The organism is Streptomyces sp. ID05-39B (assembly GCF_033794725.1).
GTDB lineage: Bacteria > Actinomycetota > Actinomycetes > Streptomycetales > Streptomycetaceae > Streptomyces > Streptomyces bobili.
On record NZ_JARGEF010000040.1, the window covers coordinates 1 to 43,466 of the forward strand.

Sequence of the window (43,466 nt, forward strand, 5' to 3'; positions counted from 1 at the left end):
GGGGCGGACACCGGGTGGGGCGTCGTACGCCCCCCGGCGCCCCGGGCGCCCCCGTACTCCTTGCGTCGGCGGGCCAGGGGGTTCCCGGCGCGGACCGGTGGGAACCCTTCCGGCCAGGGCCGCCGTGACCCTCCTGTGGCAGGCTGGACGGGTACCCGACACCCGCCCCCCAAGGAAGGGAGCCAGGTCATGGCCGTCGTACCGCTGTCGCAGAAGGAGATCGACGACCGGCTCGCCGAGCTGCCCGGCTGGTCCCACGAGGCCGGCCGCCTCATCCGCTCCTACCGCCTCGACTCCCACTTCGCCGCGACCGCCCTGGTCATCCATGTCGCCCAGGTGCAGGAGGAGCTGAACCACCACAGCGAGCTGACCCTCGGCTACAACACGGTGTCCCTCGCGGTGAACACCCACAGCGCGGGCGACGCCGTCACCGACCTCGACTTCGAGCTGGCCCGCCGGGTGCGGGACCTGGCCCCCGCGCACGGGGCGCAGTGACACGCACGCCGGACGGGACGGGGGCCCAGGTGCTGGACTACGACGAGGAGGCCGGACTCTACGACGCCTCGCGCGGCGGCGAACCCCGGGCCGCCGCCGCCGCGGAGGCCGTCCTGGACCTCCTGCCGGACGGCACGCGCCGGCTGCTCGACGTCGCCTGCGGCACCGGCATCGTCACCCGCAGACTCGCCGCCGGACGTGAGGGACTGCGGGTGACCGGCGTCGACCTCGCCGCGGCGATGGTCCGCCAGGCCGCCGTGCGCCTGCCGGGCGCCGTCGTCCGCGCCGACAGCCGCCGACTGCCCTTTCGTGACGGCGAGTTCGACGCCGTCAGCAGCGTGTGGCTGCTGCATCTGGCCGCCTCCGACGCGGACGTGCGGGCGATCGTCGCCGAGTGCGCGCGGGTGCTGCGGCCCGGCGGGGTGTACCTCACCACCGTCGACAAGGCCGCCGCGCACAACGTGGGCAGCGACATCGACGCCGTCCTCGCCTCCCGCCCGCCCCGCGCGGCCCGCGACGCGGCGGCGCTCGTCGACTCCTACGCCGCCGGCCGCGGCCTCGTCCCCGCCGGGCACGGCCGCTTTCCCGGCCGGGGTCAGGGCCGCAGCCCGCGCCGCACCATCGCCGACCTTCGGCGCGGCTGGTTCGTCACGCTGCCGTCGGGCGAGCCGATCGCGGAGACGTTCGCCGCGCGCCTGGCCGCGCTGCCCGATCAGGACCGGCCCCGCCCCGATCCCTGGTTCACGCTCAGGGCGTACCGCAAGCCGGGGGCTGTGTCGGCGGACGCGTGAAGTCCATGATCCAGTTGGTCACCCAGGGGTGCCCGCCGTCGGCGGAGAACGCCTGCTCCCAGCGGGCCGCCGTCGCCGACACCCCCGACCACACGAAACGCACGCGCACGTCCTTGCCGTCGTAGGTGTCCTCGCCATGGAACTCGCCCCGGCCGCCGGTGAACCGGCCGACGACGGGTGGGAACAGCCGGCCGGTGCCGCTGGACGACCAGTACAGCGACCACAGACGCGTCGACGGATCGAACAGCCGTAGCGTCAGCCCCTTGGACCCCAGGTGCGGCATGTCGATCTCGTCGAGGTTCGCGGCCCCGTCGAACAGCGGCAGGCAGCGGCTGGTGCTCGTGAACTCCGGCTCCCAGTCACTGCCGGGGTCGAGGAAGCGGGTGCGGCGGCGGTGCCGGCCCTGCCACTGACCGTGGAGGAAGTCGAAGTCGTGGGCGGTGCTCATACGCGGTCTCCGGTGGTTCCAGCGGGCATCGCGTCACTCATGTAGGCGTCCAGGTCCGGCACTTCGGGCGAGAGGAGGTGGCGAACCCACGCGTCCCGTTCGTACACGAGGGGCGGCAGCTCCCAGACACAGCCGATCCACGGCCGGTCCGTCGCGACGAAGTGCGCGGGATCGCGGTCCGGGCAGCCCAGCACCGGCTGGCCCGCGGCCGCGCCCCGGAAGTGCAGGACGTTGTCCCAGACCCAGCTGTAGGCGTTGAGGTAGGCGCCGTCGTCGCCGCCCCGGTGCAGCACGACGAACGTGGCCGGCGGTGTCCCGTCCGGCTCCGGCAGCAGCTCCGGCAGGATCGCGTACGCCGCCCGCTCCACGTCGGGCGCGATGCCCGCCGGGTCGCCAGTGACGTGGTAGCGCTTGATGCTCCGTCCCGCCACCTCGATCGGCGGATGCACGGTCAGCAGTTTCTCGGTGAAGGCCATGGCGTGACGTTAGAGGCGCTTCACTGACACCATGTGTCAGTGAAGTCCAGTCGACTCGTCTCGATCCTGCTGCTGCTCCAGACCCGCGGCCGGATGACCGCCGCCCAGCTCGCGGCGGAGCTGGAGGTGTCGGTGCGCACGGTCTACCGGGACGTCGAGGCGCTGGGCGCGGCGGGCGTCCCGCTGTACGGCGACGCGGGGCACGCGGGCGGATACCGGCTGCTCGACGGGTACCGCACCCGGCTGACCGGGCTCACCACCGAGGAGGCCGAGGCGCTGTTCCTGGCGGGCGTGCCCGGTCCCGCGGCCCAGCTCGGCCTCGGCGCGGTGCTGGCCGCCGCCCAGCTGAAGGTGCGGGCGGCGCTGCCGGCGGAGCTGCGGGAGCATGCCGACCGGATCAGCGGGCGCTTCCATCTGGACGCGCCGGGCTGGTACGCGGGGGCGGAGGAGGCACCGTATCTGCCGGCGGTCGCCGACGCGGTATGGAACAACCGTGTACTGGATATCGCATACCGTCGATGGCGTACACCCACCGACGTGGACCGCCGGCTGGAGCCGTACGGCCTCGTCCTCAAGGCGGGCCGCTGGTACGTCGTCGCCGGTCCCGGCCCGCGGACGTTCCGTGTCGACCAGATCCTCCGCCTCACCGTCTCCGGGGAGCGGTTCGTCCGCCCGGACGACCTCGACCTGGCCGCCTACTGGACGGAGTACCAGCGCGACTTCCACGAGCGGCTCCACACCGCCGAGGCGATGGTCCGGCTGGCACCGGGCGTGACCCTGGCACGCGCGAGACCCGTGGCGGAATCCGCGGGGGAGGGCGCGGCGGAGGGCGCGGAGGCGGACGCCGACGGCTGGACCGTGGTCACCGTCCCCATCGAATCCGTGGAGCGGGCGCACGACGAGTTCCTGGGCCTCGGCGCGGGCGTGGAGGTGCTCGGTCCGCCCGAGCTGCGGGAGCGCCTCGCCCGGACCGTGACCACACTCGCCGAGCGCTACCGTGGTGCCCCCGGCGATTCGTACGCCGACCCCGGCAACGCCCGGCCCGTCGGCGGCGACTGAGAGAGCGGAACCCGTCCGCCCTCTCGGGAGGTACGTCACGTGCAGCACCCGCACCCGCACTCACCCACGCCCGAACCCACGCCCGCACCCGCGCAGAACCGTCCGGGTCCGCCCGCGCACCGCAGACGCCGCCGCACCGCCGTCCTCGCCGCCACGCTCGCGGTGACGGCGCTCGTCGGCGCCGGACTCACCACGCTGGCCACGGACAGCGCCGAAGCGGCCACCGCCCGCCAGGTCGAGAAGCTCGACCGCGGAGTCGTCAGCGTGCACACCGACAGCGGCAACCTGGTCAGCTGGCGCTGGCTCGGCACCGACCCGAACGACGTGTCCTTCAACGTCTACCGGGCCGGGACCAAGGTCAACTCGACCCCGGTCACCGGCTCCACGAACTTCTTCCACTCCGGAGCCCCGGCCCAGGCCGACTACACGGTCCGCGCGGTCGTCGGCGGTGCCGAACAGGCCGACTCCGTCCACGCGGTCCAACTGCGCACCGGCTACAAGGACGTACCGATCACCCCGCCCGCCGGCGGCACCACCCCCGACGGCGTGGCCTACACGTACGAGGCGAACGACGTCTCCGTCGGCGACCTCGACGGCGACGGCGCGCTCGAGTTCGTCCTCAAGTGGTATCCGACGAACGCCAAGGACAACTCCCAGTCCGGCTACACCGGCAACACGGTCATCGACGCCGTCAAGCTCGACGGCACCCGCCTGTGGCGCGTCGACCTGGGCCGCAACATCCGCTCCGGCGCCCACTACACGCAGTTCCAGGTGTACGACTACGACGGCGACGGCAAGGCCGAGGTCGCCATGAAGACGGCCGACGGCACCAGGGACGGCACCGGCGCGGTCATCGGCAACTCCGGTGCCGACCACCGCAACTCCAGCGGTTACGTCCTGGCAGGACCCGAGTTCCTCACCATGTTCAACGGGCAGACCGGCAAGGCGATGGGCACGGTCGACTACGTACCGGCCCGCGGTACCGTCTCCTCCTGGGGCGACTCCTACGGCAACCGCGTCGACCGCTTCCTCGCCGGCACCGCCTACCTGGACGGCATCCGCCCGTCGCTCGTCATGGCGCGCGGCTACTACACCCGTACGGTGATCGCGGCCTGGGACTGGCGGGGCGGCGCCTTCACCCGCCGCTGGACCTTCGACACCAGCTCCTCCACCAACTCCGGGAAGGGATACGACGGTCAGGGCAACCACTCGCTGTCCGTGGCCGACGTCGACGCCGACGGCAAGGACGAGATCGTCTACGGAGCGATGACCGTCGACGACAACGGCAGCGGCCTGTGGACCACCAAGCTCGGCCACGGCGACGCGGGCCACGTGGGTGACCTCGTGCCGTCGCGGGCCGGACTGGAGTACTTCAAGGTCTCCGAAAACACCAGCAAGCCCGGCTCCTGGATGGCGGACGCGCGCACCGGCCAGATCCTGTGGCAGACGGCGTCCGGCGCGGACAACGGCCGTGGCGTCGCCGCCGACGTCTACGCCGGCAGCGCGGGCGCCGAGGCATGGTCCGCCTCCGACACCACCCTGCGCTCGGCGACCGGCGCCTCCCTCGGCCGTGAGCCGTCCAGCATCAACTTCGTCACCTGGTGGGACGGCGATCCCGTCCGCGAACTCCTCGACGGCACCCGCATCGACAAGTACGGCACCTCCGGCGACACCCGCCTGCTGACCGCCTCCGGGGTCCACTCCAACAACGGCACCAAGTCCACCCCGGCCCTGTCCGGGGACATCCTCGGCGACTGGCGTGAGGAGGTCGTCTGGCCGACCTCCAACAACACGGCCCTGCGCGTCTACTCCACGCCGGTCGAGACCGGCACGAAGATCACCACCCTGTTGCACGACACCCAGTACCGTTCGGCCCTGGCCTGGCAGAACACCGCCTACAACCAGCCGCCCCACCCGAGCTTCTTCATCGGTAACGGCATGGCGACGGCACCCCGGCCCACGGTCTACACGCCCTGACCGGTTCCGCGCGAAGGGCGCGTGCCGCTCGCGGCACGCGCCCCACGGTCCGGCACCCTTCTGGTGGCGGCTCAGTTCACCGCACAGCTCTGATCACCGAGCTTGAACGCGGCCGGTTTCGCGTTGGTGCCCGACCAGCTGCCCGTGAAGCCGAAGCTCACCGAGGAGCCCGCCGCCACGTTGCCGTTCCAGCCGATGTTCCTGGCGGTCACCGTGGCCCCCGACTGGGTGTGCTCGGCGTTCCACAGCTGGGACACCGTCTGCCCGTTGGCGAAGGCCCAGTTCAGCGACCATCCCGACCAGGCGCTCGTCCCGGTGTTGGCGAGTTTCACGTCCGCCTGGAAGCCGCCGGACCACTGGTTGGTGATCGTGTACGTCACCGCGCAGGCGCCCGTCGGCGTCGGATCCGTACCGCCACCGCCACCCCCGCCTCCAGGGTCCGAGGTGTCCCCGTAGATCACGCCCCGGCCGTTCGTCGAGACGTACACCCGGCCGTAGACCCGCGGGTCACCCGTGATCGCGTCACCGGTCCAACCCCACTGGTGGGCATCGTCGTTGATCCGCGTCCAGGTCGCGCCCTTGTCCGTGGAACGGAAGATGCCCCGCACACCGGCGATCTGCGCGCTGGTGTACAGCGTCTGGTACGAGGCGCCCGGGGCCGCCTTGCCGAAGCCGATCGTGTCGGCCTGCTCGACGTTCGACAGCTTGGTGAAGCTCGCGCCGCCGTCCGTGGAGTGCCACAGCCCGTACGCCCCGTCGCTCGCCCCGCCGGCCAGCCAGATGTCGCCCTTCGCGCCCGGCAACGCCTTGAACCGCACGCTGTCCCCGCTGGGCAGACCGGTCGCAGGGGAGGCGGTGAAGGTCACACCGCCGTCCGAACTGACGTAGAACTTGCCCGACTTGAAGCCGTAGAACGTCTTGGCGTCGACGCGGTCGGACTCCACGATCGCGCCGGCCGGGATGCCGCTCGACGCCGACCAGGAGGTGCCGAAGCCCGTCGTGTGGTGCACACCCGCGCCGGCCGGGCTCCACACGAAGCGGCTGCCGTCCGCCGCCGCGGCCACCGTCCCGCCGCCGCTCACCCCCGAGGGGTCGGTGCCCGCGAACCAGTTGGCGCCGTTGTCCGTCGAGAACGCCACATGAGGGCCCGAGTCGAGATTCCCGGTCCGCACCACCGTGTTCGGGCCGGCCTCGGCGAAGTCCAGGCTCGTCGTCGTGGTGAAGTTCGGCGAACTGAACATCATCGACGGGACCTTGGTCAGATCCGTGTGCCGGAAGCCGCCGATGTCACCGAGGGCGCTGAGCAGCGGGGCACCCGACGGCGGAGAGGCCAGGTCCAGGACCGCGGTCTCCTCCAGGCCCTGCACCATCGGCTTGATGGTGAACTGGGTGCCGGCGTCCCAGTTGGTGAGGTTCTCCGTGCCGTAGACCGTCGCGCCCGTGCCGTACATCATCCGGTTCGAGTCGAACGGGTCGATCTCCAGCGACTCCGTCATCCAGCCCAGTTTCGGCGACTGCTCGGGCGGCGACGGATTCGCGCCCCAGGTCAGCCAGGGGGAGGAGGAGACGTCCATGGTGTAGCGGTTCTGGCGGGTGGGATACGAGGAGTAGTCCCAGGCCTTCGTCCAGGTGCCGCCGCTGTCCGTGGAGCGGAAGATCTGGGTGTCCGGCCACCAGGAGCTGTAGGCGGTCGCCATCACCGTGCCGGGACGCTGCCGGTCGAGCGTCAGGCCGCTGAAGCCGTAGTAGGTGTCGGCCTCGGCCACCGGGCTGATGTCGGTCCAGGTGCCGGTCCCCGTCGCGTACCGGTACAGCCGGCCCTTGCCGCCGTCGTACGGGCCGCCCTTGTCGCTGTATGCGATGTACAGCTGGCCGTTGACGGTATCCAGTACCCCTTTGTGCGCGAGATGTCCCGTCGGCTGTCCGGCCACCCGCGACCAGGTCGCGCCGGCGTCCGTCGAGCGGTACACCGCGTTGGCCGTGTCCGCGACACCGACGTAGATCGTCTTCGTCGCGTTGCCCGAAGTGCCCGTGGACTCGTCGAAGGTGACCCAGACGATGCCCTGGTTGTCGGAGGAGTAGCCGCTCGTGTCGCTCGGATCCTGCACGTAGTTGCCCACGTTGGGGAAGTTCGCCACCTGCGACCAGGTCACCCCAGAGTCCGTCGACCGCCACAGCCCCTTGCCGCTCGGCGCGCCCAGATACAGCACGCTGCCCCGGTTCGGGTCGACGGCGAGCCGCTCGCCCATGCCCCGGCCGGGCATGTTCCCGCCCAGCTTGAACGGCAGATCCGTCTTCCGCCAGCTCGCGCCCCGGTCCGCGGAGCGCATGACGGCCCCGTTCCCCGGGTCCCAGCTGTTGGTGTACGTCCCGACGGCCGCGTACACCTTGTCCGGGTCGACGGAGTCGGAGGCCAGGCTCACCACGCCCGTGTGCCCCCAGTTCGCCCAGCCGACCGAGTCCAGCAGCGGCGTCCAGGTCTTGCTGTTCTGCTGCCAGCGGTAGGCGCCGCCGATGTCGGTGCGGGCGTAGGCGAGGTCCTTCTCCTTGCGGTTGAAGACGATGCCCGGGACGAAACCGCCACCGTCGATCCGGGCGTTCTTCCAGGAGTACGACTCCGCCGCCAGGGTCGTGGTGGGGGGAGCGCTGTCGGCGGCCAGTGCGGGCGGGGTGCCGGCGAGCAGGCCGGCCGCGAGTGCCAGCGCGGCCGTGAGGATGCGGGTTCTTCGCACGGTGGGGGTCCTTCCTCGCGAAGCCATGTGAGCCCAGGTGAGGGGTCGTCGTGCGGGAGGTGCGACGACCGGGCGGTCCCCTGTGCGGGTGGGGACCGCCCGGCGCGGTACGCGGAGCCTTCGGGACCTCACGTCCGGATCAGGCCGGGCCCGATCCGGACGTGAGGCCCTGGCGGGGACCTATTCGAGAAGCTCCGCGTACGAGCCCATGGCCATGGCGATGTCCGCCTGGGCCCAGAAGCGGTGGTACGTGAACACGGGCGCGGCTCCGCCCGCGAGGTAGCTCTCGATCTTCGACCAGGACGGGTCGTCCTCGTAGAAGGACCTGATCGAGTCGAAGGTCGAGGAGGCGCTGATCGCGTCGCCGTTCGGCATCGTGCCGGTCCAGCCGCTCGGGACGTACACGCCGTCGTCGAAGCGGTTGTAGTCGGAGCGGGTCTCGGGAACCGCGATACCGAGGGCGTCCTGGTTGTTGTTCCACATGCCGTCCAGGAGAGCCTTGGCCGTCGACTTCGCCTCCGCGTCACCGGACCTGGCGGCGTAGTACGTCAGGGTTCTGGCGTAGGCGGCGGCCACCCCGACGTCGTTGGTGTAGTCGGCGACGGTGACGTGAAGTCCGGTGTTGCCACCGGGACTCGACGCGTTCCAGGTGTCGGGCTGGCCCGACCACTGGAGGGTGGAGGGGATGAGGAAGGAACCGTCCGGGTTGACCGTGGTCTTGGACAGGGCCCAGTCGACCCACTTGTCCAGGACGACCTTGGCGTCGGCGTCACCCGTCTGCTGGTAGTACTCCGCCACCCGCTCCATCGACCACGCCTGGAAGCCGAACCACTGGTTGGACGGCGGGTCGTGGTAGACGGGCTGCTGGTCGTAGTACATGCCGTAGAAGGTCGACTTGCCGGCCGGGGGAGTCGCGTAGCGGCCCGCCCAGCTGTTCGTCGCCCCGCCCGCGATGGCGCCCTCACTGGACTGGAGCCAGCGGTAGAACTCCAGCTGCCGGTCGAGCGACTTGGCCCAGTCCGCCTGTCCCGTCGCCGACTTGGGCTTCAGGTCGGCGTAACTGCTCAGCGCGTAGGCGGCCAGGGGGTTCTGGTAGCCGCCGTGCGCGTGGCTGGATCCGATGCGCCAGGCCCAGCCGGCACTGGTGTCGGTGGCGCCGCCCCACGCGTAGTACCAGGACAGCAGGTAGTGCGAGGAGTCCTTGCCGGTGCCCGCGGGGCAGGCCGACGGACCGACGCAGTTGCCGACCTTCTTGAAGTACTTGTCGTACATCGCGTAGCGCAGATAGTCGCCCATCTTGGCCGCCTTGGCGAGGGTGGCCGAGACCTGGCTGCCCTTGCCCTGCTGCTCGGCCCAGATGTCCGCCCAGTACGCGGCCTGTACGGCCCGCGCGTCGGCGTCCGGGGCGTTGGTGAACTTCCACTGCTTGGCGTAGGAGGCGTCACCGGTGAACAGGTCCAGGTAACCGTTCCTGCCGCCGTACGTGAAGTTGTCGCAGGTCGGCTGCGGCACCGTCTCCCACACCGATTCCTGCGCACCGCGCTGGAAGGTGTTGATGTACGACGGGCCGGTGTCGGACGGGCCGGCCTGGCACTTCCCGGGGGAGTTGCCGTAGCCGTACACGTTGTCGACGTCCTGGAGCCAGTGCATGGCGTAGACGTCGTCCGTGCCGTAGGCGGTCTTCAGTTCACCGGCGATCGGATCCGGCCCCACCGACACGGCGGCGTCCAGCTTCGCCGGGTACTCGTTGGGCGTGTCCAGTTCCGGCGCGTACGTCGCCGGCTTGGAGGCGTTGTAGAAGGAGTTGGTCGGCTGGTCGGCGTGGGTGGGGATCATGAACTTCTCCATGATCTCCCAGGCGCCGTTGAACTTGGTCCAGTCGCCCGTGACCTTGCCGTACATCGCCTGCAGCCAGAGCAGATAGCTGTAGGCCTCCGACGTGGTCTCGTGCCCGTGGTCCGGGGCCTCGACGATCAGCGTCTCCACCGAGTGGTACGGAATCCCCTCGGGGGAGAAGTAGCCGTTCGCCGGGTTGGTGATCTTGCCGTACAGCTCCAGGAAGCGCGCGTCGTACGCCTTCGTCGCGGCGATCTGGGTGGCGGTCACCGAGGCCTTGGCGTGCCCGGTCGCCGACGACTCGAAGGTCGCCGCGCCCGTGCCGGTGCTGTTGCCCGTGATGGTCACCCGCTGTGCGGTGTTCCAGTTCGACGGGGTGAAGGTCAGACCGGCGCCACCGGTCACCGTGAGTCCCGTGTTGCCGCTCGTCCGGGCGGTCGTCACGGTCACGTTGGCCGACGGTTGCGTGGAAAGCCGTATCTCGTACGTTCCCGTCCTGCCCTGCTGGACGGCGAGCTGGGTGGTGGAGGCCACCACGGCCGGTCCGGAGGCGACCGTGATGCCGACCGGCGTGGACGACGCGGAGGCGCCCAGACTGTCGTAGGCCTTCGCGACCAGAGAATGACTGCCTACGGTCAACCCGGAGGCGGACAGTGAGTACGGCGCGCTGGTGTCGGTGCCCAGCAGGGCCGTGTCGTCGTAGAACTCGACCTTGGAGACGGTCGCGCCGTCGGCGGCCGCCGCGGTGGCCGCGAGCGGCACCGCGTCACCCTGGGTGTAGACCGCGCCCGCGGTGGGGCTGGTCAGCACCGTGATCGGCGGCTGGTGGGCGCCGGTGCAGGGCGTGCCGTTGACGGAGAAGCTCGCGGGAGCGGCGTTGCTGCCGCTGTAGGTGAACTGCGCCCCGGTGCTGACCGCCGCGCCGGCGGCGACAGTTGCGTTGTACGAGGCGTTGTTCACCGTGATCTGCTGGCCGGACTGCGACCAGCTGCCGTTCCAGCCGTTCGACAGTTTCTGGTTGCCGGCGTAGGCGTACGTCAGGGCCCAGCCGTTGATCGGGTCCGTACCGCGATTGGTGAGGGTGAGATCCGCGGTGAAGCCGGAGCCCCAGTCGTTGGTCTTGTAGTCCACGCTGCACTGAAGTGCCGCAGCCTGGGCGGAAGTTGTGAGCGTACTCAGTGTGGCCAGGGGGAGCGCGAGGGCCGCCAGGGCGGCGGTCCACAGTCGCCGCGCCCTGCGGCGTCTGCGTGAGGGATCCATGGTGCTGGTTCCTCCTTGCGGCTCGGAGAAGGGGGGAGGAGCAACAAGCCTTGAACCAGTGGGAGCGCTCCCATAGTGAGGACGGGGGTGTGAACGGTCAAGGTGCTTGAAGAGTCGAAAAGATTCGACACATGTTGTTGAGGGAAAGTCAGCGCCTCCCCTGTTCTTTGCCGACACTCGGCGCTAGCTTCGTTGACACCAGTGGGAGCGGTTCCATCAGTCGACGCGTCCGTACCGACGTGCCCGAGCTGTGAGGAGTCGCTCATGCGATACCCCCCGCGTTCAGTACTTTTAGCCGTCGCCGGCACGTTCGCCCTCGCCCTGGGCGCGAGCCTGCCGGTCATGACGGCGCAGGGAGCCACACCCGTGCGCACGGTGGAGCACTTTGTCACCGGGCGGTGGGACGCCGGCTTCCAGGGGGCCGTGAAGGTCACCGACCACACGGCCGCCCTGAGCGGCCGGAGCCTGACCTTCGACCTCACCGACGGGCAGAAGAGCACGCACGGCAGGACCGCCAAGTGGTCCCAGCCGGGTACGACCGTCACCGCGACGAACGAGAGCCACCACGCCACCCTCGGCACCGGCGTGAGTGTCAGCGCCGCATTCACCGCCACGAGGCCGGGTGCCGACGCCGTACCGACGACGTTCGACCCGGACGGTACGAGGGCCGACGTCGACGCCGGCCGTTGGCACGTGTCAAGGCGCACGGCATGACGCCGATCGTCGAACCGCACCGTCCCCGCGGCCAGTACACGGGCCGCTCGGCGGCCTGCTCCGACGTGCCCGCCGACTGCCGGAAACGGTGCTGGAAACCGATGCCGGACAGGCGGTACACCCCCGGCGTTCCGGTTGGTCGCCGGAATGCAGGATCCGGTCGACGCCGTACGGTCGACGCCGTACGGTCGGCTCCTCCTCCGACGAACGCTGTCGGAGCCACACACTCGCCCCCGTCGCCGCCCAGGTTCCGCCGGCGGCAGGGGGGATCGGCGAGAACAGCCGCTCACGCGGATTCGACGACCAGGTCATGAAGTGGTTCGACGAGCCGCGAACTGCCGTACCCGGGCCGGACCCGGAGCACGTGGGACTGCTCCACCGGTCCGTCCCCGAGCCCGGACCGCGACGGGACACCCACCGCGTACGGCTTCGGGCCGCGTGATCGTCCGCGTGCCCTGAACGGCTGACACCGGCACCACCCGACCACCGCAACCGCTAGGGAACCGCGCACCCATCGACACCCGCGACCGAGAAGGAAACCCGCACTCATGAGCCGTAGCAGAACAGCGATACTCGCCGCACTGGCGCTGGTCGCCGGTGCCTCCGGGACGGCACTCGCCGTCGTCCCCGGTGACGCCGGCATCGCCGCCGCGCCCTGCACCGTCGACTACAAGGTGCAGAACGACTGGGGCAGCGGCTTCACCGCCAGCGTCACCGTCACCAACAACTCGGCTGCCAAGTCGAGTTGGGCCGTGAAGTGGTCGTACGCCGGGAGCCAGAAGGTCACCAACGCCTGGAACGCGAAGGTCACCCAGTCCGGCGCGGCCGTCACCGTCGCCAACGAGAGCTACAACGGCACGCTGGCGACGGGCGGTTCGGCCAGCTTCGGGTTCCAGGGCACCTACAGCGGCAGCAACGCGGTCCCGGCGACCTTCACCCTCGACGGCGTCACCTGCAACGTCGACGGCGGCGGCCCCACCGACCCCGGTCCGACGGACCCCGGCCCGACCGGTCCGAGCACCAAGGTCGACAACCCCTACGCCGGCGCCAAGATGTACGTGAACCCCGAGTGGTCGGCGAAGGCCGCCGCCGAACCGGGCGGCAACCGCGTCTCCAACCAGCCCACCGCCGTCTGGCTCGACCGCATCGCCGCGATCAACGGCGTCAACGGCGGCATGGGCCTGCGCGACCACCTCGACGCGGCGCTGACCCAGAAGGGTTCCGGCGAACTCGTCGTCCAGCTGGTCATCTACAACCTGCCCGGCCGTGACTGCGCCGCCCTCGCCTCCAACGGCGAGCTGGGCCCGACGGAGATCGACAAGTACAAGACGCAGTACATCGACCCGATCGCGGCGATCCTCGCCGACTCCAAGTACGCCGGGCTGCGCATCGTCAACACCATCGAGATCGACTCGCTGCCCAACCTCGTCACCAACACCGGCAGCCGCCCCACGGCCACCCCGCAGTGCGACGTGATGAAGGCCAACGGCAACTACCAGAAGGGCGTCGGCTACGCCCTGAACAAGCTCGGTGACGCGCCCAACGTCTACAACTACATCGACGCGGGCCACCACGGCTGGATCGGCTGGGACGACAACTTCGCCCCGAGCGCCGCCCTGTTCAAGGAGGCGGCGACCGCGGAGGGCGCCACCGTCAACGACGTCCACGGCTTCATCACCAACACGGCCAACTACAGCGCCCTGAAGGAGAACAACTTCACCATCAACGACAACGTGGCCGGCAAGTCGGTCCGCGAGTCGAAGTGGGTCGACTGGAACCGCTACGTCGACGAGCTGTCCTTCGCCCAGGGCTTCCGTAACCAGCTGGTGACGACCGGCTTCAACTCCGGTATCGGCATGCTGATCGACACCTCCCGCAACGGCTGGGGCGGCACCGCCCGGCCCGCCGGACCGGGCGCCACGACCACCGTCGACACCTACATCGAAGGCGGCCGCTACGACCGCCGCATCCACATCGGCAACTGGTGCAACCAGTCGGGTGCCGGCCTCGGCGAACGTCCGCAGGCGGCCCCCGCGGCCGGGATCGACGCGTACGTCTGGGTCAAGCCGCCGGGCGAGTCCGACGGCTCCAGCAGCGCCATCCCGAACGACGAGGGCAAGGGCTTCGACCGGATGTGCGACCCGACGTACACGGGCAACCCGCGCAACGGCAACAGCATGTCCGGCGCCCTGCCGAACGCGCCGGTCTCCGGGCACTGGTTCTCCGCCCAGTTCCAGCAGCTGATGCAGAACGCGTACCCGCCCCTGCCGTAACCGCCGCAACGAAATGACCCGCCGGGGATCACCGCCCCGCCCTGCCCCGGCGCAGTGTCCGGCCGCTTCCGTCCACGGGAGCGGCCGGGCCGCGTTTCCCGGGAAACCGCTTGCGATTTTTTGCCGTCCCGGCAACAGCGGTGGCCTCCGGCCGGTGCGTCGACGCACGCTGTCAGCATGACGGACGAGAGGCTGACCACCATGGCGCACGAGCAGCATGAGCCCCACGAGCAACATGAGCCCCACGAGCAGCATGAAACGCACCGGCACGAGGGCCACGCCCGCGACGGGCAAGCCTCCGAGGGCCACCACGCTCACGGCCAAGGTCACGGTCACGGCACCGAGATCGACTGGGCCGCGATGGCCCCGCATCTCGAGGCCCAGGCCGAACTGTTCATGCCCCTGTACGAGAAGGCCTTGTCCTGGCTCGGCAAGGAGGTGACCGAGCCGGGTCTGATCGTCGATGCCGGCAGCGGACCCGGCGTGGTGTCCTGTCTGTTCGCCGAGGTGTTCCCGGGCGCGCGAGTCATGGCCGTCGACGGTTCCCGACCGCTCCTGGAGCGGGCGCGGGCGCGGGCCGCTCGGCTCGGCCAGGGCGATCGATTCGGCACACTGGTCGGTGAACTCCCCGGTGTGCTCGACGAGTTGGACTATCCAGCAGACCTGATCTGGGCCGGCCGCAGTCTGCACCACCTCGGCGACCAGCGCGCCGCCCTCGCCGCGTTCGCCGAGCGGCTGGCGCCCGGCGGCACCCTGGCGATCATGGAGGGCGGCCTGCCGAGCCGGTTCCTGCCGCGTGACCTCGGATTCGGCCGCCCCGGTCTGCAAGCGCGGCTCGACGCGCTGGAGACGGAGTGGTTCGCGCGGATGCGGGCCGACCTGCCCGCAGTCGTCGAGGAGGCCGAGGACTGGGCCGCGCTGTTGAGCGCTGCGGGCCTCAAGCACGCCCGCAGCCGCAGCTTCCTGCTCGATCTGCCGGCCCCCGCCTCCGATCGGGCCCGCGCCTACATCGCCGACTATTTCGGCCGCCTGCGCGACAACTTCGGCGACACCCTCGACCCGGGCGACCGGGCCGTGCTCGACCGGCTGCTCGACCCGCAGGACCCGGCGGGCGTGCACCGCAGGCAGGACGTGTTCGTGCTGGCCGCCCACACGGTCCACACGGCGGTCAAGCCGGTCTGAGGACATGAGCGACCTGAGGAACAACTGAAGACACGGGGCGGCCGCCCTGAGCAGCTCTCCCGGCCGGCACGAAGCCCGCGACCGGCGCACGCGAAGGACGCCCCCCGCCCGGAGGGGCGCCCCTTCGCGCGCTGTCCCGCCGGCGTCCGGCGACTCAGCCGATGTCGAACACGGCCGGGTCCGGGCCGATCCGCCGGTCCTCGTTCAGCGCGCTGATCGCGGCCAGGTCCTCGGTGTCCAGGCTGAAGTCGAACACCTCGATGTTCTCCTTGATCCGCGACGGCGTCACGGACTTCGGGATCACGACGTTGCCGAGCTGGAGGTGCCAGCGCAGCACGACCTGGGCCGGTGTGCGGTGGTGCTTTCGGGCGATGGCGACGATCGCCGGCACCTCCAGCAGCCCCTTGCCCTGGCCCAGCGGGGACCAGGCCTCGGTGGCGATGCCCTGCTCCGCGTGGAACTCCCGCAGGGCGTGCTGCTGGAGGTGCGGGTGCAGCTCGATCTGGTTGACCGCGGGGATGACCGAGGTCTCGGCGATCAGCCGCTCCAGGTGCTCCGGCAGGAAGTTGGAGACGCCGATGGCGCGTGTGCGGCCGTCCGCCAGGAGCTTCTCGAACGCCTTGTACGTGTCGACGTAGGTACCGCGAGCCGGCAGCGGCCAGTGGATCAGGTACAGGTCGAGGTAGTCCAGGCCCAGCTTCTCCATCGAGGCGTCGAACGCGCGCAGTGTCGCGTCGTACCCCTGGTCGCTGTTCCAGAGCTTTGTGGTGACGAAGAGGTCCTCGCGGGCCACGTCCGAGGCGGCGAGTGCCTTGCCGGTGCCCTCCTCGTTGCCGTAGATCGCCGCTGTGTCGATGCTGCGGTACCCGGCCTCCAGCGCGGTGGCCACCGCCCGCTCGGCCTCGTCGTCCGGCACCTGCCAGACACCGAAGCCCAGCTGGGGCATCTCGACGCCGTTGTTCAGGATGATCGGGGGGACCTTGCTGCTCACGAGCTCTTGATCCTTCGGTTGTCCGTCAAGTGGTGTTCCCATGGTCAACGATCACGGGGCGTGATGCATTCCGGACTGCGGAACTCGCGGTCCGGAATCCCCGGGCCGGTGTCCGGCAGTCCGTGTCCGAGGGCCGGAACGTGGGCCCCGGAACGCCGGTCCGGGGGTCACGCCCCGTACAGCGCTTCGACCTCGTCGGCGTACGTGTTCTCGATGGCCTTGCGCTTCAGCTTCAGGGACGGCGTGAGCAGGCCGTGCTCCTCGGTGAACGGCTGGGCGAGGATGCGGAACGTACGGATCGACTCCGCCTGCGACACCAGCGTGTTCGCCGCCACGACGGCCCGGCGCACCTCGGCCTCCAGGTCCGGATCGCTCACCAGCTCGGCGGGCGGAAGCTGCGGTTTCCTGCGCATCTGAAGCCAGTGTTCGACCGCTTCCTGATCGAGGGTGACCAGAGCGGCGACGAACGGCCGGTCGTTGCCGACGAGGATGCACTGGTTCACCAGCGGATGGTCCCGGACGCGTTCCTCCAGCAGCGCGGGTGAAACGCTCTTGCCGCTGGAGGTGACCAGGATCTCCTTCTTGCGGCCGGTGATGGTGAGGTAGCCGTCCTCGTCGAGGGAGCCGAGATCGCCGGTGGCGAGCCAGCCCTCGTGCAGGGCCTCGTCGGTGGCCTTGGGGTTGTTGAGGTACCCCTGGAAGATGTTGTCGCCGCGCAGCCAGATCTCGCCGTCGTCCGCGATGTGCACGGTCAGCCCGGGGATGGCCTGGCCGACGGTGCCGTAGCGGGTGCGGCCGGGCGGGTTGGCGGTGGCGGCCGCGGTGGTCTCGGTGAGGCCGTAGCCCTCGTAGATCTGCACGCCCGCGCCGGCGAAGAACAGGCCGAGCCTGCGGTCCATCGCCGAGCCGCCGGACATGGCGTGCCGGACCCGGCCGCCCATGGCCGCGCGCACCTTGGAGTAGACGAGCTTGTCGAACAGCTGGTGCTGCATGCGCAGGCCGGCCGTGGGGCCCGGTCCGGTGCCCCACGCCTTCGCCTCGACGGCCTCCGCGTAGTTGACGGCCACCTCGACGGCCTTCTCGAACGGCCCGGCCCGGCCCTCCCGCTCGGCCTTGCGGCGTGCCGCGTTGAAGACCTTCTCGAAGATGTACGGCACGGCGAGGAAGAAGGTCGGCCGGAAGGCCGCCAGGTCGGGCAGCAGGGCGGCGGCGTTCAGCTGGGGCTGGTGGCCGAAGCGGACCCGGCCGCGGATCGCGGCGATCTGCACCATCCGGCCGAAGACGTGCGCGAGCGGCAGGAACAGCAGGGTCGCCGCCTCGTCGCCCTTCCTGGAGTGGAACACCGGCTCCCAGCGTTCGATGACGGTGTCCGCCTCGAACATGAAGTTGCCGTGTGAGATGACACAGCCCTTGGGGCGGCCCGTGGTCCCCGACGTGTAGATGATCGTCGCGGTCGAGTCGGGGGTGACGGCCTCCCGGTGCCGGTGCACCACCTCGTCCTCGATGTGGGCGCCCGCGTCGTACAGCTCCTGTACGCAGCCCGCGTCCAGCTGCCACAGCCTGTGCAGCCGGGGGAGGCGGTCGATGACGGTGGCGATCGTCATCGCGTGGTCCTCGTGCTCCACGATCGCGGCGGTGACCTCGGAGTCGTAGAGCATCCAGAAGCACTGCTCGGCCGAGGACGTGGAGTAGACGGGGACGACCTGGGCGCCGATGGTCCACAGGGCGAAGTCGAAGAGGGTCCACTCGTAGCGGGTGCGGGACATGATCGCGACGCGGTCGCCGAACCGGATGCCCTGGGCGAGGAGCCCCTTGGCGAGGGCGAGGACCTCGTCGCGGAACTCGCCGGAGGTCACGTCCCGCCACTCGCCCCGCTCGTCCTTGCGGCCCAGCGCGATGTGCCGTGGGTCGTCCAGGGCGTGCTGGAACACGACATCGGCCAGACCGCCCACCGGCGGTGGCGACGCCGACGCAGGGTTGGTGAACTCCCGCAAACCCCACCTCCCGCTTCTCATGGCCGCACAGCGCCGTGAAAGCTACCCCACCCCCGCGCGGGGCGGGAGGGGTCCGGAAAGCGAGCGATGCTCTTGTCCGCGCCGGTCGGTACGGGAAAATGCGCTCACATGCGGAAGGGTCGGACAGGAAACTGACCGAAGAGTAAGTTTCGGTGCCGTAATCTCCACCGAATCCGCCCGACCCGCTTACGCTGCCCGACCGCCCAGGCTGCCCGAACTCGGCGCGAAGAGTCAGCGGCGCGTCGGTGCCCTCCCTTGGTCCAGCGCCGGAGCGACCGATTCCATCACGCCGTCGCGCCCGCCCCGATCGGGCCGGACCAGCACCAGGACGAGGACACCGGCGACCAGGCCGACGGCGCCCGCCGTGAGCAGCGCCGCGTCCAGCCCCGAGGCGAACGCCGCCCGCAGGGTCTGCTCGCCGTACGACCCGCGCAGCGCCCCGGCACCACCGCCCGCCAGCGTGTGGGCCGCCTCGTGAGGCAGCGGGCCGGCCGCCCGCGAGGTCAGGACGGTGCCGAAGACGGCGACCCCGAGCGCGTAGCCGAGCTGGCGTACGGTGCTCACCGCGCCGCCCGCCATCCCCGCCCGCTGCGGGGGTACCGCGGCGAGCGCCGCGCCCGCGACCGTCGGCGACACGAGCCCGGTCCCCATGCCCACCAGCACGAACCCCGGTACCAGAGCCGTCCATGAGGACCCCGCGTCCAGCACCGCCTGGGCGCAGCAGCCCGCGCCGATCAGCAGCAGCCCGCCGCCGATCGTCAGCCGGGCCGGCACCCCGTGCAGCAGCCTGCCCGTCAGCACCGCGACGACCATGGCCGCCACCGTCAGCGGCAGCAGCGTCAGCCCCCCGCGCACCGGACTCATGCCCAGCAGCGTCTGCATCCAGATCGACAGGTACGGCGTGACCCCGAACGCCACCCCGTTGAAGGCGAACGCGCCCAGCATCGCCCCGACGAACGCGGGCCGCCGCAGCAGCGCCAGATCCAGCAGCGGGTGCGCCGTCCGACGCTCCGCCAGGACGAAGCACACCAGCGCCAGCGCCGCGAGCCCGGCCGAGACCAGCGCGGCCGTCGTACCCCAGCCGTCCTCCCCGGCCCGTACGACCGCGTACGTCGTCCCGCCCGCGAATCCGGCGAAGGTGACCGTCCCCGCCCAGTCCACACGCATCCCGCGTGGTCCCTTGGACTCCGGCACCACCTTCAGCGTCAGCCATACCGCGACGACGCTCACCGGCAGGTTCACGAAGAAGATCCACCGCCAGCCCGGCCCCGCGGTGAGCAGCCCGCCCAGCACCGGCCCGATCGCCGCCGCGCCACCGCTGACCGCGCCCCACACCCCGAGCGCTGCCGACCGCTGCCGCCCCTGGTACACCGCGCCCAGCAGCGGCAAGGTCGTCGCGAGCATCGCCGCCGCGCCGACCCCCTGCACCGCCCGCGCCGCGACCAGCGTCCCCGGTCCCGAGGCGAGCCCGCACAGCAGCGACGCCGCGGCGAACAGGACCACCCCCGCGACGTGCACCCGCCGCCGCCCCAGGATGTCGGCGGCGGCCCCCGCCCCCAGCAGCAGCGCGGCCAGCGCCAGCGCGTAACCGTCCACCACCCACTGAAGGTCGCTCAGCGACGCGCCCAGCGCCTCCGCCATGTCCGGCAGCGCCACCACCACGATCGTCACGTCCAGCAACAACATGAATGTGCCCAGGCACACCGCCGCCAGCGGCCCCCATGCGCGCATGACTCCCACGTCCTCTCCGACTCCCACTCCGGGCAACACGACCTCCGTACGATGGGTGGGCACCGGGCGATCACCGTGGAATGAGGCGGTCGTCCGACGGAATCCGATGGAGAGGCAGCCGATGAGGATGGAATCCGACATCTTCGATGAGCTGGACCTGAAACTGCTGTGCGCTCTGGAGATCGACGGACGGGCGTCCTTCAGCAGACTCGGCGCGGTCCTCGGCGTCTCCGACCAGACCGTCGCCCGCCGCTACCGTCGGCTGTGCGCCGAGGCCGGCCTGCGCGTCGTGGCGCTGCGCGACGCCGAACGGCTCGGCCAGGACCAGTGGATGCTGCGCCTGCGCTGCGTGCCCGACAGCGCCACCGTCATCGCCGACGCCCTCGCCAGACGCCACGACACCAACTGGATCGGCCTCGGCTCCGGCGGCACCGAGATTGTCTGCATGACCCGCCCCCGCAGCCCCGGCGACCACGACGACCTGCTCCTCGGCAGACTCCCGCGTACCCCGAGCGTCGTGGAGATCCGCGCCCAGCAGATCCTGCACCGCTTCTACGGCGGCCCCAGCGGCTGGCTGCGCAAGTTCGCCGTCCTCGACGACGACGTGACCGCAGCCCTGCTGCCCCGCCACGAACCCCCCGCCGGACCGGCCCGCATCGACCCCGAGGACGAGGCCCTCCTCGCCGTCCTCGAACGCGACGGGCGGGCCGGCCACCCCGCACTCCAGCGGGCCACCGGCCGCTCCGAGTCGGCCGTCAAACGCCGCCTCGCGGCCCTGCTCGCCTCGGGGGCCGTCTACATCGACGTCGAGTACCGCTCCGAGATCTTCGGCTTCCCCCTGGTAGCCGCCCTCTGGATCACCACGACACCCGCTGCCCTGCACACCGTCGGCGAGGCCCTCGCCGGCCACGAGGAGGTCGCGTACGCCGCCGCCACGGCCGGCCCCTCCCACATCGTCGTCACCACCGTCGTCCGCGACACGGCGGGCCTGTACGCCTACCTCAGCGGGCCCCTCGGCCGGCTGGAGGGCGTTCAGCACGTGGAGGCGACGCCGTTTCTGCGCCGGATCAAGCAGCTCACGTACCAGCCTCCGGCCCGCTAGCCGGGGTCGATGGTCCGGGGCTGCCGGCCGGGTCCGCTCGGCCGGTCCGGCTCCGCCGGGCGCGATCCGCCCCGGTGCAGCCGGTCGCCGCTCGCCAGGATCGCCGCCGCGAGCGCGTCCGCCGCCCCGTGTGCCGCCGTACGCCGCCGCCCCTGCACCAGGACGAACTCGACGCGGCCCAGCTCGGGCAGCCCCGCCCGGTCCGGGACGCGGACCAGGCCCGGCGGGATCAGGCCGCGCGAGTGCGCCATCACGCCCAGGCCCGCGCGGGCCGCCGCGATGAGCCCGTTCAGGCTGCCGCTCGTGCACACGATCCGCCACGCCCGGCCCTGCCGCTCCAGTGCCTCCAGGGCGAGCGCGCGGGTGATCCCCGGCGGCGGGAAGACGATCAGCGGCACCGGCCGGTCGGTGTGCAGCCGCAGCCGGTCCGCGCCGATCCACACCAGTTCGTCGTGCCGCACCAGCTCGCCGCGCGGGTCCTCGGGGCGCCGCTTGGCCAGTACCAGGTCCAGCTTTCCGGCCGCGAGCTGCTCGTGCAGCGTGCCGGACAGCTCCACGGTCAGCTCCAGGTCGACCTCGGGGTGGTCGTGCCGGAAGCCCTCCAGGATCTCCGGCAGCCGCGTCAGCACGAAGTCCTCGGAGGCGCCGAAGCGCAGCCGGCCGCGCAGCCGGGTACCCGTGAAGAACGCCGTCGCCTGTTCGTGCACCTCCAGGATCCGGCGCGCGAACCCGAGCATCGCCTCGCCGTCCTCGGTCAGCTCGACCGAGTGCGTGTCGCGGGTGAACAGCGTCCGCCCGGCGGCGTCCTCCAGCCGGCGTACATGCTGGCTGACGGTCGACTGGCGCAGCCCGAGCCGCCGGGCGGCCTGCGTGAAGCTCAGGGTCTGGGCGACGGCCAGGAAGGTGCGCAGCTGGGACGGCTCGTACACACCGGCCAGGGTAGCGGCTATCACGTCGCGCGATGACAGTGAGAGCGGTGTACCGGATTCCCGATCACGGGGCCGAGGAGGACGATGGACGGGGCCGGGCCCCTGGGCACCGGGTTCACCTGGACGAACGCGCGATACGAGCAAGAACGAGCAAGTGGAGCACCGTGAAACGCCTGCACCCGCCGAGCTGGATGCCGATCGACCCGTACATCCTGCTGCTGCTCGGGACGGTCGGCCTTGCGGCGCTCCTGCCGGCCCACGGCCCCGCCGCCGAGGTGGCCTCCGGTGCCTCGACGGCCGCGATCGCCTTCCTGTTCTTCCTGTACGGCGCCCGCCTGTCCACCAAGGAGGCGATGGACGGGTTCAGGCACTGGCGCCTGCACGTCACCGTCCTCGCCTGCACCTTCGTGATCTTCCCGCTGCTGGGCACGGCCACCCGCGGCCTCGTCCCGGTGATCCTCACCGACCCGCTCTACCAGGGACTGCTGTTCCTGACCCTGGTCCCCTCGACCATCCAGTCCTCGATCGCCTTCACCTCGATCGCCCGCGGCAACGTACCCGCCGCGATCTGCGCCGGCTCCTTCTCCTCCCTGGCCGGCATCGTCGTCACACCGCTGCTCGCGGCCGCCCTGCTCGGCGGCAGCGGCGGCTTCTCCGCGGACTCCGTCGTCGAGATCGTGCTGCAACTGCTCGTGCCCTTCACGGCGGGGCAGTTGCTGCGGCGCTGGATCGGCGGATTCGTCGCCCGGCACAGAAAGGTCCTCGGCTACGTCGACCGCGGCTCGATCCTCCTCGTCGTCTACACGGCGTTCAGCGAGGGCATGGTCCAGGGAATCTGGCACCAGGTCAGCCCCGCCCGGCTCGCCGGTCTGCTGGCCGTCGAGGCCGTACTGCTCGCCATGATGCTGGCGCTGACCTGGTACGGCTCCAAGGCGCTCAGGTTCGACCGCGCGGACCGGATCGCGATCCAGTTCGCCGGCTCCAAGAAGTCCCTGGCCTCGGGACTGCCCATGGCGAGCGTCCTGTTCGGCGCGCACGCCTCCCTCGCCGTCCTGCCCCTGATGCTCTTCCACCAGATGCAGCTCATGGTGTGCGCGGTCATCGCCAAGCGCCGGTCGCACGACCCGGAGGCGGAGCGGGAGACCGGGGCGGAGTCGCAGTCGGAATCCGGGACAGGCACGGGAACGGGCACGGGGACGGGCACGGGCACGGGCACGGGCACGGCGGCGAGGGTCTGAAGGTTCGGAGGTCTGAGAGGGTTGGGGGCTGAGGGGTTTGAGGGCTGATGCGGGGCAGCCCCTACGACGCAGGGGGCGCTCCCCGCCGGTCGGAGCCCCGCCGCCGTGCCGCGGGCAGCCGCGTCAGTCCCGCGCGGCCGCGGTCCGCAGGGCGATACGGTCCTCACCCGCGTACACGTTCATGGAGGCGCCCCGCAGGAAACCCACCAGCGTCAGTCCCGTCTCCGCCGCCAGGTCCACCGCCAGCGAGGACGGCGCCGACACCGCCGCGAGCATCGGGATGCCCGCCATCACGGCCTTCTGCGCCAGCTCGAACGAGGCCCGGCCCGACACGAGCAGGATCGCCCGCGACAGCGGCAGAGCGTCGCTCTGCAGGGCCCTGCCGACCAGTTTGTCGACCGCGTTGTGCCGGCCGACGTCCTCGCGGACGTCCAGCAGCTCGCCGTCCTCGGAGAACAGGGCCGCCGCGTGCAGACCGCCGGTGCGGTCGAAGACGCGCTGGGACTCACGCAGCCGGTCGGGCAGGACGGCGAGGAGTTCGGGTGCGACGCGCAGCGGGGGAGCGTCGGCGATGGGCCAGCGGGTCGTCGTACGGACCGCGTCCAGGCTGGCCTTGCCGCACAGGCCGCAGGACGAGGTGGTGTAGACGTTCCGTTCGAGGGTGATGTCGGGGACGGTGACACCGGGAGCGGTGCGCACGTCGACGACGTTGTAGCTGTTCGCGCCGTCCGCTGTCGCCCCGGAACAGTAGACAATATTCTGCAGATCGGATCCCCTCGCCAGTACGCCCTCGCTGACCAGGAATCCGGCGGCCAGCGCGAAGTCGTCACCGGGCGTGCGCATGGTGATGGCGAGGGGCTTGCCGTTGAGCCGGATCTCCAGCGGCTCCTCCGCGACCAGCGTGTCCGCACGGCTGGACACCGCTCCGTCCCGGATGCGGAGCACCTTGCGTCGTTCGGTGACTCGTCCCATGTCGTCAGCCCCGGTTCTGTACGTGCTGGTAGCCGGATCGGCCCTTGATGCAGAGGTTGGCGTGGGTCACCGGACTGTCGTGCGGCGAGGTGACCTCGACGATCTCATTGTCCTGCACGTGCAGCGTCAGGTTGCAGCCCACACCGCAGTACGCGCACACGGTCGTCGTCCGGGTCTGCGCCGACTGGTCCCAGGTGCCCGCCGCCCGCCGGTCGAACTCCGACCGGAACGTTCCCGCAGTACACGCACGCCGATGGTCAGGTCTCGCTCCGTTCGGTTTGAGGGGATACCGCGGATGTGGGAGGAAGGGTGGCGGACGGCGGGCCGGTCGGCCATGCAGACCAAATCCTGTCGACGAAATATTGTCTACAGTATCGAAGTGGGTCGGTCCGCAAGGGTTCGCGCGCGTCCCTACCGTTCGCCGCATCCTGCATACCGTTCACCGCATACGGCGGATGCGCCGACTTTCCAACTACCGTGCGGCTGCCTAGCGTCCGGGATCATGAGTCCCCCGGTCGCACCCCCGGGCTGGAGCCGCTGGCTCGTCCCGCCCGCCGCCCTCTCCGTCCATCTCTCCATCGGGCAGGCCTACGCCTGGTCCGTCTTCAAACCGCCGCTCGAATCCGCGCTCGGCCTCAGCGGCACGCAGAGCGCGCTCCCCTTCCAGCTGGCGATCGTCATGCTCGGCCTGTCCGCCGCGTTCGGCGGCACCCTCGTGGAGCGCAACGGGCCGCGCTGGGCGATGACCGTCGCCCTGATCTGCTTCTCGTCGGGCTTCCTCATCTCCGCGCTCGGCGCCGCCACCGAGCAGTACTGGCTGATCGTCCTCGGCTACGGCTTCGTCGGCGGCATCGGCCTCGGCATCGGTTACATCTCGCCCGTCTCCACGCTGATCAAGTGGTTCCCGGATCGGCCCGGCATGGCCACCGGCATCGCGATCATGGGATTCGGCGGCGGCGCGCTCATCGCCTCGCCCTGGTCGGCGCAGATGCTGGAGTCGTTCGGTTCCGACCACTCCGGGATCGCGCTGGCGTTCCTCGTCCACGGGATGTCGTACGCCGTATTCATGACCCTGGGTGTTCTCCTGGTGCGCGTGCCGCGCCCCCGCGAGCCTGCCGCGGTGGGTGGTCCCGGCGCCGCGGCGGGTGTGCAGGTCTCCGCCCGCACCGCAGTGCGCACCCCGCAGTTCTGGTGTCTGTGGGTCGTGCTCTGCATGAACGTGACCGCCGGCATCGGCATCCTGGAGAAGGCCGCCCCGATGATCACGGACTTCTTCGCCGACACCTCGACCCCCGTGTCCGTCACCGCCGCCGCGGGCTTCGTCGCCCTGCTGTCGGCCGCCAACATGGCCGGCCGCATCGGCTGGTCGTCGACCTCCGACCTCATCGGACGCAAGAACATCTACCGCGTCTACCTGGGCGTCGGCGCCCTGATGTACGCGCTGATCGCCCTGGCCGGCGACTCCTCCAAGCCCGTGTTCATCCTGTCCGCGCTGGTCATCCTCTCCTTCTACGGCGGCGGCTTCGCCACCATCCCCGCCTATCTCAAGGACCTGTTCGGCACCTACCAGGTCGGCGCGATCCACGGGCGGCTGCTCACCGCCTGGTCGACGGCCGGCGTCCTCGGCCCGCTGATCGTCAACTGGATCGCCGACCGGCAGGAGGAGGCCGGGAAACACGGCTCGTCCCTCTACACGGCGTCCCTGGTCATCATGATCGGGCTGCTGGTCGTCGGCTTCGTCGCCAACGAACTCGTCCGCCCCGTCCACGCCCGCCACCACCACGTCCCCGCCCCGAGGGAGGCCGCCGATGCCGCAGCAGACACCGCAACCGGTTCCACAACCGACGTCGCAGGAGCCAGGCCCCAGCAGCCCGAATCCGCCTGACCGGCGACCACTGATCGCCTTCGCCTGGCTGTGGGTGGGCGCACCGCTCGCCTACGGGCTGTACGAGCTCGTACGCAAGGCGACGCAGTTGTTCACCGGATAGCGGAGCGCGACGTCCGCCCGCCGGGGCCCGGTCGGCACGGCGGACGGACGTCCGGGCGGGAAAGCGATAGCGGGAAGCCGACAAGCCCGGCGCGGGTTTCCTGTTGCTTCACGTGCCCGCGTACCCGTGAGTCACTGATCAGACTGGAGGATCCCGCTACCCAAGGCAACGAGGGGAACCCTCCTGATGAACGGCTCGCGCATCACCGCCGTCGGTCACTACCAGCCCGCCAAGGTACTCACCAATGAGGACCTGGCGAAGCTGGTCGACACCAATGACGAGTGGATCAGGAGCCGGGTGGGTATCCGCACGCGCCACATCGCCGGGCCCGACGAACCCGTGGACGACCTGGCCGCGCACGCCGCCGCCAAGGCGCTCGCGGCGGCCGGTCTCACTCCGCAGGACATCGACCTGGTCCTCGTCGCCACCTCCACCGCCGTGAACCGCTCGCCCAACATGGCCGCCCGGGTCTCCGCCCGCCTCGGCATCCCGGGTCCGGCCGCGATGGACGTCAACGTGGTGTGCGCCGGTTTCACCCACGCCCTCGCCACCGCCGACCACACCATCCGCGCGGGCGCCGCGACGCGTGCCCTGGTCATCGGCGCCGACAAGATGTCCGAGGTGGCCGACTGGACCGACCGCACCACCTGCGTCCTGGTCGGTGACGGAGCGGGCGCCGCCGTGGTCGAGGCGTGCCCCGTCGGTGCCGAGCCCGGGATCGGGCCCGTGCTGTGGGGATCGGTGCCCGAGATGGGCAACGCGGTGCGCATCGAGGGGCAGCCGGCCCGGTTCGCGCAGGAGGGCCAGAGCGTCTACCGGTGGGCGACGACCCGGCTGCCGCCGCTCGCGCGCGAGGCCTGCGAGCGGGCCGGCCTCGCCCCCGAGGACCTGGCCGCCGTCGTCCTGCACCAGGCGAACCTGCGCATCATCGAGCCCCTCGCCGCGAAGATCGGCGCCGTCAACGCCGTGGTCGCGCGCGATGTCACCGAATCGGGCAACACTTCCGCGGCAAGCATCCCGCTCGCCTTCTCGAAGCTGGTCGAGCAGGGTGCGATCACCAGCGGCGATCCGGTCCTGCTGTTCGGTTTCGGCGGCAACCTCTCCTACGCCGGGCAGGTCGTACGCTGCCCGTGACGGGCGGTGTCACGCATCCGGGCGACAGGTGTGACGCGGTCGACCGCGCCCGCCTCTGGCTACAGTGATCCGTAGACTGTAGACGATAGACAATCGATACTGGCTTTCCGGCTGCCGACGCCCGGCGCTGCCCAGGAGGGGGACCGACCGATGTTGTCGACAGGACTGCCGCAGGGGGCGGTGCCCAGGCTCGAACGCCCCGGGCCGCTGCGCGAGCGCGTCTACGAGGCGCTGCTCGAACTCATCACAACCCGCGCTCTCCAGCCCGGCCAGCACCTCGTCGAGAGCGAACTCGCCGGTCACCTCGGCGTCTCCCGGCAGCCGGTGCGCGAGGCGCTGCAGCGGCTGAACACCGAGGGCTGGGTCGATCTGCGGCCCGCGCAGGGCGCGTTCGTGCACGAGCCGACCGAGCAGGAGGCCGACCAACTCCTCACGGTCCGTACGCTGTTGGAGGCCGAGGCGGCCCGGCTCGCCGCCGCGAACGCCGACAAGGCGGGTCTCGACGCCCTCGACGAGCTCCTGGCGCAGGGCATGCTCGCGGTCGCCTCCGACGACGTGGACCGCGCCGTGCTCCTCAACGCCATGTTCCACGCGAAGATCATGGAGCTGGCGGGCAACACGGTCCTCGCCGAGCTGGCGGGCCAGGTCGACCGGCGCGTGCGCTGGTACCACACGCCCATCGCCCGGCAGCGCGGACACCAGTCCTGGATCGAACACCGGGATCTGATCGCCGCGATCGCGGAAGGCGACGAGCAGCGCGCCACCCAGCTCATGCGCGAACACACCGAACACACGCGCCGCTCGTACCACGCCCGCCAGGGGGCCTAGCCAGACACCGGACCGGTGCCGGTGCCGGTACCGGTCCGGTACCGGTGTCGCCACCCCTGCCGACGCCCCGTCCGCCGCCTGCTGTCTACCGCCCGAGCGTCCATGCCCTGCGTGCCCTCAACGGGCCGCAGGGCAGCTTTGTCCTGTGAGTGGAAAAAGTTAACGGCAATCCGTGCAGGACTTCTTCCCACTCCCGGCAACCGCTGCTACGTTCCCCTCGAAAGCAAGACAGCAGGCGGCCGATCGAGGCGGGGAGGGGTTCGTGCGACGCATGACGGCACGACCCGCGAACGCCCATCAGGCGCACCTGCTGCGGCTGTTGCGCGACGGAGGTCCCAACTCCCGCGCACAGCTCGGTGATCAGGTCGACCTCTCACGGTCCAAGCTGGCCGTGGAGGTGGACCGGCTGCTGGAGACGGGGCTGGTCGTGGCCGACGGACTCGCCGCCTCGCGCGGCGGCCGTCGCTCCCACAACGTCCGGCTCAATCCCCAACTCCGCTTCCTCGGTGTCGACATCGGCGCGACCTCGGTCGACGTCGCCGTCACCAACGCCGAACTGGAGACGCTCGGACACCTCAACCAGCCCCTCGACGTACGTGAGGGACCGGTCGCGGTCTTCGAGCAAGTGCTCGCCATGGCCGCGAAGTTGAGGGCGACGGGACTCGCCGAGGGCTTCGACGGCGCCGGCATCGGCGTCCCCGGTCCGGTCCGCTTCCCCGAGGGTGTACCGGTCGCGCCGCCGATCATGCCCGGCTGGGACGGCTTCCCTGTGCGGGAGGCGCTCAGTCAGGAACTCGGCTGCCCGGTCATGGTCGACAACGACGTGAACCTCATGGCGATGGGTGAGCAGCACGCGGGCGTGGCCCGCACCGTCGCCGACTTCCTCTGCGTCAAGATCGGCACCGGCATCGGCTGCGGCATCGTCGTCGGCGGCCAGGTCTACCGCGGCACCACCGGCAGCGCGGGCGACATCGGGCACATCCAGGCCGTGCCCGACGGCCGCCCCTGCGCCTGCGGCAACCGCGGCTGCCTGGAGGCCTACTTCAGCGGCGCGGCCCTGGCCCGCGACGCCATGGACGCGGCCCAGCAGGGGCTTTCGGGGGAACTCGCGGCACGGCTGGCGACGAACGGCGGCCTCACCGCCGTCGACGTCGCCGCCGCGGCGGCCGCGGGCGACGCCACCTCCCTGGACCTGATCCGCGAAGGCGGCAACCGCACCGGCCAGGTCATCGCCGGGCTCGTATCGTTCTTCAACCCCGCTCTGGTGGTGATCGGCGGCGGGGTGACCGGCCTCGGCCACACCCTGCTCGCCGCCATCCGCACCCAGGTCTACCGCCAGTCGCTTCCCCTGGCGACCCGCAATCTGCCCATCGTTCTGGGCGAGTTGGGCCCTACCGCCGGCGTGATCGGCGCGGCCCGCCTCATCAGCGACCACCTGTTCTCACCCGCGTAGCCACCCGTTCGCACCGGCGACCAGTTCCCATCCGTGTAGCCACCCGTTCGCACCGGCCATCCGCCCCAGTCATCTCCCGAACCCTCCACCTCACTCGTACGGCACCGCCGGCACATCGCCTTGCTCTGCCCTGCCCCGCTTGCTCTGCCCTGCCCTGCCCTGCCTCACCCCAAGAGCGCCCGATTCCTGGCGTTCTGCCCTGACTCCGGCCCGCACGCCCGCCGAGGGGAACCCACATGGCATCAGAACCATCGCTGCTCAGCATGTCCGGCATCACCAAGTCGTTCCCCGGCGTCCGGGCCCTGGACGGCGTCGACCTCGACGTCCAGCCCGGTGAAGTGCACTGCCTGCTCGGCCAGAACGGGGCCGGCAAGTCGACCCTCATCAAGGTGCTGGCGGGAGCCCACCAGCCCGACGGCGGCACCATCCGCTGGCGCGGCGAGCCTGTCGTCCTGCGTTCCCCGATCGCCGCCATGCGCCTGGGCATCGCCACCATCTACCAGGAACTCGACCTGGTGGAACACCTGTCGGTGGCGGAGAACGTCCACCTCGGCCACGAACCCACCGCCGCCGGCTTCGTCGTCCGCAGGAGGCTTGCCCGTCAGTCGACCGGCGTACTTCTGGGACGACTTGGGCATGGCGAGATCGATCCGGCCCGTCTGGTGGGGGAGTTGTCGGCGGCCCAGCAGCAGGTGGTCTCCATGGCGCGGGCCCTCTCCCACGACGTCCGGCTGATCGTGATGGACGAGCCGTCCGCCGCCCTCGACCCGGACGAGGTCGACAACCTCTTCCGCATCGTCGGCGACCTCACGGCGGGCGGCGTGGCCGTCGTCTACATCTCCCACCGTCTGGAGGAGATCCGCCGCATCGGCGACCGCGTCACCGTGCTCAAGGACGGGCGGGCGGTGGCCGGCGGGCTCCCCGCGAAGACGACTCCCACCCGCGAGGTCGTCTCCCTGATGACGGGCCGAAACGTCGAATACGTCTTCCCCGAGAGGCCGGGGGTCGGCGTGCCGCCGACCGGGGCGAAGCCCCTGCTGGAGGTGCGCGGACTGGCCAGCAAGGGCGAGTTCGCACCACTCGACCTCGATCTGCGACCGGGGGAGATCGTCGGCCTCGCCGGACTCGTCGGCTCCGGCCGCTCCGAGATCCTGGAGACGATCTACGGTGCTCGCAAGCCCACGTCCGGCCAAGTGCTCGTGGACGGACGGCCGTTGAGACCGGGCAGTGTGCGGGCCGCCGTACGCGCCGGACTGGGTCTCGCCCCCGAGGAGCGCAAAGCCCAGGCGCTGCTGATGCTGGAGTCCGTCACCCGCAACGTCTCCGTCTCCTCCCTCGCCCACTTCTCACGCGCCGGCTGGATCGACCGCGGCGCCGAACAGGGCGCCGCCCGCGCCGCGACCCGCGAACTGTCCCTGCGCCCCGACAACCCGGCCGTGCCGGTACGGACCTTGTCCGGCGGCAACCAGCAGAAGGCCGTCCTGGCCCGCTGGCTGCTGCGCGGCTGCCGCGTCCTGCTGCTCGACGAGCCCACCCGAGGGGTCGACGTCGGCGCCCGCGCCGAACTGTATGCGGTCGTCCGCCGACTGGCAGACGAAGGCCTCGCCGTGCTGATGGTCTCCAGCGAGGTGCCGGAGGTCCTCGGCCTCGCCGACCGCGTCCTGGTGCTCCGCGAAGGACGCGTGGTCCACACCGCGCCCGCCCGCGAGCTGGACGAACACCGTGTACTCGACCTCGTCATGGAAGGAAGTCCGGCGTCATGACGCAGCCCGTCTCCCCGCCGCGGAGCAGCACCGACAAGGTGCCCCAGGACCGACCCGCCGCCTGGCGCGGCCTCGTGGTCCACGCCGACATCCGTACTCTCTCCCTGCTCGGCGTCCTCGCCGCGCTCGTCCTGATCGGCGGCATCACCAAGCCCGACGAGTTCCTCGACACCCGTAACCTCCAACTCGTCCTCACCCAGGGCTCGGTGATCGGCGTCGTCACGGTCGGGATGACCTTCGTCATCACTTCCGGCGGCATCGACCTCTCCGTCGGCGCGATCGTCGCCCTCGCCTCCGTCTGGGCGACCACACTGGCCACCCAGGAGTACGGCTTCGGCGGCATCCTCTTCACCTCCGTCCTCGTCGGCCTCGGCTGCGGCCTGGTCAACGGCCTGCTCATCGCCTACGGCGGCATGGTCCCCTTCATCGCCACCCTCGCGATGCTCGCCTCCGCCCGCGGACTGGCCCTGCAGATCACCGACGGCAAGACGCAGATCGTCACCTCCGACAGCATCCTCGACCTCGGCGAGCGCGATTCCTACGTCTTCGGCGTACCGCCCCTCGTCATGGTCTTCGCAGTCGTGACGATCATCGGCTGGCTCGTGCTGAACCGCACCACCTTCGGCCGGCGCACCGTCGCCGTCGGGGGCAACGCGGAGGCCGCCCGCCTCGCCGGCATCGACGTACGCCGTCAGCGGCTGTACCTCTACCTGCTGTCCGGCCTGTGCTGCGGCATCGCCGCCTTCCTGCTGATCATCCTGTCCGGATCGGGTCAGAACACCAACGGCAACCTCTACGAACTCGACGCCATCGCCGCCGCGATCATCGGCGGCACCCTGCTCAGCGGGGGCCGCGGCACCATCGTCGGCTCCGTGCTCGGCGTCCTGATCTTCACCACGATCACCAACATCTTCGCCCTGAACAACCTGCAGAGCGACGTCCAGCAGATCGCCAAGGGCGCGATCATCGTCGCCGCCGTGCTGGTCCAGCGCCGTACCGCGAGCACGACCTGAGGAAAGGGTTCACCGCCATGCCAGAGCCGATGAGATTCGCGAGCCGCTTCACCAGCCGCCGAGGTCTGCTCCTCGGAACCGCCGCCGTCTCGGCCGGTGCCCTCGTGACCGGTTGCACAAGCAATGACCCCAAGGACGAGGAGCCCGCCGCCGACACCCGGCCGGCCGCCGACGACAAGCCCGGCAAGCAGGTCACCATCGGCTTCGCCGGACCCCAGGCCGACCACGGCTGGCTCAACGCCATCAACGACAACGCCAAGAACCGGGCCAAGAAGTACTCAGACGTCACCCTGGAGATCACCGAGGGCTCGAACGACACCGCGCAGCAGATCGGCCAGATCGAGACCCTCATCAACAAGAAGGTCGACGTCCTGGTCATCCTGCCCGCCGACGGCAAGGCCCTCACCCAGGTCGGTCTCCAGGCGATGCGCGCGGGCATCCCGGTCATCAACCTCGACCGGATCTTCAACACCCCCCAGGCGTACCGGTGCTGGATCGGCGGCGACAACTACGGCATGGGCCTCAGCGCCGGTCACTACATCGGGGAGAAACTCAAGGGCAAGCCCGACGCCCGGGTCATCGAACTGGCCGGCCTGGACAACCTGGAACTCACCAAGCAGCGTACCCAGGGCTTCGACGACGCGCTGAAGAACTACCCGAACATCAAGAAGGTGGCCCGTCAGGCCGCCGACTTCACGGTCGAGTCCGGGCAGGCGAAGATGGCCCAGCTCCTCCAGGCGCAGTCGAAGTTCGACGCGTTGTGGAACCACGACGACGACCAGGGCGTGGGCGCGCTGCGCGCCATCGAGCAGGCCGGCCGCGACGACTTCATGATGGTCGGCGGCGCCGGTGCCCTCTCCGCCTTCCAGGCGATCAAGCAGGACACCGGCGTCCTCAAGGCCACCGTCCTCTACCCGCCCACGATGGCCGCCTCCGCCATCGACCTCGCCCGCGCCCTCGGGCAGAGCAAGGGCGTCGGCGGACTCGCCGAGTACGAGATCCCCGCCTCGATCACGCTCTACTCGGCGGTGGTCGACAAGGGGAACGTCGACCAGTACATGTCCACCGGCTTCCGGTGAGACACGGGCTCCGCCCGGCCGGCGCCGCGAGCCGGTCACCGGGCGGTGGCCACCGGGGCGCGCCGATGGCCGGGGAACCGCTTCCCGTCCCGTTTCCGCCTCGGCTCCGGTCGGCTCCCGTCGGTTCCCGGCCGCTCCCTGCCGGGCGTACGCCGTCGGCTCGCGGTGAACGACGCGCGGCGCAGCGATGCGCACCCCGGGCTGAGCGTGTGTCCCTGCGGGGTGCGTCCCGGCGAGGCCGCGCGGGTCGACGCGGGCCGTATACCGGGGCCGGGGCCGGGTCCGACGAGTGACCCGGCCGGGAGGCGCACTCCGGCCGGGAGGCGCACTCCGGCCGGGAGGCGCGCCCCGGCCGGGGGCGCGTCCCGAGCCACCTGCACGGCAGGCCCCACCCCCCCCACCGCGCCACGACGACGAGGAGGACACCTGCATGGAACAGCCGCAGCAGTCAGCGGGACCGGAGGAGGCCGGAGCGGAGGCCGGCAAGCCCCCGCTCCGCGTCGGCATGGTCGGCTACGCGTTCATGGGGGCCGCCCACTCCCAGGGTTGGCGCACCGCGGGCCGCGTCTTCGACCTCCCCCTGAGCCCGGTGCTCACCGCGCTCTGCGGCCGCGACGCCGCCGCCGTCCGCGCGGCGGCCGACCGGCACGGCTGGGCGACGACCGAGACCGACTGGCGGGCGCTGATCGCACGCGACGACGTGGACCTCGTCGACATCTGCACGCCCGGCGACAGCCACGCCGAGATCGCGCTCGCCGCGCTGGCGGCGGGCAAGCACGTCCTGTGCGAGAAGCCTCTCGCGAACACGGTCGAGGAAGCCGAAGCCATGACACGCGCCGCGGAAACCGCCTTCACAACAGGTGGTCGGCTGGCGATGGTCGGCTTCAACTACCGCAGGGTCCCCGCCACCGCGCTGGCCCGGCGCATGGTGGCCGAGGGCCGGCTCGGCCGGCTGCGGCACGTCCGGGTGACATACCTCCAGGACTGGCTCAACGACCCGGAGTTCCCGCTGACCTGGCGGCTGCGCAAGGAACGGGCGGGCTCCGGTTCCCTCGGCGACCTCGGCGCGCACATCGTCGACCTCGCACAACACCTCGTGGGCGAGCCGCTGGCCGGGGTCTCCGCGCTCACCGAGACGTTCGTACGACAGCGGCCGCTGCCCGGCGGACCGAGCAGCGGCCTGGCCGCGGGCGCCGGCGGGGCCGGTACCGCGACGGTCACCGTCGACGACGCCGCCGTGTTCACCGGCCGCTTCGCCTCCGGCGCCCTCGCCTCCTTCGAGGCGACCCGTTACGCCACCGGCCGCAAGAACGCCCTGCGCCTCGAACTCAACGGCGAGCACGGCTCGTTGGCCTTCGACCTGGAACGCCTCAACGAACTGTGGTTCCACGACGCCACCGAACCCGCCCTTCACGCCGGCTTCCGGCGCATCCTCGTCACCGAACCCGACCACCCCTACCTGGAGGGCTGGTGGCCTCCCGGCCACGGCCTCGGCTACGAGCACACCTTCGTCCACCAGGCCCGCGACCTCGTCCACGCGATCGCCGAGGGCCGTGTGCCACAGCCCTCCTTCGCCGAAGGGCTGCAGGTCCAGCGCGTCCTGGCGGCCGTCGAGGAGAGCGCCGAGAAGAACTCCGTCTACACCCCGATCGCCGACTGAGGAGGCTCGCAGCATGCCCCGCAGATTCACACTCTTCACCGGTCAGTGGGCAGACCTCCCCCTGGAGGAGGTCTGCCGGCTCGCCCGCGACTTCGGCTACGACGGTCTCGAACTCGCCTGCTGGGGCGATCACTTCGAGGTCGACAAGGCCCTCGCCGACCCGGCGTACCTGGACTCCCGGCGAGCCCTGCTCGACAAGTACGGCCTGAGCTGCTGGGCCGTCTCCAACCACCTCGTGGGTCAGGCCGTGTGCGACGCCATCATCGACGAACGCCACCAGGCCATCCTGCCCGCCCGCATCTGGGGCGACGGCGAACCCGAGGGCGTGCGGCGAAGGGCCGCCGCCGAGATCGCCGACACCGCCCGCGCGGCGGCCGCCTTCGGTGTCGACACCGTCATAGGCTTCACCGGCTCCGCCATCTGGCATCTGGTCGCCATGTTCCCGCCCGCCCCGGAATCCATGATCGAACGCGGTTACCAGGATTTCGCCGAGCGCTGGAACCCGATCCTCGACGTCTTCGACGCGGAGGGCGTGCGGTTCGCCCACGAGGTCCACCCGAGCGAGATCGCCTACGACTACTGGACGACCGTACGCACCCTGGATGCCGTCGACCGTCGACCGGCCTTCGGCCTCAACTTCGACCCCAGCCATTTCGTGTGGCAGGACCTCGACCCGGTCGGCTTCCTCTGGGACTTCCGCGACCGCATCTACCACGTGGACTGCAAGGAGGCCCGCAAGCGCCTCGACGGCCGCAACGGCCGCCTCGGCTCCCACCTGCCCTGGGGTGACCCCCGCCGCGGCTGGGACTTCGTCTCCGCCGGCCACGGCGATGTCCCCTGGGAGGACGTCTTTCGGATGCTGCGCTCGATCGACTACCGCGGCCCGGTCTCCGTGGAGTGGGAGGACGCCGGCATGGACCGGCTCCAGGGCGCCCCCGAGGCACTGAAGACCCTCAGGGCCTATGACTTCGAGCCGCCGTCGGCCTCCTTCGACGCGGCGTTCGGCAACTGATCCCACGCTCACCACAGGCTCTCCGGGATGACGGCGCATCCCGGCGCAAGCACCCGCACGTACAACCGGCCCCATCCTGGAGGCACCCGTGCACGGGAACGACCGCACCATCCGTACCGCCGGACACCGGACCCGCAGACGACGTCCCGCGCTGCACAGGGTCATCGCCCTGTTCGGCGGCGCCCTGCTGGCCGGGGCGTCACTCGGCCTCACCGCACCGCAGGCAGGCGCAGCCGTCGCAGGCCGGGCGGCCCCGGCATCCCCGGCCCCGGTCCCGGCCCCCGCAGAGGCCGTTGCCGCCGAGGACTTCCAGCAGGTCACCCTCGCCAAGGGCGAGGCGGAGGTCGGGGAGCCCATGTCCCTCGCGGTCCTTCCCGACCGCTCCGTCCTGCACACCTCGCGCGACGGCGAACTGCGCCTCACCGACGCCGCCGGCAACACCCGCCTGGCGGGCAGACTCGCCGTCTACTCCCATGACGAGGAGGGCCTCCAAGGCATCGGCGTCGACCCGCAGTTCAGCTCCAACCGCTTCATCTACCTCTACTACGCACCCCCGTTGGACACCCCGGCGGGTGACGCCCCCGAGACCGGCACGGCCGCCGACTTCGCGCCCTTCGACGGCGTCAACCGGCTCTCCCGGTTCGTCCTGAAGACCGACAACACCCTGGACGCCGCCAGCGAGACGAAGATCCTCGACGTGCCGGCCTCCCGCGGGCTGTGCTGCCACGTCGGCGGCGACATCGACTTCGACGCGGCGGGCAACCTGTACCTGTCGACCGGGGACGACACCAACCCCTTCCAGTCGGACGGCTTCACGCCCATCGACGACCGCCCCGACCGCAACCCCGCCTTCGACGCCCGGCGTTCCTCCGGCAACACCAACGACCTGCGCGGGAAGATCCTGCGCATCAAGGTGAACGCCGACGGCTCGTACACGGTCCCCGACGGCAACCTCTTCGCGCCCGGCACGGACCGGACGCGGCCCGAGATCTACGCGATGGGTTTCCGCAACCCGTTCCGGTTCAGCGTCGACAAGGAGACGGGCATCCTCTACGTCGGTGACTACGGCCCCGACGCCGGTGCCGCCGACCCGGCTCGTGGCCCCGCCGGACAGGTCGAGTTTGCACGTGTCACCGGGCCCGGCAACTTCGGGTGGCCGTTCTGCACGGGCGACAATGACCCGTATATCGCATACGATTTCGCGACGGGTGTATCCGGCGAGCCGTTCGACTGCGCCGCCCCGAAGAACACCTCGCCGCACAACACCGGCCTCACCGACCTGCCGCCGGCCCAGTCCGCCTGGATTCCCTACGACGGCGGGTCGCTGCCCGAGTTCGGCAGCGGCTCGGAGTCGCCCATGGGTGGCCCCGTCTACCACTTCGACCCGGCGCTCGACTCACCGGTGAAGTTCCCCGAGGCCTACGACGGCGACTTCTTCGCCGGGGAGTTCGGCCGCCGCTGGATCAAGCGGATCACCAGCGACGCCGAGGGCACCGTACGGGCGATCACCGATGTACCGTGGACCGGCACCCAGATCATGGACATGACCTTCGGCCCGGACGGCGCGCTGTACGTCCTCGACTACGGGGTCTCCTGGTTCGGCGGCGACGAGCACTCCGCCCTGTACCGCATCGAGAACGCCACCGACGGCCACTCCCCGGTCGCCCAGGCCGCGGCCGACCGCACCTCCGGTCAGGCGCCGCTCAGGGTGAGGTTCTCCTCCGCCGGCACGACGGATCAGGACGGTGACGCGCTCACCCACAGCTGGGACTTCGGCGACGGCTCCACCTCCACCGCGGCGGATCCCACGCACCGCTACCGCAAGAACGGCACCTACACCGCCACGCTCACCGCGAAGGACCCGAGCGGACGCACCGGCAGCGCGAGCGTGCAGGTGGTCGTCGGCAACACCGCTCCGAAGGTGACCCTCGAACTCCCCCGGGACGGGCAGCTGTTCAGCTTCGGCGACGCCATCCCGTTCAAGGTGCGCGTCACCGACCCCGAGGACCGCACCATCGACTGCTCGAAGGTCAAGGTCACCTTCGTCCTCGGGCACGACAGTCACGGCCACCCCGTGACCTCGGCGAACGGCTGCACCGGCACCATCCAGACCAGCGCCGACGGCGGCCATGACGACGACGCCAACATCTTCGGCGTGTTCGACGCCGAGTACACCGACGGCGGGGGCGGCGGCCAGGCGGCGCTCACCACCCACGACCAGAACCTGCTCCAGCCCCGCCACCGCCAGGCCGAGCACTTCGGGAACTCCTCCGGCGTCACCGTGACCACGCGGGCGCAGGCGCACGGCGGCCGGACCGTCGGCGAGATCTCCTCCGGCGACTGGATCTCCTTCACGCCGTACGTCCTCGCCGACGCCAGGAAGCTCGCCGCCCGCGTCGCGTCCGCCGGTTCTGGCGGAACGCTCGAGGTCCGCGCCGGCTCGCGCACGGGCACCCTGCTCGGCAGGGCGACCGTGCCGGCCACCGGCGGCTGGGACACCTACCAGGACGTCAGCGCCCCCCTGTCCCGCGCACCGAAGGGCACGACAACGCTCTACCTGGTCTTCAGGGGAAGCGGTTCCGCAGCCCTGTACGAGCTGGACGACTTCACCCTCACCGCAAGCTGAGAGGAGGCTCGCGTGCGCTCAACCGGCCGCCTGGCCACATCACTTGTGGGAGCCGCCCTGCTCCTCGGCGGCGTCACACCGCCCGCCGCCTCGCACTCCCCGTCCCCCGGTGACACACGCGTCCTGGTCTTCTCCAAGACGGCGGGTTTCCGGCACGACTCGATACCCGACGGCGTCGCCGCGCTGAAGGAACTGGGGGCCACCGACGGTTTCACCGTCCACGCCACCGAGGACGCGGGAGCCTTCACGCCCGCCAACCTGCGGCGCTACGACGCGGTGGTCTTCCTCTCGACCACCGGAGACGTCCTCGACGACACCCAGCAGCGGGCCTTCGAGGACTACATCCACCGCGGCGGCGGATACGTCGGCATCCACGCGGCAGCCGACACCGAGTACGACTGGCCCTTCTACGGCGGCCTGGCCGGCGCCTACTTCCAGTCGCACCCGGCGATCCAGTCCGCCACGGTCGACGTCGAGGACCGCGCCCATCCAGCGACCTCGGGACTCCCGCGGTCCTGGATCCGCACCGACGAGTGGTACAACTACCGCTCCAGTCCCCGCGACCGGGCGCACGTCCTGGCCTCGCTCGACGAGTCCTCGTACACCGGCGGCACCATGCGGGGCGACCATCCGATCGCCTGGTGTCAGGACTACCAGGGCGGCCGCGCCTTCTACACCGGCGGCGGTCACACGAAGGAGTCCTACGCGGATCCGGCATTCCGCAGCCACCTGGTCGGCGGAATCCTGTATGCGGTCGGCGAGATCCAGGCCGACTGCCGACCGGAGAACGGATACCGTCCGCTGTTCAGCGGCAGCACGCTGGACGGCTGGCGTCAGGCCGGCCCCGGCTCCTTCACCCTCGCCGCCGACGGCACCCTCACGTCCTCGGGCGGGATGGGCCTGCTCTGGTACGCCGCCTCGGGCTTCTCCTCGTACTCCCTGAAGCTCGACTGGATGATGGCAAGCGCTTCCGGTGACGACAACTCCGGTGTGTTCGTGGGCTTCCCGCCCTCCGACGACCCCTGGTCGGCGGTGAACAGCGGCTATGAGATCCAGATCGACGCCACCGACGTACCCGAGAAGACCACAGGGTCCGTCTACGGCTTCCGGTCCGCCGACCTGAAGAAGCGCGACCGTGCGCTGAACCCACCGGGGGAGTGGAACACCTACGAGATCCGCGTGGAGGGCGAACGCCTGCGCGTGTGGCTCAACGGCGTGAAGATCAACGATTTCACCAACACCGACCCGGCCCGGAGCCTGCGCGACGGTCACCTCGGTCTCCAGAACCACGGAACCGGCGACCAGGTGTCCTTCCGCGACGTCCGGATCAAGGAACTGCCCGTCAAGGGCTCCTGAACGGCGGCGGGCGGAGGACGCCGGACTTCCGCCCGCCGTCACCACCCCAGCGCACGGCGCGCACCGCCTCGCCGCACCGCTCTGGGCGCGACCCTCTGCGGCCCCGACCGCCCGCGCCCACCTCTCCGCCTTCACCCTCTCCGCGCCCAGTTTCGCGCACGACAAGGAGGCCGCCCATGTCCGCGCCCCGCCAACTCCCCCCTCGCGTCGGCGTCTGGCTGATCGGGGCCCGGGGGTCCGTCGCCACCACCGTCGTGGCGGGCTGCGCCGCCCTGACCGCCGGACTGCGCCCGCCGACGGGCCTGGTCACCGAGACCCCTGCCTTCGCCGGCAGCGGACTGCCCGCGCTGTCCTCCCTCGTCTTCGGCGGACACGACACACTCGACTGCCCACTGCCCAAGCGAGCCGAACAGCTTGCCGCCGGCGGCGTCCTCCCGCCCGGCCTCCCCGCCGCCGTCGAGGCCGAACTCGCCGCCGCCGAACGGGAGATCAGGCCGGGTGGCCCGCTCCCCGGCGACACTCGCGACGAGGAGGAACTGATCGCGGCCTTCGCCACGGACCTGCGCGACTTCGTACGACGGCTGGGCCTGGACCGCGCGGTCGTGGTGAACGTCGCCTCCACCGAACCCGCCTCCACCGAATCCGCACCTACCGAGCCCGCTCCCACCGAATCCGCACCTACCGAGCCCGCTCCCACCGGAGCGGCCCTTCCGGCCAGTTCCCTCTACGCCGCGGCGGCCCTGCGCGCCGGCTGCCCCTACGTCAACTTCACCCCCTCGACCGGCCTGCACCACCCCGGCCTGGCCGGTCTGGCCGCGTCGAGCGGGCTGCCGTACGGAGGGCGCGACGGCAAGACCGGGCAGACGCTGCTGCGGTCCGTCCTCGGGCCGATGTTCGCCCAGCGGGCCCTCGCCGTGCGGGCCTGGTCCGGCACCAACCTGCTGGGCGGCGGCGACGGAGCCGCCCTGGCCGACCCGGCGGCCGCCGCGGCCAAGAACGCCGGCAAGGAACGCGTCCTCGCCGACACCCTCGGCACGGTCCCCGAGGGGCAGGTGCACATCGACGACGTGCCCGCCCTCGGCGACTGGAAGACCGCCTGGGACCACGTCGCCTTCGACGGCTTCCTCGGCACCCGCATGGTCCTCCAGACCATCTGGCAGGGCTGCGACTCGGCGCTCGCCGCCCCGCTCGTCCTGGACCTGGCCCGCCTCCTCTCCCGCGCCCACGAGCGGGGCCTGTCGGGCCCCCGCCCCGAACTCGCCTTCTTCTTCAAGGACCCCGTGGGGGACGCACCTGCCTCCCTGGCGGAGCAGTACGCGGAACTGGAGAGGTTCGCCCGCCGACTGAGCGAGGAGGACGGACGGTGAGCGGGGGAGAGGCGGGGCATCCGGCAGATGACCCGGCGCCCACGACGGAGCAGCGCCGTACTCCCGATCCCCGTACCCCCGACCTGCGTGCGTGGGCCGAACTCCTGCGCCTGCCCGCCCTGTTCACGGTCCCCGGCGACGCGCTCGCGGGGGCTGCCGCGGCCACCGCCCGCCCCGACGGCCGTACGGTCCTGGCGATCGCCTCCTCCCTCTGTCTCTACGAGGCGGGTATGGCTCTCAACGACTGGGCGGACCGTGCGGAGGACGCCGCCGAGCGCCCGCACCGCCCGTTGCCGTCCGGCCGGGTGCGGCCCGCCGCCGCCCTCGGCGCGGCCTGCGCCCTCACCGCGGCGGGCCTGGCCCTGGCCGCCCGTGCGGGCCGCTCCGCGCTGACGGTCGCGGCCCCTCTCGCGGCGACCGTGTGGTCGTACGACCTCGTGCTGAAGGGCACCCCCGCCGGTCCGCTCGCCATGGCCGCAGCCCGTGGCCTCGACCTCCTCCTCGGCGCCGCGGCCACCGGCGGCCGGCTCGGCCAGGCCCTTCCCTCGGCCGCGCTCCTGAGCACGCACACCCTCGCCGTCACGACGGTCTCCCGGCACGAGACCCGCGACGGCACACCCGCCGCTCCCCTCGCCGCCCTCGCCACCACGGGCGCCCTGACGTGGCTGCTGCACCACCGGTCCCCGCGCGACCGGTCGACGCCACGACGGCGGCGGACCGGCCTCGCCGCCGCGACGACCACGGCCCTCACCGCCGCCTACGCCGCGACCGTCGCCCGCCCCTACCTCCACGCCGCCCTCAATCCCTCACCCCCTCTCACCCAGCGGGCCGTCGGAGCAGGCGTCCGCGCCACGATCCCCCTGCAATGCGCCCTCGCCGCCCGTTCGGGAGCCGTCGCCACGGCGCTGCTGACGGCGGCCCTCGCCCCGGCCGCCCAGCGGTTCGCGAAGCGGGTGAGCGTCACATGAGCGCACGGCAGCCGTCCTCCTCCGCTCTCCCGGAAGGAGTCCCGCCGGGAGTTTCGGAGAACACGCCACGCCCCCACCCCCTCCGTTTCGGCTACGGCACCAACGGTCTCGCCGACCTCCGCCTCGACGACGCCCTCACCCTCCTCGCCGACCTCGGCTACGACGGTGTCGGACTGACCCTCGACCACATGCACCTCGATCCGCTCGCTCCGGACCTCGCCACCCGCACCCGGCGCCTGGCGCGGCGTCTGGACGCGCTCGGGCTGGACGTCACGGTGGAGACCGGCGCCCGCTACGTCCTCGACCCGCGCCGCAAGCACGGACCGTCGCTCCTGGACCCGGACCCGGCCGACCGGGCCCGCCGTGCCGACCTGCTGATCCGTGCCGTCCGGATCGCCGGGGACCTCGGCGCCCACGCCGTGCACTGCTTCAGCGGCACCCTGCCACCCGGCACCGACCCTGACACGGCCTGGAAGCGCCTCGCGGAGACCCTCGCCCCCGTCCTGGAGGCCGCCGCCACCGCCGGTGTCCCCCTCGCCGTCGAACCCGAACCGGGTCATCTCCTCGCCACCCTCGCCGACTTCCACAAGCTGCGCCTTCTCCTCGGTGACCCGGAGCCGCTCGGCCTCACCCTCGACATCGGTCACTGCCAGTGTTCGGAACCGCTGCCGCCCGCCGACTGCGTGCGCGCGGCGGCGCCCTGGCTGCGGCACGTGCAGATCGAGGACATGCGCCGTGGCGTCCACGAGCACCTTCCTTTCGGCGACGGCGAGATCGACTTCCCGCCCGTCCTCGCCGCCCTCAGTGCCACCGGCTACCAGGGCCTGACGGTCGTCGAACTGCCCCGCCACTCCCATGCCGGGCCACAGCAGGCCGAACTGTCCCTCCCGTTCCTGCACCGTGCGGCGACTCCCGCGCCCTCCGACGGCCGTACGACCGCCCCCGAGGCGATCGCCCGCCGCGCCGAGCACCAGGCATCGCGGCCCACCCACCAGACG

32 protein-coding genes and 2 pseudogenes are annotated in these 43,466 nt (G+C 71.3%); 24 read left to right on the top strand and 10 right to left on the bottom strand.

From position 1 onward, the window contains the following. Positions 1-189: 189 nt before the first annotated feature. Both P1P75_RS12055 and P1P75_RS12060 read left to right on the top strand, forming a co-directional pair. Positions 190-495: a 4a-hydroxytetrahydrobiopterin dehydratase gene (locus P1P75_RS12055; protein ID WP_319254436.1), complete on the top strand. Its 306-nt coding sequence runs from the start codon at positions 190-192 to the stop codon at positions 493-495. Positions 496-524: 29 nt separating this feature from the next. Next, positions 525-1,286: a class I SAM-dependent methyltransferase gene (locus tag P1P75_RS12060; protein WP_319254490.1), complete on the top strand. Its 762-nt coding sequence runs from the start codon at positions 525-527 to the stop codon at positions 1,284-1,286. Here the strand turns inward: P1P75_RS12060 and P1P75_RS12065 are convergent. Beyond that, the gene (locus tag P1P75_RS12065) at positions 1,243-1,734 is read right to left on the bottom strand and encodes a hypothetical protein (protein WP_319254438.1); all 492 of its coding nucleotides are present in this window, start codon (positions 1,732-1,734) and stop codon (positions 1,243-1,245) included. The genes P1P75_RS12060 and P1P75_RS12065 overlap by 44 nt on opposite strands. Then, entirely contained in the window at positions 1,731-2,210 is a 480-nt protein-coding gene (locus P1P75_RS12070) for a hypothetical protein (RefSeq protein WP_319254440.1), read from the bottom strand. Before P1P75_RS12070 ends, P1P75_RS12065 begins: the two co-directional genes overlap by 4 nt. 39 nt (positions 2,211-2,249) lie before the next feature. Here P1P75_RS12070 and P1P75_RS12075 point away from each other — a divergent pair, with 39 nt between their 5' ends. Next, on the top strand, positions 2,250-3,269 hold the full coding sequence (locus P1P75_RS12075; RefSeq protein WP_319254442.1) for a YafY family protein: 1,020 nt from the start codon (positions 2,250-2,252) through the stop codon (positions 3,267-3,269). A 162-nt stretch (positions 3,270-3,431) separates the two neighbouring features. Beyond that, positions 3,432-5,246: a rhamnogalacturonan lyase gene (locus P1P75_RS12080; protein WP_319254492.1), complete on the top strand. Its 1,815-nt coding sequence runs from the start codon at positions 3,432-3,434 to the stop codon at positions 5,244-5,246. A gap of 71 nt (positions 5,247-5,317) precedes the next feature. Here the strand turns inward: P1P75_RS12080 and P1P75_RS12085 are convergent, their stop codons facing one another. Both P1P75_RS12085 and P1P75_RS12090 read right to left on the bottom strand, forming a co-directional pair. Next, positions 5,318-7,978: a cellulose binding domain-containing protein gene (locus P1P75_RS12085; RefSeq protein ID WP_319254444.1), complete on the bottom strand. Its 2,661-nt coding sequence runs from the start codon at positions 7,976-7,978 to the stop codon at positions 5,318-5,320. Between the two features lie 180 nt (positions 7,979-8,158). Then, a complete protein-coding gene (locus P1P75_RS12090; protein WP_319254447.1) occupies positions 8,159-11,074 on the bottom strand; it encodes a glycoside hydrolase family 48 protein in 2,916 nt (971 codons plus the stop codon). Between the two features lie 264 nt (positions 11,075-11,338). Between P1P75_RS12090 and P1P75_RS12095 the strand changes: the two are divergent. The 3 genes and pseudogenes from P1P75_RS12095 to P1P75_RS12105 all read left to right on the top strand — a co-directional run bounded on the left by P1P75_RS12095 (position 11,339) and on the right by P1P75_RS12105 (position 15,243). After that, positions 11,339-12,255 (top strand): annotated as a pseudogene (locus P1P75_RS12095) (cellulose binding domain-containing protein). Between the two features lie 81 nt (positions 12,256-12,336). Next, on the top strand, positions 12,337-14,061 hold the full coding sequence (locus tag P1P75_RS12100; protein WP_319254449.1) for a glycoside hydrolase family 6 protein: 1,725 nt from the start codon (positions 12,337-12,339) through the stop codon (positions 14,059-14,061). A 360-nt stretch (positions 14,062-14,421) separates the two neighbouring features. Beyond that, entirely contained in the window at positions 14,422-15,243 is an 822-nt protein-coding gene (locus P1P75_RS12105; protein ID WP_319254494.1) for a methyltransferase, read from the top strand. Positions 15,244-15,397: 154 nt separating this feature from the next. Here P1P75_RS12105 and P1P75_RS12110 read toward each other — a convergent pair whose 3' ends face one another. The 3 genes from P1P75_RS12110 to P1P75_RS12120 form a co-directional block, all read right to left on the bottom strand. Beyond that, positions 15,398-16,234 carry an aldo/keto reductase gene (locus tag P1P75_RS12110; RefSeq protein ID WP_319254451.1) on the bottom strand — a complete coding sequence of 279 codons (837 nt, stop codon included), beginning with the start codon at positions 16,232-16,234 and terminating at the stop codon, positions 15,398-15,400. A 167-nt stretch (positions 16,235-16,401) separates the two neighbouring features. Continuing rightward, a complete protein-coding gene (locus P1P75_RS12115) occupies positions 16,402-18,228 on the bottom strand; it encodes an AMP-dependent synthetase/ligase (RefSeq protein WP_319254453.1) in 1,827 nt (608 codons plus the stop codon). A 252-nt stretch (positions 18,229-18,480) separates the two neighbouring features. Further along, positions 18,481-19,980: an MFS transporter gene (locus P1P75_RS12120; RefSeq protein WP_319254455.1), complete on the bottom strand. Its 1,500-nt coding sequence runs from the start codon at positions 19,978-19,980 to the stop codon at positions 18,481-18,483. A 121-nt stretch (positions 19,981-20,101) separates the two neighbouring features. Between P1P75_RS12120 and P1P75_RS12125 the strand changes: the two genes are divergently transcribed. Next, complete coding sequence (locus P1P75_RS12125) at positions 20,102-21,082, top strand: AsnC family transcriptional regulator (RefSeq protein WP_319254457.1); 981 nt, start codon at positions 20,102-20,104, stop codon at positions 21,080-21,082. Here the strand turns inward: P1P75_RS12125 and P1P75_RS12130 are convergent. Then, the gene (locus P1P75_RS12130) at positions 21,079-22,011 is read right to left on the bottom strand and encodes a LysR substrate-binding domain-containing protein (protein ID WP_319254496.1); all 933 of its coding nucleotides are present in this window, start codon (positions 22,009-22,011) and stop codon (positions 21,079-21,081) included. The genes P1P75_RS12125 and P1P75_RS12130 overlap by 4 nt on opposite strands. A 164-nt stretch (positions 22,012-22,175) precedes the next feature. Here P1P75_RS12130 and P1P75_RS12135 point away from each other — a divergent pair, with 164 nt between their 5' ends. Continuing rightward, positions 22,176-23,249, top strand: a complete 1,074-nt coding sequence (locus P1P75_RS12135) for a bile acid:sodium symporter family protein (RefSeq protein ID WP_319254459.1) — start codon at positions 22,176-22,178, stop codon at positions 23,247-23,249. Between the two features lie 123 nt (positions 23,250-23,372). On the opposite strand, the gene fdhD is transcribed toward P1P75_RS12135, so the two are convergent. Beyond that, a complete protein-coding gene (gene fdhD, locus P1P75_RS12140) occupies positions 23,373-24,221 on the bottom strand; it encodes a formate dehydrogenase accessory sulfurtransferase FdhD (protein ID WP_319254460.1) in 849 nt (282 codons plus the stop codon). A 4-nt stretch (positions 24,222-24,225) separates the two neighbouring features. Then, a pseudogene (locus P1P75_RS12145) lies at positions 24,226-24,450 on the bottom strand (Fe-S-binding domain-containing protein); the annotation flags it as partial. 273 nt (positions 24,451-24,723) lie between these two features. On the opposite strand from P1P75_RS12145, the gene P1P75_RS12150 reads away from it, so the two are divergent. From P1P75_RS12150 to P1P75_RS12220, 15 genes are all read left to right on the top strand, one after another. Continuing rightward, positions 24,724-26,106, top strand: a complete 1,383-nt coding sequence (locus P1P75_RS12150; RefSeq protein WP_319254462.1) for an OFA family MFS transporter — start codon at positions 24,724-24,726, stop codon at positions 26,104-26,106. Beyond that, complete coding sequence (locus P1P75_RS12155; RefSeq protein ID WP_086769742.1) at positions 26,030-26,209, top strand: hypothetical protein; 180 nt, start codon at positions 26,030-26,032, stop codon at positions 26,207-26,209. The genes P1P75_RS12150 and P1P75_RS12155 overlap by 77 nt, the downstream gene beginning before the upstream one ends. Before the next feature lie 186 nt (positions 26,210-26,395). Beyond that, positions 26,396-27,343, top strand: a complete 948-nt coding sequence (locus P1P75_RS12160) for a beta-ketoacyl-ACP synthase III (RefSeq protein ID WP_319254466.1) — start codon at positions 26,396-26,398, stop codon at positions 27,341-27,343. 150 nt (positions 27,344-27,493) lie between these two features. Continuing rightward, entirely contained in the window at positions 27,494-28,171 is a 678-nt protein-coding gene (locus P1P75_RS12165; RefSeq protein ID WP_319254468.1) for a GntR family transcriptional regulator, read from the top strand. A gap of 271 nt (positions 28,172-28,442) precedes the next feature. Then, on the top strand, positions 28,443-29,624 hold the full coding sequence (locus P1P75_RS12170) for an ROK family transcriptional regulator (protein ID WP_319254470.1): 1,182 nt from the start codon (positions 28,443-28,445) through the stop codon (positions 29,622-29,624). 236 nt (positions 29,625-29,860) lie between these two features. After that, positions 29,861-31,387 (top strand): sugar ABC transporter ATP-binding protein, encoded by a 1,527-nt coding sequence (locus tag P1P75_RS12175; RefSeq protein ID WP_319254472.1) that lies wholly within the window; start codon positions 29,861-29,863, stop codon positions 31,385-31,387. Beyond that, a complete protein-coding gene (locus P1P75_RS12180; protein WP_319254474.1) occupies positions 31,384-32,400 on the top strand; it encodes an ABC transporter permease in 1,017 nt (338 codons plus the stop codon). Before P1P75_RS12175 ends, P1P75_RS12180 begins: the two co-directional genes overlap by 4 nt. 17 nt (positions 32,401-32,417) lie before the next feature. Next, on the top strand, positions 32,418-33,479 hold the full coding sequence (locus tag P1P75_RS12185) for a substrate-binding domain-containing protein (RefSeq protein ID WP_319254476.1): 1,062 nt from the start codon (positions 32,418-32,420) through the stop codon (positions 33,477-33,479). Positions 33,480-33,909: 430 nt separating this feature from the next. Beyond that, on the top strand, positions 33,910-35,139 hold the full coding sequence (locus P1P75_RS12190; protein WP_319254478.1) for a Gfo/Idh/MocA family oxidoreductase: 1,230 nt from the start codon (positions 33,910-33,912) through the stop codon (positions 35,137-35,139). A 13-nt stretch (positions 35,140-35,152) separates the two neighbouring features. Beyond that, the gene (locus P1P75_RS12195) at positions 35,153-36,151 is read left to right on the top strand and encodes a sugar phosphate isomerase/epimerase family protein (protein ID WP_319254480.1); all 999 of its coding nucleotides are present in this window, start codon (positions 35,153-35,155) and stop codon (positions 36,149-36,151) included. Between the two features lie 88 nt (positions 36,152-36,239). Beyond that, positions 36,240-38,777 (top strand): PQQ-dependent sugar dehydrogenase, encoded by a 2,538-nt coding sequence (locus tag P1P75_RS12200; RefSeq protein WP_319254482.1) that lies wholly within the window; start codon positions 36,240-36,242, stop codon positions 38,775-38,777. Positions 38,778-38,789: 12 nt separating this feature from the next. Next, positions 38,790-40,133 carry a ThuA domain-containing protein gene (locus P1P75_RS12205; RefSeq protein WP_319254484.1) on the top strand — a complete coding sequence of 448 codons (1,344 nt, stop codon included), beginning with the start codon at positions 38,790-38,792 and terminating at the stop codon, positions 40,131-40,133. Positions 40,134-40,309: 176 nt separating this feature from the next. Next, positions 40,310-41,500: an inositol-3-phosphate synthase gene (locus P1P75_RS12210; RefSeq protein ID WP_319254486.1), complete on the top strand. Its 1,191-nt coding sequence runs from the start codon at positions 40,310-40,312 to the stop codon at positions 41,498-41,500. Positions 41,501-41,583: 83 nt separating this feature from the next. Next, the gene (locus P1P75_RS12215) at positions 41,584-42,468 is read left to right on the top strand and encodes an SCO3242 family prenyltransferase (protein WP_319254498.1); all 885 of its coding nucleotides are present in this window, start codon (positions 41,584-41,586) and stop codon (positions 42,466-42,468) included. After that, positions 42,465-43,466: sugar phosphate isomerase/epimerase family protein (locus P1P75_RS12220; RefSeq protein WP_319254488.1), on the top strand; the 1,002-nt coding region annotated here is incomplete at its 3' end. The genes P1P75_RS12215 and P1P75_RS12220, both read left to right, overlap by 4 nt.

Excerpts from the sequence above, each read along its gene's own strand:
- P1P75_RS12165 (WP_319254468.1), top strand. The coding sequence starts at position 27,494 with ATGTTGTCGACAGGACTGCCGCAGGGGGCGGTGCCCAGGCTCGAACGC.
- P1P75_RS12155 (WP_086769742.1), top strand. The coding sequence starts at position 26,030 with ATGCCGCAGCAGACACCGCAACCGGTTCCACAACCGACGTCGCAGGAG.
- fdhD (WP_319254460.1), bottom strand. The coding sequence starts at position 24,221 with ATGGGACGAGTCACCGAACGACGCAAGGTGCTCCGCATCCGGGACGGA.
- P1P75_RS12065 (WP_319254438.1), bottom strand. The coding sequence starts at position 1,734 with ATGAGCACCGCCCACGACTTCGACTTCCTCCACGGTCAGTGGCAGGGC.
- P1P75_RS12125 (WP_319254457.1), top strand. The coding sequence starts at position 20,102 with ATGAGGATGGAATCCGACATCTTCGATGAGCTGGACCTGAAACTGCTG.
- P1P75_RS12185 (WP_319254476.1), top strand. The coding sequence starts at position 32,418 with ATGCCAGAGCCGATGAGATTCGCGAGCCGCTTCACCAGCCGCCGAGGT.
- P1P75_RS12210 (WP_319254486.1), top strand. The coding sequence starts at position 40,310 with ATGTCCGCGCCCCGCCAACTCCCCCCTCGCGTCGGCGTCTGGCTGATC.
- P1P75_RS12195 (WP_319254480.1), top strand. The coding sequence starts at position 35,153 with ATGCCCCGCAGATTCACACTCTTCACCGGTCAGTGGGCAGACCTCCCC.
- P1P75_RS12175 (WP_319254472.1), top strand. The coding sequence starts at position 29,861 with ATGGCATCAGAACCATCGCTGCTCAGCATGTCCGGCATCACCAAGTCG.
- P1P75_RS12170 (WP_319254470.1), top strand. The coding sequence starts at position 28,443 with ATGACGGCACGACCCGCGAACGCCCATCAGGCGCACCTGCTGCGGCTG.
- P1P75_RS12180 (WP_319254474.1), top strand. The coding sequence starts at position 31,384 with ATGACGCAGCCCGTCTCCCCGCCGCGGAGCAGCACCGACAAGGTGCCC.
- P1P75_RS12150 (WP_319254462.1), top strand. The coding sequence starts at position 24,724 with ATGAGTCCCCCGGTCGCACCCCCGGGCTGGAGCCGCTGGCTCGTCCCG.
- P1P75_RS12120 (WP_319254455.1), bottom strand. The coding sequence starts at position 19,980 with ATGCGCGCATGGGGGCCGCTGGCGGCGGTGTGCCTGGGCACATTCATG.
- P1P75_RS12070 (WP_319254440.1), bottom strand. The coding sequence starts at position 2,210 with ATGGCCTTCACCGAGAAACTGCTGACCGTGCATCCGCCGATCGAGGTG.
- P1P75_RS12055 (WP_319254436.1), top strand. The coding sequence starts at position 190 with ATGGCCGTCGTACCGCTGTCGCAGAAGGAGATCGACGACCGGCTCGCC.
- P1P75_RS12190 (WP_319254478.1), top strand. The coding sequence starts at position 33,910 with ATGGAACAGCCGCAGCAGTCAGCGGGACCGGAGGAGGCCGGAGCGGAG.
- P1P75_RS12105 (WP_319254494.1), top strand. The coding sequence starts at position 14,422 with ATGGCCCCGCATCTCGAGGCCCAGGCCGAACTGTTCATGCCCCTGTAC.
- P1P75_RS12090 (WP_319254447.1), bottom strand. The coding sequence starts at position 11,074 with ATGGATCCCTCACGCAGACGCCGCAGGGCGCGGCGACTGTGGACCGCC.
- P1P75_RS12100 (WP_319254449.1), top strand. The coding sequence starts at position 12,337 with ATGAGCCGTAGCAGAACAGCGATACTCGCCGCACTGGCGCTGGTCGCC.
- P1P75_RS12160 (WP_319254466.1), top strand. The coding sequence starts at position 26,396 with ATGAACGGCTCGCGCATCACCGCCGTCGGTCACTACCAGCCCGCCAAG.